This is a genomic window from Mucilaginibacter sp. L196 (assembly GCF_009765905.1).
In the GTDB taxonomy this organism is placed as follows: Bacteria; Bacteroidota; Bacteroidia; order Sphingobacteriales; family Sphingobacteriaceae; genus Mucilaginibacter.
Genome location: NZ_LMUO01000019.1, coordinates 1,080,977 through 1,138,647, shown reverse-complemented (window position 1 = coordinate 1,138,647; position 57,671 = coordinate 1,080,977). Strand labels below are relative to the sequence as shown.

The 57,671-nt window shown below is 39.2% G+C and carries 51 protein-coding genes and 1 riboswitch (2 of these 52 running past the window's edge); of the genes, 15 read left to right on the top strand and 36 right to left on the bottom strand.

The annotated features are described in order from the left end of the window. The 3 genes in view from GSQ74_RS21290 to GSQ74_RS21280 are tightly spaced (at most 11 nt apart) and all read left to right on the top strand, a layout consistent with a single transcriptional unit that may run on beyond the window. A protein-coding gene (locus GSQ74_RS21290; RefSeq protein ID WP_158996215.1) for a response regulator crosses the window boundary here: on the top strand, positions 1-1,089 show its 3' portion. It extends 57 nt beyond the left edge of the window; the window shows 1,089 of its 1,146 coding nt (coding positions 58-1,146); its start codon lies beyond the left edge, outside the window; its stop codon occupies positions 1,087-1,089. 1 nt (position 1,090) lies between these two features. Beyond that, complete coding sequence (locus GSQ74_RS21285) at positions 1,091-1,423, top strand: STAS domain-containing protein (RefSeq protein WP_158996214.1); 333 nt, start codon at positions 1,091-1,093, stop codon at positions 1,421-1,423. 11 nt (positions 1,424-1,434) lie between these two features. After that, positions 1,435-1,974: a hypothetical protein gene (locus GSQ74_RS21280; RefSeq protein WP_158996213.1), complete on the top strand. Its 540-nt coding sequence runs from the start codon at positions 1,435-1,437 to the stop codon at positions 1,972-1,974. Here the strand turns inward: GSQ74_RS21280 and GSQ74_RS21275 are convergent. After that, on the bottom strand, positions 1,958-3,301 hold the full coding sequence (locus GSQ74_RS21275; protein WP_158996212.1) for a lipopolysaccharide biosynthesis protein: 1,344 nt from the start codon (positions 3,299-3,301) through the stop codon (positions 1,958-1,960). The two genes, GSQ74_RS21280 and GSQ74_RS21275, sit on opposite strands and share 17 nt — an antisense overlap. Positions 3,302-3,383: 82 nt before the next feature. Between GSQ74_RS21275 and GSQ74_RS21270 the strand changes: the two genes are divergently transcribed. Both GSQ74_RS21270 and GSQ74_RS21265 read left to right on the top strand, forming a co-directional pair. Continuing rightward, entirely contained in the window at positions 3,384-4,175 is a 792-nt protein-coding gene (locus tag GSQ74_RS21270; RefSeq protein WP_158996211.1) for a glycosyltransferase, read from the top strand. Between the two features lie 45 nt (positions 4,176-4,220). Then, positions 4,221-4,997 (top strand): glycosyltransferase, encoded by a 777-nt coding sequence (locus GSQ74_RS21265; protein ID WP_158996210.1) that lies wholly within the window; start codon positions 4,221-4,223, stop codon positions 4,995-4,997. Here the strand turns inward: GSQ74_RS21265 and GSQ74_RS22810 are convergent. The 26 genes from GSQ74_RS22810 to GSQ74_RS21130 form a co-directional block, all read right to left on the bottom strand. Continuing rightward, positions 4,994-7,423, bottom strand: a complete 2,430-nt coding sequence (locus GSQ74_RS22810; protein ID WP_254060942.1) for a glycosyltransferase — start codon at positions 7,421-7,423, stop codon at positions 4,994-4,996. The genes GSQ74_RS21265 and GSQ74_RS22810 overlap by 4 nt on opposite strands. A 4-nt stretch (positions 7,424-7,427) precedes the next feature. Beyond that, positions 7,428-8,942, bottom strand: coding sequence for an O-antigen ligase family protein (locus GSQ74_RS21250; RefSeq protein WP_158996209.1), 1,515 nt, complete (start codon positions 8,940-8,942; stop codon positions 7,428-7,430). Positions 8,943-9,095: 153 nt separating this feature from the next. Next, positions 9,096-10,289, bottom strand: coding sequence for a glycosyltransferase (locus GSQ74_RS21245; RefSeq protein ID WP_158996208.1), 1,194 nt, complete (start codon positions 10,287-10,289; stop codon positions 9,096-9,098). A 29-nt stretch (positions 10,290-10,318) separates the two neighbouring features. Further along, a complete protein-coding gene (locus GSQ74_RS21240) occupies positions 10,319-12,496 on the bottom strand; it encodes a Wzz/FepE/Etk N-terminal domain-containing protein (RefSeq protein ID WP_158996207.1) in 2,178 nt (725 codons plus the stop codon). Beyond that, complete coding sequence (locus tag GSQ74_RS21235; RefSeq protein WP_158996206.1) at positions 12,497-13,195, bottom strand: TolC family protein; 699 nt, start codon at positions 13,193-13,195, stop codon at positions 12,497-12,499. 279 nt (positions 13,196-13,474) lie between these two features. Continuing rightward, positions 13,475-13,972 (bottom strand): c-type cytochrome, encoded by a 498-nt coding sequence (locus tag GSQ74_RS21230; RefSeq protein ID WP_158996205.1) that lies wholly within the window; start codon positions 13,970-13,972, stop codon positions 13,475-13,477. Between the two features lie 162 nt (positions 13,973-14,134). Then, the gene (gene ccsA, locus GSQ74_RS21225; RefSeq protein WP_158996204.1) at positions 14,135-16,588 is read right to left on the bottom strand and encodes a cytochrome c biogenesis protein CcsA; all 2,454 of its coding nucleotides are present in this window, start codon (positions 16,586-16,588) and stop codon (positions 14,135-14,137) included. Between the two features lie 10 nt (positions 16,589-16,598). Beyond that, on the bottom strand, positions 16,599-17,006 hold the full coding sequence (locus GSQ74_RS21220) for a cytochrome c maturation protein CcmE (RefSeq protein ID WP_158996203.1): 408 nt from the start codon (positions 17,004-17,006) through the stop codon (positions 16,599-16,601). A gap of 409 nt (positions 17,007-17,415) precedes the next feature. Beyond that, positions 17,416-18,336 carry an AraC family transcriptional regulator gene (locus GSQ74_RS21215; RefSeq protein ID WP_158996202.1) on the bottom strand — a complete coding sequence of 307 codons (921 nt, stop codon included), beginning with the start codon at positions 18,334-18,336 and terminating at the stop codon, positions 17,416-17,418. A gap of 21 nt (positions 18,337-18,357) precedes the next feature. Beyond that, a complete protein-coding gene (locus tag GSQ74_RS21210; RefSeq protein ID WP_158996201.1) occupies positions 18,358-19,284 on the bottom strand; it encodes an NAD(P)H-binding protein in 927 nt (308 codons plus the stop codon). A 492-nt stretch (positions 19,285-19,776) separates the two neighbouring features. Continuing rightward, positions 19,777-21,213, bottom strand: a complete 1,437-nt coding sequence (locus GSQ74_RS21205) for a Glu/Leu/Phe/Val dehydrogenase (protein ID WP_158996200.1) — start codon at positions 21,211-21,213, stop codon at positions 19,777-19,779. Between the two features lie 151 nt (positions 21,214-21,364). Beyond that, positions 21,365-21,574 carry a CcmD family protein gene (locus GSQ74_RS21200; protein ID WP_158996199.1) on the bottom strand — a complete coding sequence of 70 codons (210 nt, stop codon included), beginning with the start codon at positions 21,572-21,574 and terminating at the stop codon, positions 21,365-21,367. Position 21,575: 1 nt separating this feature from the next. Continuing rightward, complete coding sequence (ccsA, locus tag GSQ74_RS21195; RefSeq protein ID WP_256366323.1) at positions 21,576-22,274, bottom strand: cytochrome c biogenesis protein; 699 nt, start codon at positions 22,272-22,274, stop codon at positions 21,576-21,578. 57 nt (positions 22,275-22,331) lie between these two features. Further along, positions 22,332-23,513, bottom strand: coding sequence for a carboxypeptidase-like regulatory domain-containing protein (locus tag GSQ74_RS21190; protein ID WP_158996197.1), 1,182 nt, complete (start codon positions 23,511-23,513; stop codon positions 22,332-22,334). A 143-nt stretch (positions 23,514-23,656) separates the two neighbouring features. Further along, positions 23,657-24,934 (bottom strand): hypothetical protein, encoded by a 1,278-nt coding sequence (locus GSQ74_RS21185; RefSeq protein WP_216846791.1) that lies wholly within the window; start codon positions 24,932-24,934, stop codon positions 23,657-23,659. Beyond that, a complete protein-coding gene (locus GSQ74_RS21180) occupies positions 24,931-25,359 on the bottom strand; it encodes a Rieske 2Fe-2S domain-containing protein (RefSeq protein WP_158996196.1) in 429 nt (142 codons plus the stop codon). The genes GSQ74_RS21185 and GSQ74_RS21180 overlap by 4 nt, the downstream gene beginning before the upstream one ends. Next, complete coding sequence (locus tag GSQ74_RS21175) at positions 25,359-26,591, bottom strand: di-heme oxidoredictase family protein (RefSeq protein WP_158996195.1); 1,233 nt, start codon at positions 26,589-26,591, stop codon at positions 25,359-25,361. Before GSQ74_RS21175 ends, GSQ74_RS21180 begins: the two co-directional genes overlap by 1 nt. A 132-nt stretch (positions 26,592-26,723) precedes the next feature. Beyond that, positions 26,724-27,404: a heme exporter protein CcmB gene (locus GSQ74_RS21170; RefSeq protein ID WP_158996194.1), complete on the bottom strand. Its 681-nt coding sequence runs from the start codon at positions 27,402-27,404 to the stop codon at positions 26,724-26,726. 58 nt (positions 27,405-27,462) lie between these two features. Then, positions 27,463-29,400, bottom strand: a complete 1,938-nt coding sequence (locus GSQ74_RS21165) for a response regulator (RefSeq protein ID WP_158996193.1) — start codon at positions 29,398-29,400, stop codon at positions 27,463-27,465. A gap of 29 nt (positions 29,401-29,429) precedes the next feature. After that, a complete protein-coding gene (locus GSQ74_RS21160; RefSeq protein WP_256366316.1) occupies positions 29,430-30,017 on the bottom strand; it encodes a chemotaxis protein CheB in 588 nt (195 codons plus the stop codon). Next, positions 30,007-30,840: a protein-glutamate O-methyltransferase CheR gene (locus tag GSQ74_RS21155; RefSeq protein ID WP_371724744.1), complete on the bottom strand. Its 834-nt coding sequence runs from the start codon at positions 30,838-30,840 to the stop codon at positions 30,007-30,009. Before GSQ74_RS21155 ends, GSQ74_RS21160 begins: the two co-directional genes overlap by 11 nt. Before the next feature lies 1 nt (position 30,841). After that, positions 30,842-34,288 carry a response regulator gene (locus GSQ74_RS21150; protein WP_158996191.1) on the bottom strand — a complete coding sequence of 1,149 codons (3,447 nt, stop codon included), beginning with the start codon at positions 34,286-34,288 and terminating at the stop codon, positions 30,842-30,844. A gap of 100 nt (positions 34,289-34,388) precedes the next feature. Next, positions 34,389-34,805 (bottom strand): hypothetical protein, encoded by a 417-nt coding sequence (locus GSQ74_RS21145; protein ID WP_158996190.1) that lies wholly within the window; start codon positions 34,803-34,805, stop codon positions 34,389-34,391. Between the two features lie 4 nt (positions 34,806-34,809). Further along, on the bottom strand, positions 34,810-35,142 hold the full coding sequence (gene gldC / locus GSQ74_RS21140; RefSeq protein WP_158996189.1) for a gliding motility protein GldC: 333 nt from the start codon (positions 35,140-35,142) through the stop codon (positions 34,810-34,812). A gap of 88 nt (positions 35,143-35,230) precedes the next feature. Beyond that, positions 35,231-35,497, bottom strand: coding sequence for a hypothetical protein (locus GSQ74_RS21135; RefSeq protein WP_158996188.1), 267 nt, complete (start codon positions 35,495-35,497; stop codon positions 35,231-35,233). 8 nt (positions 35,498-35,505) lie between these two features. Continuing rightward, positions 35,506-36,852 carry a DEAD/DEAH box helicase gene (locus tag GSQ74_RS21130; protein ID WP_158996187.1) on the bottom strand — a complete coding sequence of 449 codons (1,347 nt, stop codon included), beginning with the start codon at positions 36,850-36,852 and terminating at the stop codon, positions 35,506-35,508. A 126-nt stretch (positions 36,853-36,978) separates the two neighbouring features. Here GSQ74_RS21130 and GSQ74_RS21125 point away from each other — a divergent pair, with 126 nt between their 5' ends. Further along, the gene (locus tag GSQ74_RS21125; protein WP_158996186.1) at positions 36,979-38,313 is read left to right on the top strand and encodes a dihydroorotase; all 1,335 of its coding nucleotides are present in this window, start codon (positions 36,979-36,981) and stop codon (positions 38,311-38,313) included. 5 nt (positions 38,314-38,318) lie between these two features. On the opposite strand, the gene GSQ74_RS21120 is transcribed toward GSQ74_RS21125, so the two are convergent. From GSQ74_RS21120 to GSQ74_RS21110, 3 genes are all read right to left on the bottom strand, one after another. After that, positions 38,319-38,774 (bottom strand): GyrI-like domain-containing protein, encoded by a 456-nt coding sequence (locus GSQ74_RS21120; RefSeq protein ID WP_158996185.1) that lies wholly within the window; start codon positions 38,772-38,774, stop codon positions 38,319-38,321. A gap of 8 nt (positions 38,775-38,782) precedes the next feature. Next, a complete protein-coding gene (locus GSQ74_RS21115; protein ID WP_158996184.1) occupies positions 38,783-39,202 on the bottom strand; it encodes an SRPBCC domain-containing protein in 420 nt (139 codons plus the stop codon). A 76-nt stretch (positions 39,203-39,278) separates the two neighbouring features. Beyond that, positions 39,279-40,223: a YafY family protein gene (locus GSQ74_RS21110; protein WP_158996183.1), complete on the bottom strand. Its 945-nt coding sequence runs from the start codon at positions 40,221-40,223 to the stop codon at positions 39,279-39,281. A gap of 67 nt (positions 40,224-40,290) precedes the next feature. Here GSQ74_RS21110 and GSQ74_RS21105 point away from each other — a divergent pair, with 67 nt between their 5' ends. Both GSQ74_RS21105 and GSQ74_RS21100 read left to right on the top strand, forming a co-directional pair. Then, on the top strand, positions 40,291-41,313 hold the full coding sequence (locus GSQ74_RS21105; RefSeq protein ID WP_158996182.1) for a N(4)-(beta-N-acetylglucosaminyl)-L-asparaginase: 1,023 nt from the start codon (positions 40,291-40,293) through the stop codon (positions 41,311-41,313). 68 nt (positions 41,314-41,381) lie between these two features. Beyond that, positions 41,382-42,125 carry a copper homeostasis protein CutC gene (locus GSQ74_RS21100; protein ID WP_158996181.1) on the top strand — a complete coding sequence of 248 codons (744 nt, stop codon included), beginning with the start codon at positions 41,382-41,384 and terminating at the stop codon, positions 42,123-42,125. 253 nt (positions 42,126-42,378) lie between these two features. On the opposite strand, the gene GSQ74_RS21095 is transcribed toward GSQ74_RS21100, so the two are convergent. Further along, entirely contained in the window at positions 42,379-45,201 is a 2,823-nt protein-coding gene (locus GSQ74_RS21095; RefSeq protein ID WP_158996180.1) for a PD40 domain-containing protein, read from the bottom strand. A 252-nt stretch (positions 45,202-45,453) separates the two neighbouring features. Here GSQ74_RS21095 and GSQ74_RS21090 point away from each other — a divergent pair, with 252 nt between their 5' ends. Both GSQ74_RS21090 and hscA read left to right on the top strand, forming a co-directional pair. Next, the gene (locus tag GSQ74_RS21090; RefSeq protein ID WP_158996179.1) at positions 45,454-45,750 is read left to right on the top strand and encodes a GIY-YIG nuclease family protein; all 297 of its coding nucleotides are present in this window, start codon (positions 45,454-45,456) and stop codon (positions 45,748-45,750) included. 259 nt (positions 45,751-46,009) lie between these two features. Next, positions 46,010-47,878 (top strand): Fe-S protein assembly chaperone HscA, encoded by a 1,869-nt coding sequence (gene hscA, locus GSQ74_RS21085; protein ID WP_158996178.1) that lies wholly within the window; start codon positions 46,010-46,012, stop codon positions 47,876-47,878. A 167-nt stretch (positions 47,879-48,045) separates the two neighbouring features. Here hscA and GSQ74_RS21080 read toward each other — a convergent pair whose 3' ends face one another. Together GSQ74_RS21080 and GSQ74_RS21075 are read right to left on the bottom strand one after the other, a co-directional pair. Beyond that, positions 48,046-48,336, bottom strand: coding sequence for a hypothetical protein (locus GSQ74_RS21080; protein ID WP_158996177.1), 291 nt, complete (start codon positions 48,334-48,336; stop codon positions 48,046-48,048). 118 nt (positions 48,337-48,454) lie between these two features. Then, positions 48,455-49,039 carry a riboflavin synthase gene (locus GSQ74_RS21075; RefSeq protein ID WP_158996176.1) on the bottom strand — a complete coding sequence of 195 codons (585 nt, stop codon included), beginning with the start codon at positions 49,037-49,039 and terminating at the stop codon, positions 48,455-48,457. Between the two features lie 57 nt (positions 49,040-49,096). Here GSQ74_RS21075 and GSQ74_RS21070 point away from each other — a divergent pair, with 57 nt between their 5' ends. Further along, a complete protein-coding gene (locus GSQ74_RS21070) occupies positions 49,097-49,558 on the top strand; it encodes an NUDIX domain-containing protein (RefSeq protein ID WP_158996175.1) in 462 nt (153 codons plus the stop codon). Positions 49,559-49,641: 83 nt separating this feature from the next. Here GSQ74_RS21070 and accC read toward each other — a convergent pair whose 3' ends face one another. The 3 genes from accC to GSQ74_RS21055 form a co-directional block, all read right to left on the bottom strand. Then, a complete protein-coding gene (gene accC, locus GSQ74_RS21065) occupies positions 49,642-51,120 on the bottom strand; it encodes an acetyl-CoA carboxylase biotin carboxylase subunit (protein WP_158996174.1) in 1,479 nt (492 codons plus the stop codon). A gap of 131 nt (positions 51,121-51,251) precedes the next feature. Then, on the bottom strand, positions 51,252-54,080 hold the full coding sequence (locus GSQ74_RS21060) for an FAD-binding and (Fe-S)-binding domain-containing protein (protein ID WP_158996173.1): 2,829 nt from the start codon (positions 54,078-54,080) through the stop codon (positions 51,252-51,254). Positions 54,081-54,172: 92 nt separating this feature from the next. Further along, complete coding sequence (locus GSQ74_RS21055; RefSeq protein WP_158996172.1) at positions 54,173-54,406, bottom strand: hypothetical protein; 234 nt, start codon at positions 54,404-54,406, stop codon at positions 54,173-54,175. An 82-nt stretch (positions 54,407-54,488) separates the two neighbouring features. Between GSQ74_RS21055 and GSQ74_RS21050 the strand changes: the two genes are divergently transcribed. The 4 genes from GSQ74_RS21050 to GSQ74_RS21035 all read left to right on the top strand — a co-directional run. Next, complete coding sequence (locus GSQ74_RS21050) at positions 54,489-55,604, top strand: PLP-dependent aspartate aminotransferase family protein (protein WP_158996171.1); 1,116 nt, start codon at positions 54,489-54,491, stop codon at positions 55,602-55,604. 47 nt (positions 55,605-55,651) lie between these two features. Further along, entirely contained in the window at positions 55,652-55,822 is a 171-nt protein-coding gene (locus GSQ74_RS21045; RefSeq protein WP_158996170.1) for a hypothetical protein, read from the top strand. A 2-nt stretch (positions 55,823-55,824) separates the two neighbouring features. Then, on the top strand, positions 55,825-56,304 hold the full coding sequence (locus GSQ74_RS21040; protein ID WP_158996169.1) for a nucleotidyltransferase: 480 nt from the start codon (positions 55,825-55,827) through the stop codon (positions 56,302-56,304). A gap of 134 nt (positions 56,305-56,438) precedes the next feature. Continuing rightward, positions 56,439-56,548, top strand: a riboswitch (SAM riboswitch). Between the two features lie 239 nt (positions 56,549-56,787). Next, on the top strand, positions 56,788-57,671 hold the 5' portion of the coding sequence (locus GSQ74_RS21035; RefSeq protein ID WP_158996168.1) for an O-acetylhomoserine aminocarboxypropyltransferase/cysteine synthase family protein. Its footprint extends 436 nt past the window's final position; the window shows 884 of its 1,320 coding nt (coding positions 1-884); it begins with the start codon at positions 56,788-56,790; the stop codon falls past the right edge of the window.

Below are 57,671 nucleotides of genomic sequence, written 5' to 3'. Positions count from 1 at the left end.
TTAAAAATGCTGTCGCAGGCATTTAAAAAAGCAGGGATAGCTTGTGTTACCGTGGAATCAGGTAAGGAAGCGCTTAAAAAATTGGGCTCACTTTTACCTGATGCCATATTATCGGACTATGAAATGCCAGGCATGAATGGCATGGAATTTCGGCAGCAGCTGATGGCCAATGATGCCTTTAAGGATATTCCATTTGTTTTTCTGACGTACATTACTGATAATGACTTGATGGTTAAAGGGCTTGATATGCAAGCAGTGGATTACGTAATTAAAGACACTCCGATAAACGTCATCGTATCAAAAATTAACAACCTGATCTACACAGTACAAAAACAGCAGGAATTATCAAAAAGCGAACTAAAAAAGGCTGCCGAGGCGCTCAATGTAAAATCTATCCCCACAAAAACACCTAAAATTAGTGGCTTTGAAGTAGATTTTTGGCATCGGCCTTACCAGGATACTCCCGGTGGTGATTTTATTGACTTTATACAAGCCAATGAACGCTATACTTTTATTGTGTTAGGTGACATTATGGGAAAAAAATGGATGGCATGGTTTTTTACGTTTAGCTTTTTAAGCTATATCAGGGCAGCTATCCGTTTTTGCGTGCTTAGTCGGGATTACTCAGTGGGAAGTATATTGCAAAAGGTGAATGATGTGATTTGTTTGGATGATGTGTTGAAAGATATTTTGTCAAGCCTTTCGTTATTAATGATAGATAATGAAACACAAATCATCACCTACTCGGGTGCAGGAGATTTGCCGTTATTGCATTTTGAAGCCGATACATCAACATTAAAACAAATAAGCGGAGGTGGCCTGTTATTAGGTCTTTTTGCGGGAAATGAATATACAGAGCAGCAAATTACATTAGCTAAAAATGATCAATTATTGATTTTCACAGATGGTATGATTGATTTTTCGAATGATGCAGGCAAAAAAAGCGATTACAATAACTTCGCGCATAATATTGATTTGATGCTGAACAAGAAATATTCTTTTAAGTGTATACAGGATGAATTATTTGAGCCATCGTTAGCTGTGCAGGTTGATGATTGCAGTATAATAAACATTCGCAAAACCGCATAATATGATCAAGATTATAAAAGATACAGAAAACCATATTTTGATAGAAATTGAGGTTTCCGAAGCAAACCTGAATAACTCAGATCTGTTTAAAGCACAAGTAATACAGCTTTTAGATCGCCATAAAAAAACTGTAATTATTGATCTTAATAAGGTGGAATATATCGACAGTTCGTTTTTAGGTGCTTTGGTGGCTATATTAAAACATGCAATCGGCATGAAACTTGATGTTATACTGGTAGGATTAAGAAATGATGTGCATGACCTGTTAAAGCTGATTCGCTTGGATAAGGTTTTTAAGATTTTTGGTAATTATAACGACGCGATTAATGTTTAGCTTTTTATACAATGCACAGTAAACAGTTTGAGTTTTTAAAAAATAGTTACCATTTAAGTTCGGATATACAACAAATTATTGGATTCATTAATGATGAACTCCCCTCTACAGCTCCGATAGATGAATTGTTGTTTAAAGCTAAAATCGTCGTAACGGAATTGCTTACTAACTCATTAAAACATGCGGGGGTAAACAGTACGACAATCGACGTGAAAATAAGCGGGCATGATTTAAGTATTTTGAAGGCTGATTTTGGTAACCCTTTGTCGCTTATTCAGAAGAATTATCCTATCAATACTAAAATCCCTATAAGCAACGATATATTGCATACTTTATATGCGATACTTGATTCCGGGAAAAACATTAACTTTTTTTGTGATGAAATTAATATGGATGATATTTTAGCTGTAGAAAATATTGTTGAACATTTCGGGTTACTCATTATAACTAAAACCGCCGACAAATTTACCTATCATTACAACGAGCAAACCAAGGAAAACCTTTTTGAGATTACCTTAAGATTTAATACAGCTGCTATTTTTCCGGCCTGAATTTTTTCAGGGTGTTTATTAATAACAATTTACTCTCGCTAAATCCCAGGGAATAGGAACCCCAGAATGAAAATTTGTGGTATTTGTTGAGTGCAAAATACCCCAAGGCCACTCCTGCCATTACCCAGATTGCTGTGGATAGCGCCGCACCGTAAATATTTCCGAAAAGATAAATCCCCAGGAAGTCCATGGATATGTTAATAGCTAACATGATTAATACTTTGTAGAAGTTGACTATCGGGCGATTGATAACATCCAGTGTTAAGCCGAAAAAACGGTCGGCCGGGTAAAGGAGTGAAAATGCCAGGAATAAACGGAAAACATTGGCGGCTTGTGTGCCAATGTATTTACCACCGCCTATTATGTAGATCGGCAGATCGGCTAAGGCCCAGCCGCAGATGATGATGGGTATTAGCACCACGGTTAGCATACCAATGTATTTCTTCATGATATGGATCACTCCTATCGGGCTTTCCTGCTTAAAGGCGGCGGATAGTGATGGCATAGCTGTAGCGGCAAAACTGCGGAGTAAAATTTCGACCAATTGCATCAGGCTTTGGCCGAGGTTGTAAACCGCAAGTGCGGCTTTACCCAGCATCAGATTGATGATAAAGGCATCGGATGCACCAAAAAGGTTGGCGCTGATGGTGGTCCCCACACTAAATTTACCAAAGTGGTACAGTTCTAATATGGTTTTGCGGCTTTTATGTCTTATAGTGTTTATACGTGCCCATCCCATTATAATAACATACACACTGGTTATAAAATAGGATAGTAAATAGGAAAAAAGCACGCCCATTAAGCTGATCTTCCCTATTATGATCAACACTAAAATAAATAACAGGAAACCACCCTGATTTACCCCACGCACATATAACATGCGATCAAACCGCTGTTCGCCTTGTAATACGCAGGTGGCAATAAATGTTGGCAGCATTAAAATAAAGCAAAGACCCGACCATTTGAAAAAGAGCATATAGCCGGGATCGCGAATATCTTTAAGGAAAAACATTACCGGTATATTTACAATTACTAATATACCGGTGATACATAAACCGACGATCCATGCCGAACCTGCTATTTCGGCGGTACGCTCGGGATGGGAACCGGCATAAAACTTTATAAACGCGGTAGTTAAAAAGCCCGAGCGAAATGTATCTACTAAAAGCAAGGTAGACTGAAACAGAACCCATACCCCAACCATCTGTATATCCAGCGAGCGATAAATAATAGCCATGGTAAGCATACCAAGCCCCGACATAATAACGTTACCTGATAGTGAAAGAAAATATTTGTTTTTAATAGCAGAAACTATTTTTGAGGGCATACGGGGGTAAAATATATCTTACGGTAATAATAAAGGAAATATTACGCATTATAAACGAAATTTTTGACATCTTAGCCTCACCATGGAAATAAAAGAAAGTTATTTCGAAGAGATTACTTTATTGATTACCCATTATGACCGTAGCGCATCGTTAGAAAGATTACTACAAACCTTTGCTAAACAACACATAAGCTTTGGTGATATTGTGGTATCTGACGATGGCAGCAAGCCCGAACATCTGGAAAGATTAAAGGTGCTGCAACCTGTTTATAATTTCAGATTGATAACCACGCCTGTAAATAAGGGTTTAGGTAACAATATAAATAAAGGCCAGGATGCAGTAACTACCCCTTATACTTTATATATCCAGGAGGATTTTGAGCCAAAGGGTGCATTTCTAACTCATTTTAGAGACGCTCTTGATATAATGCACGCAGATCATGGTTTAGATATAGTTCGTTTTTATGCTTACTTTAAGTATCCGTATTTAAAAGCCTATGCTAGAGGTTTTTCTGAAATGATATTTAAACCCGGTTTCTTCGCTAATAATCATCTTAAATTTTATGTTTATAGCGATCACCCGCATTTAAGGCGGAGCAATTTCCTTGAAAAGTTTGGCAGGTATCCCGAAGGAATAAAAGGCGATTTGACGGAATATAGAATGGCTTTATCCTTTATACAGAAAAAAGGCAGGGGTTTGTTTTTTGATCATTTTAACGATTTGTTCTATCAAAGAAACTCAGCAGATGAACCAAGCACTATGGGGCGTAGTAGCTGGCGCGAAAGTAAAAACCCGGTAGCACTGGCAGTCAGATCTGTATACTTGCAGTTTAAGTTATTAGGTTGGACCTATGATTACTTTTTTAAACACTAAACAATTACTTTACACTAAACGTAGATTAGCGAACATAACAGCATAATGCAGCCCGAATTTAATAAGATCACTTTATTAGTAACCCATTATAACCGCAGCGCATCGCTAGAACGGCTTTTAAGGGCGTTTGCCGATCAGGAAATTATTTTCGGGGACATTGTAGTATCAGACGACGGAAGCAAACCTGAGCACTTAGAACGATTAAAATCGATACAAAGCACCTACCCTTTCAGGCTGATAACTACCCCTGTTAATAAAGGGCTCGGCAACAATATTAACAAAGGGCAGGATGCTGTAAATACACCCTATACCTTGTATGTTCAGGAAGATTTTGATCCATTCCCTGGTTATAAGAAGCATTTGCAAGATGCTTTGAGTATTGCCGAAGAGCGGGCTGATATTGATATGATCCGTTTTTACGCTTATTTTAAATATCCGTACCTTAAACCCTATCGCGATGGGTTTTCAGAGATGGTATTTAAATTCTGGTATCCGGGCTATCGCAAGTTTCATTGCTATAGCGATCATCCTCACTTAAGGCGGAGTACTTTTTTTAATAAGTTTGGCAGGTATGCCGAAGGTATAAAAGGCGATCGCACGGAATTTTTAATGGCGATGTCCTTTTTGAAGAATAAAGGTAAGGCCATGTTTTATGAAGATTTTAAGGGGTTATTTGATCAGGTAAATTCAAACGATGAACCCAGCACTATGCAACGCAGTGATTTAAGACAAAGCCCTAATTTTGTTATTGCTTTTGTAAGAGGTATTTATCGTAACATCAAACATAGCTACGATTATATCAACGCGAAAAAAATAAATTAAGCTTTGTCGTGATATTTTAACCGGAGTTCCTTTTTAATTATTTCAACAAGCCGATTAGCGCTTGCATCCCAGGTATTTTCATTAGCTATAGCTTGTCGATCCGCTTTATTTTGTTCGTTATCAGTAGCTAAAGTAGTGTTTATAGCCATATTGAATGCTGTCGCATCGGCACAAAAAACTACAGCATCTTTGGTATAATCCTTTAAGTCGGGGTTAAAATCAGTTATTATAACTGGTTTTCCTGCTCCTAAATATTCAAAAAGCTTTAGCGGAAAAATGGTCGCGCTTACCTCATCCTTTTTAAATGGAATAATGGCTATATCAAAACCTTTAACCATTTGCGGCATTTCACTGTAAGGAATTTGCCCGGTTAAATATAAATTGGGTGTATTAAAAAACCAATCCGGAATGTGCTCTTTTATTGCGGGCCCAGCAAAAACAAAGCTTTTATCAAGGTTCGCCCTCACCACATCAAGTATCAAATCATAATTTATTCTTCGTTCAATACTGCCAAAATAGCCAATTATAGGCCTGGGAATATTATCTAATAAATGATGCACAGGCAATGCCGGATCTAAGGCCTTTGAGCTGTGCGACAGATCAGCAGCGTTTGGTAAAAGATAGGAATGACTATTTATTTTTGATTTTTCAAGATATAGCGCTTTACTGGTACAAATAATAGTGTCGCTCTCCTTTACCAACTGCAGCTCGGATACAAAACCATGTTTTAAATCATAAGGGGTTATCAAAGGATCAATACAATGATAAACCATTAATTCCGGCTGTAATAATTGCCCAACACCGGGGTAATAAAAATCAAAAGAATTTATAAAGATAAAATCCTCAACAGATTGCTTTTGGAGTACTGCTTTTATCCTTTTAAAAATGAATTGTTCATTAATCTTCAACAAGTACCGGTATATTTTACCTTCCGGAATGAAGTTTATAGAAGCAACAATTGGTAGAAATATTTTTTTAAGATTTGGCGTATCTGAATTAACCAAGGCATCGTCAACGTTAAAAAAACTATTTTTTACAGCTAAAAATCCCGGCGAGTTCTTTTCCCCAAAATAATCCTTTATTGTTGAAGGATATTCGATGTAAAAAACCTGATGATCCCTCGCTAATGATCTGGCTAAAAACAGAGACGTAGCTTCTATAGGGCTATTAAACCGCATGTTACCAAAAATAAGTATAACCTTATTTTTTAGTCTGGATTTTGAATTGAGGGTTTGGTTAATCGCCTCATATATATTCTTTACACTGTTTTCCCATGTATGTGTCGATGCGAATTTTATACGCTGCAGTTGTAGTGATGCTGAGTTGTTTTTTAATGCGTCATGAATGGCAGCAATATAATCATCCGCGGTATCGCATAAATAAACATAATCTTTAAAAACATCCATTGCTAATGTTTTTGTGGCTATCACTGGCTTGCCCATAGCCAGGTATTCATCAATTTTACGCGGATAATTACCTATAGTTATATCATTAATAACCTGAGGATTTATACATACATCAAACGACTGTATGTAAGCCGGCATCATGTTAGTGGGTTTAGCCCCTAATATATATATATTATCAATTGTATGCAGGTCGCTGTTCTTAAAAGTATCGTCCTCCGGCCCTACTAAAACAATGCTTACATCGGGTAACTTTAGCGCGATTGATTTTATAAGATCAATATCAAGGCGTATATTTTGTATAGCACCAACATAACCTATTATTGGTGATTTGATATTAGCGACATCTGGTGGCTTAGTACCTTCAAATTGAGTAAACTCTTCAATATCGCATCCCTGGCCTACATAAAATGAATTGGGATTATATTTTCTACAATAATCAGCCAAATAGGTAGAATTTGTTACACAAATGTCGCTTTTAGCAATTAGTTGAGGTTCTTTTTCTTGTCCATGCAATTTCCAATAATCTACAGCCAATAAAAAATCCCTTGAATAGTAGATACTCAATTTCGGCTTTAATAACTCTTTTAAATAGAAACTGCTTAAAATGTCATTATCATTAAATAATATATAATCCTTAAAACCAAGTCTTTCAATGGCCTTATCAATTGACCGGGCAAAACGTTTATTGTTGAGTTTATTTAAACACGAGTACAGGAATTTGTTGCTGATCCAATTAATGGATTCAATCATTTCATCAGGATAATATACCCAAAGGTTGGGTTGTATTTCGGTTAGGCCATCCTGTTTATGATTTATAACATTAAGCCTCTTGATTACCTGTGGGTCAGATCGGTGTTTAACAGCTGTTATCCTGCTTATAGCAGAGTTTACATATAATACCCTGTTGTTTTTGCTGAACTGAACAGCAATATTTTTATTGTTACTACCGATCTCTACGTCCCAGGGTTGCTGGCCTACCATTATAATATCGCAATTATTTAAGATGCTTTTATCAATCATTGCGTTATATAATATTTGGAGCCATCATTAGTCTGTCCCTTTCTGCTCTTTGTGCTATATCTAATCTAAGCGTTATATTTATTAAAGCAGCTTCCAGGTAAAATAAAATGCTGGATGGAAATTGCACAAGTGCCTCCTGTGGGAAATTCGCGAGGTTATAGGCAAAAATAATCAGAGTCATGGCGAGGCAATAGGTTTTGAGTTCCTTATCCTCAATTAAATAGTAATTATTTATGCCCGTTTTCATAATAACGAACATGAAAGCGCAGAAGATAAGCAACCCTGCCCAACCATCTTCTACCGCGACACGAATATAACCACTATCAGGTGGAAAGTGAGCAAGATACGACTCTGGTGTAAAACGTTCACCCCACTCGCCTGTTGACCCTAATCCCCCACCCATTATGTGAGACACAATGTAGGGTTGTATCCTTTTCTGGTTTCTTTTTCGAAGGTTATATGAATCATCATTACTGGGCTTAAAAGCCGTTTGAAAGCGATATAAGTTAGGGTTTGATGTTGGTACCATAATTAAAAAAGCAAGGAATATAGCCGCTAATATGGTAGCTATTAAAATTCTGCGGTTAAATTTAAGCACAACAAATAAACCCAGGGCTGCCGGTATTAATACGTTAGCACCACGCGTACCCGAGAATAGCATGGCATCTAAAAAAAAGCCGATAAGGCAACCAAGTACTATTTTTTTCCAGCGTTTAATTTCCAGCGTTAACATACAGATGCAAAAGATACTCGGCATCACCATGTTATAAGCAAAAGCAACGGGATCAGAAAAAATGGAAAATTTACGCCAATGCCCGTTAATAAGTAAAAGATCGGCTATGCCGGGCATGGCCAGATAGGACTGCTCATGAGCGTTAAAACCTATGTATTCCTGTTTAAATGCGTATGCGGCACCAATACATGTTAAAAACAGCCATATTTTTAATATAAGCCTGATGTATTTAACAGAGTTGATGTTGTACATGAACACAAAATAAGTTAACGTGGTAATTGCTACCGGCCTTACCGTATAAAGCCACGCCATATTTGAACCTGCATTCGGGTTAAGTAGTTCAATTAAATTATAGCCGAGCCATAATAAGGATACCCAAGTTATAGGGCTTTTGAATATGGCCCAGTTCTTATCCTTTTTCATTTGGATAAACATGCCGAGTACCAATAATACCTGTAAACCATCCATTAATGTACCTATAGGCCCATCCAAACCAAATTGTGTGAGCACGAACAGCGTATACGACATAATGAGCAATACGATAATTCCGAATTTGGGATAGGCTATTATGGCATATAACAAGGGTAATGCAACAATACCCATTATGAGCAGTACGCCAAATACAATACCAGCATAAGCGGTACCCACAGCAATTAGTATTGCCAGAGCTGATAACAGGATGAAACCGGTGGTATTGTATAGTTTTTCAACAAAAAAAACCCGCTTAAATGTTTGCGAAAATCTTTTGTTTGATTTGTAATGCGGTATTGGTTTAGTATTTTCCATTAAAAGTATAATATTTTAAAGAAAAATATAAACGTGCTTATGAAGGCAATTATAATGGCTATAACCCTGGTTACACGATTGATTTTGGCTTGTAGAATTGCTTTTTTTTCTTCGGGTGATAATTCTAAAGCTTCCCTTATTTTCTTGGCTGGCTCAACTCTCATCGCTCTTTAGTTTATCATTTTCAACAGAATCAGTATTGTAATAATGTGTGGTTGCTACTGAATGTTTGTTTGCCTTCCTAACCTTTAACAGCGACAGTACCTGGTAAAAAATAAATTTAGGGATATTTATTAATGATTGCCAGATGCGTTTGTCGGTATCGGATTTGGCTAAGGCGATATAAAAACCAAGTACAAACGCAATTAACCCAACCAACCATATAAATACCGCGGTTATGCTTATAAATATGTTAGCCAACATACATATTACCGATAATATCAGAAATATAAATAATGGCGGCCTTAACAGTATAAAACCAAATATAAACTGGTTGCGGCTAAAGTTGGTTATGCCCTTAAATACCAGTGTAAAACCGAATTTAAAATACTTAAACCAAGTATTTATCCAGCGTGAGCGTTGTTTAACCAACTGATCTGAATGGGTGGTTTTTTCGTCGTAAACTATGGCCTTGTCTGTAAATGCTATGCGCAGATTTTGACCAACTATGATGGATTGTAAAACTTTATCAAAACCAGCGCCGGTTATATCCCTGCTTTCGAGGCAATCGCGATAGAGCTGGGTAGTAAATGCCATTCCTGAACCTGCTAATGTTGCTGATGAACCAATCCCGAATAGAATTTTGCCATCATAAAAATGGTAGTAAATATCGCGGGCGGCATCAAGGCTGGCGTAAGTTGTGTTTAGGTTTTTAGCTTCGCGGATACCCTGGACTGCTGAAAAACCTGTGTTGAAGTACCTGTCTAGTTCGTGTAAATATTCAGGTTCGACCAAATTATCACTATCAATAATGGTTAAGCGGGTATGAGGGCGTTTGAAATTATGTATCGCGTAGAAATGCGAGCGGGTGTTGCTTGCCAGTATTTCGGGCGGGCGAAGGATTACTACACGTTCATCATCAAAACTTAAGCCGGATACATCGCATTTATCAGCAACAATGTATACTATAAAATTGGTGTAACTAAGCTTTAATATAGATGCGATTACATTAGGTATTGAATCTACCTGTTCATAGGCGGTAACAATGATGGCGTAATCATTTTCGGCTGCTAATGGCGGGAGAATTTGTTTTGATGGCCTATAAAAAGTGAAAAGAATTAGAGGCAGATATAGATTGTATCCGACTAAAACCTGTAACAGTATCCATATCGCCCAGATAATTGCCATGTGTAATTATTACGTATTATCAGCCAGTATTAAGCGGCATTAGTATGGTCTTCATCAGCTGCATCAAGCTTGTTTACCACATTTAAAACCCAGCCCATGAATTTACCATTTAAACTTTTAAGATAGTTTATGTGCTTCATTTCATTATCGCGAAGCCTTTTACCTGCCTCGAATATAGTTAGTATCTTATCAGTAAACTTATTCCACTCTTTTGATTTGTTTAAGGTGTTTAATGAAGATGCTTCAATAATGATGATATCAAAAACGCTTTTTAGTTTTTCAAATTTCTCGCGAATGGTTTTCTCATCGTTCACTTCGAGTAATGAACCATCGCCACCCTTGTTGCTGAATACGGTTATTTTTGATAGGTTATACTCGTTAAAATCAGGCAATGTACCTTTAAAATAATCCTCGATGTATAATTTCGACTTAACTGAATGGGTAATACCGGGATGATGAAAATTACCGTCAATAAGCAAAACCTTTTTATTTACCAGCGAATATGCATAGGCCAGGTTGGTAGCTAAAAATGTTTTCCCTTCGCCGTTGGCGAGGCTGTTTACTAACAATACTTTGTTTGGGCCCAATTCGGTATCAACCTCAAACCTTACAGACTGTAGCAAATTTCTGAATTGGTAAGTTTCCAGGTTGGGATGCGGATCGCTCCACACCTGCCTTAAATCAATTGTTGAGGTGCTCAATAGATTCAGGTATCCAAGTACCGGGGCTACTGTTCTATTGGCAAGTTCTTCGGGGGTTTTAACTGTATCATCAATAAAATACAGTATGAAGAATATAACTACACAAGCTATAAAACTGATTATACCGCTTAATATTACCAGCAACATTTTTTTTGAGGGTGATATAATACCCGGCATTGCGGTATCAAGCTGCTTTAACTGGTCGCCGCTATAGCTTGCATCCAAACTGGTTTGATTGTACTTGTTTAAAATATCAAGATATTCCTTTTGCGCTACGTCAATAGCACTTTCATCCTGCTGTACTATAGCTTCGTGCGGCACAACGGCATCAAGCTGGGCATTGAGGCGGTTTAAAGCCTGCTGAATAGAGCCAATACTGTTTTTTGCAAGCTCATATTGAACCTGAAGGGTTAACCGCTCCTGAACAAGGTTTTGCTGCGTAGCTAAAGGGCTTACAATATATTTATCTGAAGATTGGTTTATCCTTTCCGAAATAATACGCTGTAATGAATCGATCTGCACTTTATAAATAGTATCAAAATTGCTTTCGATATATCTTTCGTTTAATATTTTAAGCTGATCGGTAGTGCTTACCAGGCTTTGGTTTACCGGTTGCAGTAAACTTTCAAGGTATTTACGTTGCCCAGGCTTAAATTGGTTATCAATACTATTGATTGCCCCTTGGGTTGAGATCGCGTCTCTTTGAGCTTGTTCAAGGTGTGTTTCGTAATCCGCTAATTGCGAATAAAGCGCCCTTGATTGCTCGGGAATACTTAATATTCGGTTTTGGATCTTATAATTTTTAAGCTGGCCAATTTTTGAATCAAGCGTATCGCGTTTGGCGTCAACTAATTTACCCAGGAAAGTAACCGCTTTGTGCTGGTTATCTTTTACGATGAAACTGTAATAAGAGGTAAATTCATGCGCCAGTGTATTTACTACAAAGGCGGTTAATTGCGGATCGTCATCATTGTATTCAATATCAATAAAATCACTGCTTTGCGCCCTGTAAATATTCAGGTTTTTAAGCAACGACTCATCATCATATTTCATGGAGAGTAGTAAACTGTGCAAACCGTTCTGATCCGGATTGAATAGCGAGAGTTCTTTTCTCCTGTTATAATAATCGGTATAAACAGCCAAAGCATGTTCGCGTGCAGACTGGTTAAGTTGCAATAATAATTTACTTGGTGGCCTGAAAGGTGTCTGGCTTGTTAAATCGTGGATCATTAACTGGTATGATACCTGTTCAGTGATTCTTTTTGAACGTAAAATTTCAATCAGGTTATCGAAATCCTGTGCAACTTGTGATTCAGCAGCCGTAGTATTATCGCCCAGGGTTACTTGTGTTTTATCAACCAACCCGGTTGCTATTTGTGTTTGCGATGTATATACACTTGGCTGATTGCGTACAAGAAAGTAGGTAATAATAATAGCGATAATAGGAACTATTATCAGCGTAAGTTTATGCCGGGAAAGAACCTTGAAAAAATCACCTAACTCCATCTATCTAATGTTTTCTAATTTATCGCCCAGCAATTCTTCCAGATCAGCTTTGGCTATTAATAAAGCGGTTTCAGCTTGTATTTTGGCCTGATAACTTGCGGTTAAACTACTTTGTGCTTTAGTATAATTATCAAACGTTTCCTCGCCTTTTTGAAACTTGTGTTTTACATCGTTGGCAACATTTTCATTATCAATACAGGCCTGCGCGGTAAGTTTAAGTATCGATATATCCTGCAGGTAAGTATAATATCTTTTTTTAACCTCGCTGGTTATGGTTAAATAGTATTGATTTTGATCATTATTGGCAATTTCAAGCTCTTGCTTTGCTTGTTTTACGGCATATGGTTTTTCTAAAAACGAACCCAGGTTAAAAAATATCCCTGCTTGTATGCCGTTAAAATAGTTGTAGTTTGATGTTGTGCCAGATACGTTGCCAAGTGTGTTTATCCCCTGGGGTTGGTATATGTATGAAAATGTAAAAGCATCAAGGTAGGATACTTTGGCTTTACCAATATTACCCTGCGCTATGTTTATTTTGTTTTGGTTTGATTTTACCTGCGGATAGTTTGCTTCGGCATGCGCTACTAACCTGGCAATGTAATCCTCAGAAATATCATTCATGATAGTTTGCTGGGCACATACAAATTTATCTACTGATAAAAATACTACTAATAAGAAAAATAGTTTGGACTTATTCATACAGGTTTTCCGGCGCCGTTTTTACATATCCAGGTGATTTAATATGCCTAAAATATTATAAAATCAACTAAAACAAATATTACTGTAATTAAGCTAATTTCCGGTAGGCATTTATCAACAACTGCAATAAAATGTTAATAAAACACCATAGGTTAATATTAAACTTATGAGCACGCTGAAATTTCCTTTGCTTATTGAATTTTCTTAAAAACAATAAAGCGGGATAATTTTTAATTAAAAATTATCCCGCTTTATAATTAGTAAAATATATTTACCGGATTATTTGCCGGTAGAATCAGGCTTAACAGGCGGCGGACCGTCGTGATGCATCATTTGCGGGCCGTGATTTTTCATATCCGGTGCAAATGCCGCCTCATCCGGATGAGGGCTGCCGTGGTGGCAAGTAACGCATTTAATATCGCCTATTACCATATTCAATGAATCCTTTTTACCCTCAAAATATTTGGTATTTATTTTGGCTGTCATTTTATACATTTCACGGGCCATATTCTTTTCCGGCTTGGCATCGCTTGCAAAATCAAGTTTACCGCCCTCTCCGCCGGCATGGCAAAAATTACAATGCACGCCTAATGCTTCAGACCAGTCGTCCATCACTTTATGAAGCATTTCATGCGGGATATTTTTAGGAAGAACTTTTAAATTTTTAGGGCCATGATGTTCATCATGATCAGAGCTCATCGATGTAAGCGCTGCGAATGTAACTGCTGCTAATAAGCAGATGATTGTTGTTGTTTTTTTGTAGACAAGCATTTTCATAGAGGTTTGAGAAACTAAGATAACAAAAAAAATATAATGGAATATTTTGACGTGAAAAAATCACGTCAAAATACTATTACAATTGTAAGCCCCCTCTAAATCTCCCCCGGTTGGGGAGACTTTAATTTAAAGCCCTCCCTGCCAGGGGGGGTTGGGTAGGGCTTATACCGTTTTTAGCTCTTTATTTCTTCTGAAAATTGATAGTAAAAAGCCGATAATCATGATAAGTGTACCAGTCCACAAGAAGTTGATGAACGGGAAGTTAATAGCACGCATAACCACATACGGCCTTTTCCCCTCGGGCTGGTCATAAACCATTATCTCGAATTTGTTTTTCTCAGGTATTATTTTGGTTAACCGCAGCTTTAAGCCTGCATCATCAATCTTACGGGCAAAATCAAATACTGAACCATTTTTTACCATGTAAACCGGCTCGGCCTGGTAAGTAATACCATGCGATACTACCTTTAAGTCAGCGCCTACGGCAACATCGTTAGCTGTAACCGGTATATTTTGTACGTGAGCATCTTTATTTAATTTTTCCAATATAATATAGCCATCCCTATACTGAATAGTATCTCCTACTGCCATATCGTGCGCGATTGGGGCATTGTAGTTGTCGTCATCGTTAGTTTCCTGATCGTGACCTAAATCCATACCTGCCTGCATCACGTTAAGTGGCGCCATGCTGATGTGGGTATACAAATCATGAAACAAATAGTGCTTGGTATCTGGCGATGAAACCAAACCCATTTTATTGTTATACTGCGAGTTCGGTTTTAAGATGAATTCCTCTTTGATGTTGCCGTTTGCATCTAAAAGCTTATAATCAATCTTAAAATAGTGATTTGGTGCTGCAATGGAATCGCCCACATAAGTTACGGTATAATCGCCCATTTTTATGGGTACGTTTTTGTATAACATTACGTTTTCGCGGGAGTTATTGGCTTTATCAAAATCGGCACCGTAATCCGTACCACTTGTGTTTTGCGATACTACATTACTTGTACCTGCTGATATTAAAGCACCCACCATGATCAGCCCAAAGCCAATATGCGCTACTGCCGAACCAGCTAGTTTGATCTTTCCTTTGAATGCATCAGCCAAAACTTTTCCATTTACTAAAATAGAGTAAATAGCACCCAGCATCACCAATATAAAAACAAATTTAAGCTTGTAAACACCGGTTAGGTAAACAATTACCCCGGTAATTACAGCGGCGAAAACAAGATAAAGTATGGTGCTGATGAAAAAGCGGGTAATATCTGTCTTTTTGTATTTTAAGAACTGTGTAATACCTGTAAGTAAGGTTACCACAACCGCAAAACCAGCCTGGAAAACATTGTATAAAGTAACCGGGTTTGATGGCGGTGCGATGTTTGTTTTAAAGATGGCGTTCCATACCGGGATTGAGGTTACTACCACCAATTGCAGGCATGATAAAGCCAGGAATACTGAGCCAACAAACATCCAGAATTCGCGGGAATATGTATCTTCTTCTTTTTTGCTGATAGGCATTTCCTTAAACCGTATTATGAGCAAGGTTGCCGCTATAATGGCAAATACCACCACATCAACCACTAAGTGCCAAAACATACCCAAATCGGTGAAAGCATGTACCGAGGTTTCGCCCAGGATACCGCTACGGGTTAGGAACGATGCGTATAGTACCAATACAAAGCTTATCAGCGTTAAAAAAGTAGCTGTAAAATAGGCGTGACCGGTATTTTTGTAAACGATCATGACGTGAACAGCGCCTATTAACGTTAGCCATGGGATAAGGGCTGCATTTTCAACTGGATCCCATGCCCAGTAACCGCCAAAGTTTAATGATTCATAAGCCCAAAGTGAACCCATGATTACACCTGTACCCAATACCATTACCGCGAATAAGGCGTATGATATAGCAGGTTGAACCCATTCTTTATAGCGTTTTTGCCATAAACCTGCAACCGCGTAAGCAAAAGGCACGATCATGGATGCGAAACCTAAGAACAGCGTTGGCGGGTGGATCACCATCCAATAGTTTTGAAGCAGCGGGTTTAAGCCGTTACCATCTTTAACGTATGAAAGGTATTCCGGGCGACTAAATATTGGCGCTTCCATTGCCTGGCGAAGTAGGATAAATGGTGAGCTGCCTATACGTGAGCCCAATATTTCGACACCTAAAAGCATAGATGCTAATAGTGTTTGTGATAACGCGATAACGGTAAGCACGGGTTTTTCCCATGATTTAGCACGCCAGATAAGGATATTGCCTAAAACTGCCTGCCAAAAGCCCCAAAGCCAGAAACTGCCTTCCTGCCCTTCCCAAAAGCTGGAAATGATGTAGTAAACAGGTAGTGTGCGTGATGAGTGCTCCCATGCGTAATTGTACTCGAACAGGTTGCTATAGATGATATAGAATAAGCAAGCGCCAATACCAATAACGGATACACTGTTTAAAAAGTAACCGATACGGCCCAAGTATAACCACGATGTATCCAACTTATTGGTGTTGGTTGTAGCAAAGTAATAGCTGATTGTGGAAAAAAGAGCAGAACCGAATGCAAGAACGATGAAAAATTGGCCCAATTGACCCGGTAAAAGGTGTTCGCCCTGGTAAGCTATATTCATTAAGATGATTTTATATGGAGGCTTTTTTAGTATCGGCCTGAACGTCTAATTTATCCTGTTTGTATTTCGATGGGCACTTCATCAGGATATGTGAAGCATGAAATTCGCCTTTGTTCATTTGACCAACAAGCACAATTTTATCTGTCCTGTCGAAATCCTCTGGCTTAGTACCAGTGTAAACAACTTTACATTCGTGGCCTACGGTATCGCGCATATAAAAAGAAAAGTAGTTTGCATCCTTAGTTGCATCATATACCATTTCTTTTTGTTTATCGATGTGACCGATGATATGCAATTCGCCGCTGTTATTGTCGGCATCCTTAAAAGTACCATAAGTACTTGCAGAACCATAGGTGCAAATGATTATCGCGATAGCTACAGCAATGGTTACAATACCAAAAATTGATGATTTCTTCATTAAGGTTTCTCTCCTTGTAATTGAGTTTACAAAAATACGAAACGTAAAGGTAATAATGTTTATTACAAGACATTAATCTTATTTAGAATCATTATTGACAAAATTAGTGATTGGTCTATTAAAAACGTCATTGCTGTAAGCGATAGCGTGGCAATCCCAGACTTTACAGGTCGATATGCATAATTGCTTGTCTGCTACTTCTGGTGTGTTTGCCGAACCAGACGATGCCGGTTTTGGGCGGTTAACGATGGTTTGTGCTTTTTCCTATTAAGAGTTTCTCTCCTATTATCATTGCTGGAATAAAGCAAATTCGTTGCATGCAGATGAGCGCGACGAGTTTGCTTCGCCGTAATGACATAGTGGAGAGTTAGTGGTATAAAAATCAGACGGTGATTATTTTTGGTGGGAATTAATTAAAAGAATGGCGGAATTCCAACGGTGAAAGGCTCGTCTTAGTCTTAAAGAGTTTACTAAACGATTGTAAATGTTCAAATCCCAGCTCATAGGCGATCTCACTGACTGATAAGTTAGTGGTAGAGAGTTTTTCTTTGGCCAGATCGATCAGCTTGCAGTGCAGATGTTGCTGTGTGCTTTGGCCGGTCAGAGACTTAAGTAGGCTGCTGAGATAGCCCGGAGAAATATTAAGCGATTCGGCAATTTGGGTAACACTGGGCAGTCCTTGCTTGGCTAGTGCTCCGCTGTTGAAATAGTTAAATAAGAAATCTTCCATCTGCGTTAGCAGTTCGTGACCAGCGATCTTCCGGGTGATGAACTGCCGCTGGTAAAACCTTTCAGAATAGGTCAGTAATAGTTCAAGTTGCGCAATCATCACACTTTGGCTGAATCGGTCGATATTGGTGTGGTATTCTTGCTCGATCTGGTTCACAATAACCGTTAACATATTTTCCTCTTTATCCGACAGATAAAGTGCTTCATAAACTGAATAACCGAAGAATTCATATTGTTTGATTGTCTTAGCCAGCGGTGTACTCCATAAAAAATCTGGGTGAATGAGTATTATCCATCCTTCGGGCCGTTGTAATGTGTCTACAACGATGTCCACGCCAAATAGCTGTCCGGGTGCCATAAAGAACAACACGCCTTCGTCAAAATCACCGGCTTGCTGCCCGTATTTAAATTTGGCGTTTTGCACCTTTTTTAGCGAAATGGAATAAAAGTCAAAGATGAGTCTGAAAGGTACTTCTTTAATGGGCAACTTAAGCTCTTCCATACGGACCAAGCTAATCAGCGGGTGTGCAGGTTTAGGCAGCCCCGCAGCCCTGTGATATTCGGTAATCGTGCTAAAACGGAAAAGCTGATGGTTGCTCATAAACAAAGTTTAATATATTATTTATTTTTGAAAATATGCCATGGAAAATTCTTTGGCAAAATCGGCAAGCTTTACCTTTCCCATTTTAGGCTTATTCTGGTGAAAGTTCTCCAACGCTCTACCGCTATGCATAGCCGCTTGCATTTCCACCAAGGTCTCAGCCAGTTTTTCCGGAACTTTGGCCATCTTCAATCCTTGCAGCATTTCTTTATCTGAAAGCAGCACCCATTTTAACCAGGGTTTACCTACAGCGCTACCAATGGTTTTTGCCGCTTCGTTACAGCTCATTTCTTCGCTACCCACATAACGAATAGTGGTATGATCAGGATGCAGTAAAAGTTCCTCCGCTACCGCCTCAGCTATATCTTTCGGCGACACAAAAACAACCCGGTCATCCCCGCCATAATTCCCCATCAATAGGCCGGTCTTACCGGTCAGTAGCGCCCAAAGGCCGAAATAACGTAGTGTCAGGAACTTGCCAATCAGCCCTTTACCTTTAATTAGATCTATGGACTGATAGAAGTTGGTGTAAAATGAGGCGGGGCGCATGATAGTGAGAGAGGTGTTTAGGTCATCAAAAACATCTTCGATATTTTCGCCGCGCACCAGGTCTGCCGCCCATCCACTCATAATTATCACACGTTTGCTGCCGGCTTGCTGCAATGCCTGCACATAATTTTGCGCCATCCGACGTAAATAATCGCCAATGTCCGGTTCTGTAAAACTTAAAGGAATCATGGCGTAAACGGCATCCGCTCCCTGGAAAGTTTTGGTCAAAAAGGCGATATCTGAAATCGAGCCGATGGCTGGTACCGCTCCCAAAGTTTCGATAGCTGCTTGCTTTTTGGGATCGCTGCTTATCACGGTGACCAAATGCCCCTGGGCAACTAATATTTCTGTCAGTGGCTTGCTGATATTCCCTAATGAACCTGTAACGATTATTTTCATGATGCAAATAACGGCTGCGTATGTCTTAAAAATTTATCCAAATCTGCTTTTGATTTAGCCGAATCCCACATTTAAACTAAGCTGTCCCATTTGCTAACTTCGGACTGCTATACCTTAATGCAACTACAGGACCGATAATCCGCAGGGGCTGATCAAAAAGGCGGTCCCAACAGTGCTAGTGAAGCTGATTAGTGTATCATTCTAAAATCTAACATGCGTAAAAAGACGATTTTTACATGCCTTTTTAGTCAAATTTTGATAAAAAAAGGTAAAATAAAGATAGTTTTGGGGGCTAAATAGGTGCTTTTTATTCAGTTTTGATACTAATTATTGGGTTAAAAACCCTCTTTTTAGTACTTTTCAGGGCGTTTCTGGGGTAAAAAGTGTACCAAATGTACCACCTGTTTCACTTGTACCGTGGTACAGTGCAAACAAAAGAGCCATTGTATAAAATTATACAATGGCTAAAACTACTCTACTTATTAATATTCTTTATGGCCAAACACCAAGGTTTTGGTAGGATACTGCTATTTTGTTGATAGCGCCTACAAACGCGGCTGTACGTAAGGTATCAATGCCGGGTGTGGTAACAAAGGTTTCCCTGATCTCGTGATATGAGCGGATCATAGTATCCTCTAAACCAGAGTTTACCAACTCCAACTCAGATGCACCTTTGATAATACTTGAACGCTGCGCGCTGTTTAAGGCTACACCTGTAATGCCTTCAACCATGTTTACCAGGTTTAGGTTGGAGTTTTCTTCAAAACGCCTGTTCATACGGCCGAATGCTACATGTGAAAGGTTTTTCAACCATTCAAAGTAAGATACAGTTACACCACCTGCGTTAGCATACATATCAGGGATAATTAAACCACCATTTTTATAGAAAATAGCTTCAGCTTCGGGAGTTGTAGGTCCATTGGCACCTTCGGCTATGATCTTGGCTTTGATGTTTTTAATATTTCCAACGGTGATCTGGTTCTCTAAAGCTGCGGGAACTAATATATCACATGGTTGCTCCAGGCCTTCCATTGAGTTCTTGAACTCAGATTTAGCGCCTGCATAACCCAGAATTGATCCAGTTAATTTACGGTGCTGGAATACTGCTTCAATATCCAAACCATCAGCATTGTATATAGCGCCTTCAAATTCGCATAGGCCAACTACTATCGCACCAAATTCAATCAAGAATTTAGCGGAGTGGTAACCTACGTTACCCAAACCCTGCACAATTACCTTTTTACCTGATATACCTGCGGTAAGGCCAATTTTCTGCATGTCCTCACCAACACTAACGCATTCGCGAATAGCGATGGCTACTCCCCTGCCTGTAGCCTCACGACGGCCCGCAATACCTTGCAAGGCGATTGGCTTACCAGTAACAGCACCCATAGCATCTAATTGACCTGGGTTCATGGTAGCATAAGTATCAGCAATCCAGCTCATCTCGCGTTCGCCTGAACCGTAATCCGGCGCGGGAACGTCGATACTTGGGCCTATGAAGTTTTTCTTGATTAGCTCAACAGTATAGCGGCGGGTGATATTTTCAAGCTCGCCAACTGTGTAATTTTTAGGGTTGATCTTGATGCCGCCTTTAGCGCCGCCAAAAGGAACATTAACAATAGCGCACTTGTAAGTCATCAACGCGGCAAGTGCCATTACTTCATCCTCATTAACCATTTCGCTGTAGCGGATACCACCTTTGGTTGGTGATTGGTGATGAGAGTGCTCTACACGCCAGGCATCAATAACCTCGAAGCCATTAGCTTTGCGAATAGGGAAACGGAAGCGGTATACGCTATTGCAGGATTTTATCTGGTCGAGTAAACCAGCATCATGATGTGTGAACTTTGCTGCATGATCGAAGAACTTACATACATCACCAAAAAAGTGATCATCCGGAACGGCAGCATTAATATTGGTAGCCATAATTTGTTAGATAATTATTATATTGTTAAAAAACAGCGCAAATGTGATACTTTTTTTATCAATATTGCAAATATAAATACAGGTGTATTATCAATAATTACTAACAGACGACACAATACTATGTTTAAACTATTTAAACATAGTATTTGAACTATTTTTCGTTTTCGATTTTTTTCAATCTTCTGTCAATTGAAAATAAATATAAGGCTAATCCTACAAATATGATAGCGATTATGGCAACAACAACATATATTTTACCAGAGCTTTGTAGGGTGTCATCCATCGTTACACCAAGGTTCGACTGTGCAAATACGCCTGTGCAGGATAAAAGCAAAAGCAACAAAAAAGTTAATTTCTTCATATTAGTTTATAGCATTCTTTTTGTTTTCAATTAAACGGATCCGATAACGAATGGTGGCAATCCACAAAGCAATAAAACTCCAACCCAGCATAGCAGGATAAAAGGCGATCTTCATACCATTATCTAAATCATATTTACCAAATGCAGGGTTACCACCACTACCCGGGTGTAAAGAGTCTGTCATTCGTGGTAAAATGAAAATCAGTACGATCATTATCGGAAAAGCGAAAATGTTGTAAATGGCTGAAATTTTGGCGCGCTTTTGCTCTTCGTCAATTGAGTTACGCAGTACTAAATAAGCACAGTATAGCAAAAATGCTATAGCAGCACTATTTTGCTTAGGGTCACCGCTCCAAAATTGGCCCCAGGTATATTTTGCCCATAGCATTCCGGTAACTAAACCCATGGCATAAAATAATAAGCCAGTGTTTACACATTCTACTGCAGCCAGATCATCCTCTTCCCTACCATTACGCAGATACTTTATGCTGAAGTAAACCGATAATACGAATACAGTAAGCATTCCCATCCACATAGGTACGTGGAAATACAGGTTACGTATAGTTTCGTGAAGTACGGGTAAAGCAGGTACATGAAGCAGTAAACCTGTAAAAAGTGTAGAAAATACCAGCAATACGGCTATTACTTTCCACCATGTTTGATAAATGAACTTCATATTATTTGTGCTGGCAAAGGTAATGATTTAAAAATCACGAATTAAATCATTTGGCTGTAATTGGTATCGAAATTAGTGATATTAATCGCCCGGCGTATAATCAACAGGTAACAGATCAGATAATTTTGATTTTGACCAGGTGCCTTCATATAATGGAGCTGAATCGCCAAATACCACACCGTTAGTATCAAAAAAATATGGTTTTGCGGTAGTTACAATACTTGTTTCATATGTTTCCATATCCAGTGGCCGGTATAGGTCCTTAAAATCTGATGTTTCGTGTTTTTTAGTGTAAATAACATACAAACAATCGGAGAAACTAACCGCATAAATACCGTCTTGTTTAGTACTGAACAAGAAAGTATTCAATGGTTGAGGATTTCGATCTAAATGTTCATGAAAATATTTAGACATATTTTGCATACCTATCCAGTAGTTTATTGAATCGCGGTGCATGCCATCGTTGAACTTTTTAATTTTTTGTTGTATAACTATTTCCTGCGGACGATTAACGTTGTTTTGCCTGGTTAATTTCATTACAACAAAACCGTCAGAGTCAAGCTTGCCAGTATATAAAGATCTGTAGAAATGCATTGGCGAGCCATAATAAGCTTCTTCACGCTTTTTTTTCCACTCTTCCAATTGTTTTTTAGTCCCGGGTAATGCCTGAAATAACCTTTGTCCGCTATATCCTGTAATATTGGTGAGTTTGCTGCTGGTGAACTCCTTTACCAAAAATTTAACTCGATAACCAAGTGCCTGGTTATCTACCACTAAAAATTCATCTGTATAAGCTTCCAGTTCCTGTTGAGGCTTGTGGTAAATTAGATTAACTGAACGGGGATTAAGCACATAACATTGCTTTGCGTTATCATCAGTACCAATAAACTCTTTAACAAACTCATCGTAATTTTTTTTCCAGTTTGCGGGTGTTGTTACAATTACTTCGTGGAGCTCAGTTACTTTGGCAGATAGTTCAATGTTTATATTTATCGGCTCCTGTGCTACTGAAACTGTGGTGGAATAGTCTTCGTAACCTAAGATACTTACTACCAAGGTATATTGACCAGGCTTTAAGTGGCTCAATGTAAAGGTCCCATCGGATGCACTTGAAGTGCCCGATGTTGTATTACTCAAAAAAACGTTAGCTAATGGTAACGGGGCTTTATTATCAGCACGCGTTACTTTACCCGTTATTATGCCGTTTTGCGCCAGCGTAATAATCGGGAAAAACAATAGAAGGATTAACCAGGAAAAGCGCATCAAACCAAAAGTTTAAATATTTTTTGAAGATGCTAATTAAAGGTTTAGAAATGAAGTTGAAATGAAATTTTAATCCAATTCTAATCTTAAATAAATTTCATGGATTAGAATTGGATATTGAATTGATTTACAATAAGCTAAGCTTAAAAATAAGTTGATAGACCAAAGCTTAAACCGGCAGTTGGCCCAATTGCAGCTCCTATTTTATTACCGGTTATATCGTTTTGTGTTTGGCGGCGATAATTAAGGCGTAAAACTGTTTGAGGTGTTGGTCTAAAACTGATCGCAGGCATTATACTCCATAAATCGTTATACATTTTTTGGCCCGTTGCTACAAAATTCCCGTCATTCCAATCTACATATTCGCCACGTACAGCAATATTAACAGTAGCATTATCCCAATCAAGTATACGGCCGTGTATTATCGGCTGTACCACATCAATAAATCCACCAAATTGCTTATGTGCATACTCGGGTGTATAATCAGGTGGTATATCTACAAATATCCATGCCCACTCAGAAATTATATTGGTATGCAAACCCGGTATTGTTCCATTAAAATTCACATCAAACACATTAACACTTCTTTTATTATCAACCTGCGCACCTTCTACACGCCAGGTATTATAAACACCTCCCATATATGATAAACCAATCTCACCTATTTGATCATTACCGAATGATAGTTTACCGGTATAAAGCGGTTCGCCGCTGGCACTTGTGTTAAAACGTGTAATGCTGCTTTTTGCTGCCGGTAAGAATGTTTTTCCTTGCGAATTATTAATAATAGAATCATTAAAGCCACCGGTAACATAAGCTTCATAGCCATACATCCAATGTCCGCTGTATTTTTTTCCATATAGCCCAAAACCAGGGTTGTTCCAGGTATCAGGCAACATTTGTGTCATGGCAATGGGCCTGTCGGTAAATTCATATTTGGGGCCATCATGATTTTCGTTAAAACCACCTATCGGGTTCAAGATCATACCGCCGCGTAAATTAAGCAAGGGATTAAATTCAATATCTAAAGCAGCATATTCAACACCAAACTCAGGACCGGCAGCTTCCCCCGCATCTCCAGAAGGGTCATCTTCATATTCTATTTCAGAAAGGAATTTAATATGCGGAGCTATGGTTGACGATACAAACAAGCTGAAGCGCCTGAATTGGAACTGATCGCCATTGGTTATACCGGAGGTGTTGGTATATTGAACATCAGATTCAACATACCCACCGATAGAGAGTGATGAACTGCCTAACTTTTTAAATGGACGATTATAAATTGCATCCATACTTAGTGTATGTTTTGCAGTATCTTTTTTAGCAGGACTATTAAGTAAACTACTGTCTATCTGAGCTGATGCAGGCTGAAAGTAAAAGAGTAAAATTGTAATAAATAAGACTGATAAAGTTATTTTCATTTGAGTGAAATAAGAAGTTGATCATTTTGAACAATTACCGGGAAAGTGCGCAGATTGGTATCTGCAGGGCCATTTTTTACCTGGCCTATATTGCTAAAAGTGCTGCCATGTGCAGGGCATTCTAATTTGTCGCCAAACACTTGTAGCTCTGCGCCTTGGTGAGTACAACGCATCAATACGGCTGAATATTCAGTTTGGCTAAAGCGATACACACAGATCGGATATTTTAATTGTTCCTGTTGTACCACAATATACTTATTGTAAGCCCCGTTGCTTTGAAACGCGGTTATAGGTACAACCAGGTTTGAATTGTTGATAGTGCCTGTTACCATTTTACTGGTACCGCAACTTTCAAGTGCACCTATTAGCACTGAGCCACCTAAACAGGCGAAGCCACAAGTTTTTAAAAATGCCTTTCTTTCCATTATAACGATTGTAAAAACTTAATTACCGCTGTTTGGTCTGCTGACGAAAGTTTGCTAAAGTTTGCTGCGCTAACAGCTGATTCGCCACCATGCATTTGTATTGCCTGTTGGATGCTGTGCGCCCTGCCATCGTGCATTAAATAAACATCGCCGCCTTGTACGCACGGTGCCAAACCTAACCCCCATAGTGGAGTTGTACGCCACTCAGAAGTTAAAGCATCACCTTCAGTATAATGGTCATCATCACCCGGCCCCATATCATGAACCAACAGATCTGTAAATGGCTGGAATGTTTGATAAGCAAGACCCTGTATTGCCGAATATCCTGTAGTAAGATTCTGTTTATGACAATCTGCGCAACCTATTTTAACAAATGCATTCTGCCCTTGTATAACGGTAGCATCGGTGGCATTACGCTGTATAGGGGTTTGTAAAGCTGTTACATAAAACACAACAGAATAAAATGTATTATTATCTATTTCTGGGGTTGCAGGTGTTGTAGGCATCGCCTCATCCTGATAATTAAATGGATTATATGGCATATAACTTGAAGTAATACCCATATCATGATTGTAAGCCAATGCTACCTGTTGAAACAAATTATAAACAGCTGCCTTGCGGCCAAAGCGACAAATATATTTACCATCCGCCCTTTGTATAGCACCACTTAATGGTGTTACATATGATGGAATAGCATTATAATTAGGATGGCCTCTTACACCATTAGGGTTATTTACATTAGCATTAGCCATTGCTATAATTTCAGAATCAGGAACTGCTTCCAGAAAGCCCACACCTGCTGTAATTGGGGCTATTAATTTTGTACTGGTTGCACCTGCCGGGATAGTTTCAGGTGTATATCCCGGTAAACAAAACGTACCTAATTGTGGGCCGCCTTCTGCTAAGAATTTATTTCCGGTACTATCTGTTTGACCAAAACGGGTTAGTATAGTAAAAGGATGCCCTCTATTATCACTGGAGTGGCAGCTACCGCATCCAGTTGCTACAAAATACGGCCCAAGACCTGTTGCTGATGTACGGTTAGCAAAGAACTGATCATTTCCTGCTGAAAAAAGTAGTGTTTGCGAGCTTGTAAGTGTTATAGGCCCACACAAACCATTTTCGGGATTAATCATTTCCGGAAAAATCTTATTACATGATGTAATTGAGACTATAGTTGCAGAAAATGTAAGTATGAAAAGTATAAGGATAAGTAAATTTCTTTTCTTCATAAAGTTGAATTAGTCTATGCCGTTTTTTGTTTCAATTGCAAAAGAGCATTTTATTTAGACTTAATCCAAATAAAATGACAAAAAGATTAGATAGATTCTAAACTAGGGCAGACTTGACTTATTATCAGCTTATTAATCCCGCCACAAATACGGAAAAAGCAGTAAAGATGTAGCTATTACAATAACATTTATGGCAAAAAGTATACCTATGTTGCCATACAATAAACTACGCTCTACCCCATCCATTGCGCTTTTGCTGATGCGTATCAGGAGTAAGATAACTGGTATAATAACCGGAAAGCTTAAAATGGCCATTAAAGTACCATTGTTGCCTGCTTTGGAAGCGATGGCCGAAATCATAGTAAAAACTGTGGAGAAACTAATACTGCCTAAAAGTACAGCTAAGAAATAAAAAAGCGGGTCGCCGATAGTATTAGGGAAAAACAATAGGTAAACAATTAGTGCCAATACACTGAGCAATGACATTAATAAAATATTATAAATTGTTTTTGAAAGGATTATAGCCTGTGGGCTGGCTATGGTATAGTAATACAATAAACGCCCTTTGTTTTCCTGAATAAAACTTTTGGCTATTGCATTTACAGATGCGAACAGGATGATGATCCAAAAAAGGATATTCCAAACTATTGGATACCCTTCACTGCCACTAAAACCAGGACTTAGGTGAAAAGATATATAACAAACAAACACGGTGGATACCACATATAATAGCACCCCATTGAAAGCATATTTTGAACGCCATTCCAACAGAATTTCCTTTTTCAGTAAGTTCCAGGTTTGATTAAATATCATGGCGCGAAGATAAGAATTAGGATAGTTAAATTGGCTATCAACTTACAGTGGTATAAAATTATAGCACCAAATCTATCTTCAACATTTTTTGTATTTTATCATGTAATTCATGAGGTTGAAATGGTTTTGATAACACATCATTCATACCCGCGGATATAGCCTCCTCTTTTTCATGATCTAAGGCTGCGGCCGATAGAGAAATTATAGGAATACTTCTTTTAGGTTCCTCAAAATCCATCCGGATAGCTTTAGCCGTCTGATAACCGTTCATATCCGGCATATGGGTATCCATCAGTATAATATCAAAATTTTGTTGATGCAGTTTTTCAATAAGCTTACGGCCGTTATCAACCATTTCAACATTCACGTTCCAATCCTTTAACATTTTTGCCAGGATAAACTGATTTACCATATTATCCTCTGCAACCAATACACTCAATTGGTTAAATGGTGGAAGCTTTTTATGATCTGCCTTATTATCCTTCTTAGGTTCAGGTTTTTCAGCTATAGTAATCCAATTTATTATATTAAATACGCTCCCCTTGCCGATCTGGCTGCTAACAGTTAGTTCGCCCCCTTTTAATTCTACAAGTTTTTTCACTATGGTGAGGCCCAAACCAGTACCACCATATATATTAGCCGTATCAATGTCAGCCTGCTCAAACGAATCAAATATTTTTAATAACTTTTCCTCAACTATACCTATACCAGTATCCTCAACACTGAACTTAATTTTTAAATTATCTTTATCCCTATCAAGTACAGCTACTTTTAGCTTAACATGTCCCCTATCGGTGAATTTGATAGCATTACTTAACAAGTTCATTAATACCTGATTTAATCTCAAGGCGTCAATCATCATATACTGAGGCAAATTCGGGTCAATATCCAATAACATATCAACCATCTTCTCATCGGCTTTAAACTTCAATAATTGAAATACAGAAGCAATAACCTCACGAATGTTATTTGGGGCACGAATAATATTGAATTTACCAGATTCGATTTTTGATATGTCCAGTACATCATTAATCACACCAAGTAACGATTGCGACGATGTCTCTAACAATTCCAGCATACTCAATTGCTGATCGTTCATAGGGGTTTTACGCAGTAATTGAGTTAAACCAATCACCCCGTTTATTGGCGTACGTAACTCATGGCTCATGTTAGCCAAAAAGTTCTCTTTTACCTTTTTTCCATATTCAGCCGCTTCTTTCGACTTAACCAACTGCTCCAGATAGCTTTTTTGCGGAGATATATTACTAATGTTGATGAATATAGTTTTGTTATGATATGATGCCCTGCATTCAGCCCATATTACATTTTTATCAAATGTTTCAAACTTAAATTCAAACACAGCGAAATTCAGGTTATCATTAATAATCTCGCCTAGTTTTTTACGAAATGCCGGTCGATCAGCCTCTACGGCTCTGTCAATTATACTTTTACCTATAATCTCAGAAGCCTTATAGCCCAATATTTTCTCAACCGTTGGATTGATTGTTTTTACCCTCAACGTTTTTGCATCAACCGCGCAAATAATATCAGCTGAATTGTTTACTACGATAGAGAAATTTTCCAACTCCTCATTTTTACGAATAATTTCAGTCTGATAACGTGCCAATTGAATAAAAGAATCAACCTTAGCAGATGTAATATACGGATCAAGGGGCTTATATAAATAATCTACCGCACCGCTACCATAACCTTTAACAGCATATTTTGATTCTTTTGAGATAGCGGTTACAAAAATTACCAGTATATCTTTGGTGCGAGGATTTGATTTGAGCATCTCAACCAATTCAAAACCATCAATTTCAGGCATTTGAACATCAATTAACGCTATTGCAATATGATTTTCCCAGGCAATTTTTAAGGCATCATTGGGCGACGTAGTGGAAAATATTTTAATATCATTACGCTTTAATAATGCTTCAAGCGCAACAATATTTTCTTCTCTGTCATCAACAATGAGAATATTAACAGGGGTCATCTAAAATTGTATAAGTTTATCGATAATTATTATTGTTGTAAAAGTCCAAAAATTTCCTCAGAATTTAATATATATTCTGCTGCTTTAATTTCAATTGCTGCAAACGGCATTTGGGGCATTTCGGCCTCTTCCGGATTTTGCGCTATTGTTAAACAACCGTTGTCGCGTAGTTTTAATAATCCCTGTGCCCCATCCTGGTTTGCGCCAGAAAGAAGTATTGCTGTACAACGCCCCTTAAAAGCTTCAGCGGCACTTTCAAAAGTTACATCTATAGAAGGCCTTGAATACCAAATTGCCTCCGAAACATCAAGCCCAAAGCTACCATTCTTTTCGATAAGAGTATGATAATTTGCAGGGGCAATGTATATAGTGTTTTTACGAATTACTTCCTTGTCTCTAATTTCCTTAAGGGATATACGGGAATTTTCGGCAAATAGTTTTTCTATCTCGCTAAAAAAATTCTTTTTTCTATGAATTATTATGATAACCGCTTTATCCAAATCAGCATTAAAATTCTTTACGATGTTAAATATCAATTTAAAAGACCCGGCAGATCCCCCTATCAGTAAAAATTCTGATCTTTTCCAGTGTGCTATTATATTATTATCAACTGACAATTTTTTGATATATATTTTCTTTACTATTTATAACCTTAAACTTCTTTTTAAACTTATCCGAGCGTATAGTTTCTTTACTGCCCATACATAAGAACCCAAGAGGAGCTAAACTGTTATAAAATAATTCAAGTATTTTTTCCTGTAGCTCACTTTCAAAGTATATAAATACGTTTCGGCAACTAATTAGTTGAAATTCGTTAAATATCGCGTCAGATACCAGGTTATGTACGGAAAATAATGTATTATGTTTCAATTCGCTATGCACTGTTGCAGCATCATACATTATTGTAAAATGATCTGTTAATGATCCTTTCAACCCTGAGTATTGATAGTTTTCGGCATAGCTCTTTATTTTCTTCAGACTATAAATACCTTTACGCGCTTCCTTAAGCATTTCCGTATTAATATCAGTACCATAAATAAAGGATTTTTTACTAAGGCCTGTTTCATTCATTAAAATGGCAAGCGAATAAACCTCCTCGCCTGAGGAACAGCCAGCACTCCATATTTTTATGTGCTGATAGGTAGAAAGATAAGGGATAACCTGGTTGTTAATCGCTTTATAGAAAGATGGATCACGAAACATTTCAGTAACGTTTACTGTGATCTCATCTAAAAATTCCTGAAAAAAATGCTGGTTATTTACCAGGGTGTGTTTAAGATCATAAAAAGTTTGCTTTTTGTTCTGCATTATTCTTATGACCCTGCGTTTTAGCGAAGCTTTGGAATAGCAAGAAAAATCAAACCCATGAAACTTTTTTATCAGATCAATTAACTCATCTAATTGCTGTGCCGATAAAACTTCTTGTTCCGTACTCATCATATTAGCTTCCTAACCACAACTGCATCAATGCTATCAATCTATCCATATCAACCGGTTTGGTAATGTAATCATTAGCGCCGGCCGCTATGCATTTTTCACGATCATCCTTCATTGCTTTCGCGGTTAAAGCTATTACAGGCAACTTAGCCCATTTGTTTTGCTTGCGTATATATCTGGTGGCTTCATAGCCATCCATTTTAGGCATCATAATGTCCATCAACACTATATCAATGTCGTTTATCTCTTCAAGTTTGACAATAGCTTCCTCGCCATCGTTGGCAATCTCCACCACCAGGTCATAGGATTGCAGCGCACTGCTTAGGGCGAAGATATTACGCATATCGTCATCCACAATAAGTACCTTTTTACCTTTAATTGCATCCTTACCTTTATTGATAACCCTTGCAGCAGAACCTATTATTGGCGATTGTTTTTTGTTAACCTCGCTTATCTTATTCAGAAAGAGGTTGACTTCATCAATTAACCTGTCGGATGATTTACTGGTTTTAACAACCATTGCATTGGCGTATTTCATCAACCTATTTACCGATGTCCTATCAAGTTCCATCGCCGTATTTACAATAACCGGTAGTTCGGCAAATTCATCAACTTCCTTAATCTTGTCTAACAGGTCAAGCCCTGAAATGTCAGGAAGGTTAAGATCGAGTATCACACACTGGTATTCATTTTCATGCAGCATCCTGAAAGCAGATTCACCGTCAAAGGCTTGATCGACAGTAATACCCTGTCCTTCCATCATATCCTTTAATGCCTGGCTTTGTGCTTTGTGATCTTCTACCAGTAGAATTTGCTTAAATTTAGCCCCACTTTGAAGCATAATGTCGGTAAAGAGCTTATCTAATGCGCCGGTATCTATTGGTTTTTTAAGGAAACTGATAGCCCCTTCACGGCGAACCCTATTAGCGGCGGCATCCCCTGCCGACATCAAGTGAACAGGGATGTGCATTGTTTCAGTCAGGGCTTTTAATTCCTTCAGTATCTGCCAGCCGTCTTTTCCTGGCAGCATAATATCCAGTATCACTGCGTCAGGAAGGTGTTCTTTAATAATTTCAACAGCATTAGTGCCCTCACTTACCATGATAGATTTATAGCCATGGTCGCGGGAGTAATCCTGCAGGATGTTAGCGAAATTTTTATCATCCTCAACAATAACTACCGTTGGTTCCCTGTTAGGATCGCGTACAATTTGTGCCGATGGTTTTAGAAAGTTTTCCTTTACAGGATTAAATGTTTCAACTGTTGGCACTTGTTCATCCTCGATTGAAATCGGCACAACTTTAGCTTCAAAAGGTACGGTCAGGATAAATTCACTGCCTATTCCCGGCTCACTAGTAAGTGTGATTGCACCGCCCAATAAGGTGGTTAACTCCCGACTAATAGATAAGCCTAAGCCTGTACCGCCGTATTTACGGCTTGTTGAGCCATCTGCTTGTTGAAATGCCTCGAATATAATACGTTGTTTTTCTTTCGGGATCCCCACACCGGTATCTTTAATACAAAAGCTTATTGTTTTTTCTATAGGCCCGGGGACAACATTCAAAGCTATAGCCCCCCCTTCTGGAGTGAATTTAAACGCGTTAGATAATAAATTCTTGATTACCTGCTCAACTCTTACTTTATCAGTGAATAAGGCTTTAGGTACATCTTTAACACTATTAGTAAATTTAATGTTTTTATGGGACGCCACTTCGGCAAACAGCATGTCCATATCTTTCAATATATCAGATATTTTGATTTGCTCATTTTGCATTTCCAATTTACCGGATTCAATTTTCGATAAATCGAGAATATCGTTAATAAGCGTTAATAAGTCGTTACCTGCATTAAATATTACACTGGCATATTTTATCTGATCTTCTGATAAGTTATGAGGTTTGTTATCTTTTAAGATACGCGCTAGAACCAAGATACTATTTAATGGAGTACGCAATTCATGACTCATATTAGCCAGGAATTCAGACTTGTATTTACCTGTAGTTTCCAGCTCCTGAACTTTTACATTGATGGATGCACGGGCTTCTTCTATGGCCTGGTTTTTTTCTTCGAGCAGGCTTGCTTTTTCTTCCAACTCTGAATTAATGCTGCGCAGTTCCTCTTGCTGTACCCTAAGTTCTTCTTCTGATGCTTCTAACATTTCTGTTTTATTCATCAGTTCTTCATTGGTAACACGCATTTCTTCTTGTTGAGCTTCCAGTTCTTCGGCCTGTTGCTGGGTTTCTTCAAACAGATCATGCATGATGGTACGGGCTTGTGAGGTATTTATAGCCACCCCTACATCATTTGTAATCCTGCCTATGTAATCCAGTATTCCTGATCCAACCTTACCCTGAAAAGCTAACTCCATTACTCCCTTTAACTGTTTATCAAATGAGAATGGTAGAATTATGCTTTCTATAAGATCATCATGAATAATTGAGCTTTCAAAAGCCAGCTTATCATTTAATTTACCTTTTATGGTTACCGTCTTTTTATCTACAGCTACCTGTCCTAATAATCCTTCTGAAAGTTTAACAGTTTTTTTAAGAGCGTTAAGATCATGGAATGCATAAGACGAGTATAATTCCAGTCGTTCTTCACCCTCATTATATAAATAAAATGTTCCAGTGAAAGCTTTAGTATAGTTACAAACTTCGGTAAGTATATTTTCGGCCAGTTCTTTTTCACTTTGCTGGCCTTGCATTTTTTCATTAAGTAACCCAGTACCTGTAAGCAGCCAGTTTTTAGCTTCGTTTTCTGCCAATACTTCCTCAAGTTCGATGTTTGCCACCCTTATTTCTTCTTCTATCTTCTTTTGTTGATCAAAAGTCTTCTGTATGTAGATGAATAAGATGATTATTATAGCCAGAAATACAGCCGAACCAATAAAAATTGTTAATATGGTATAATTGGCTGCACTTTGAGTTCTTGCCCTGCCAGTAGCTAAAGCTTTATCTTCTCTTGTATTGATCCTATTAATGGTTTCACGAATGTCATCCATAACATGTTTGCCATTTAACAACATATTATGGTCAACCATGTACTGTAGGCCTACTACATCCCGTACATCAATATTATTTTTAACCAACTCTAATTGTCTATCGGTTAACCGGTAAAGCGAATCTAGATCTTTTTGTTGGTATGGGCTATTTGGGGCCAGTTCTTTCAGTTTAGCAACATTATTTCTTATTAGCGGCAATGCTGCTTTGTAAGGATCAAGGAAAGCCGGTTTATCCATGGCCACAAAACCACGCATACCTGTTTCGGCATCAATAAGGTTTTGTAAAATATCGCGGGAAGTGTGAATGAGGGTTTCACTTTGTTCAACCTTAGCCTGATCTTGCTCTAATTGTGTTATACTCCTAAAAGAAAATACAGCAACTAAAAAAACAAGAATTATAGAAACTGCAAAACCGGTAAGCACCTGGTTTCTAAAAGATAGTTTTAACATTTAGGATAGATTAATTATAATACAAATATGTTAAAAAAAATTAATTCATAATATAATCCTATACAACCTCTGGTTTTGGTTTCATATAAGATAACAAGAATTAATCGACTTTAAAGTTACTTGCTTTTTTACTAACCAATGTCCCCCCAACAGAAAGTAATCCACCGAAAAATAACAGGTACCATCCCCACTTAAATTTCAGTTGGCTGCTTAAAAAGCCAGCTATTGAATGGAATGGTATAAAGCTGAATGAAGTTTTTACTTTTAAAATGGCCGCTATGTAAAATACAAATATTAAAGCAAAAGATAACCAGGCCGCGAGTCTGCTTATTTTAACCTGGTTAAATACGGTTCCTATTATGCCAACTATGGCTATTAGCAACATAACCATGGCGTATGGTTTATTTAAATCGTATGCATCCCAGTTAGCTAAATGAAATGGGCGTAATAGCGGGCAAAATGTTGCCGCTATTACTAATACAAACCCAACAAAAGATAAAAGCGCGGGCAGTCTCATTTTATTACTGTTGTTTTAAATCCATTTTATCAGCAAAATGCGCGCAATAATCGCGAAGGTCTTCTACGATATTAGTTTCGCCTGTAGCGCGTAAAAAGCTATCGCCCATAGTTTGTAATGTTTCGTAAAAGAAACGTTTCATGTCGTCAACAGGCATATCTTTAGTCCAGAGATCTATACGTAAGGTGTTTTTATAATTATGATCCCATAATGCCAACATCATTGATTTTACGGGTAATGCCTCTTTAGTTTGTGAGTCTGTTGATTCCCACATAATGCTATCAGGCACGTTATTCTCGTCCATATCAATGGTTAGTTTGATCTCGGCTTTTTTCATCGTTATTATTGTGTTTTAAAGGGGATGAAGCTATCATGAGCTAGTCATTTTGCTTTTGAGCTGCCGCCCATGATGGTTTCATTTTTTATTATCTTACAAGTAAAAATATTATTGCGGTCAAAGTTATAAAGCTTAGCTCTACAATCCATATTTTTTTGGTTTCGGGGAAGAAATTTCGAAGCATAACATCTAAAAATGACACAGCGAAAGCAAAGAATAAAAATATCCAACCGATAGCAGTGCCCAATTCCCGCACCTTCATGCCTACTGTGGCGGCTCCATAAATCCAAACGTAAACTGCCAGTACTAGAAACAACGCACTGACAACGTTCAAGGGGGTAATTCTAATCTTCATGTATTGTATTAGTGTTTTTTCCTATAGCTTTTTGGCGATTTTGTGCGGGGAGATTTCGAATTTGGGTTCTTTTTATCTCTTTCAGCTTTGAACTTGATTTTTTGGTTCAGGGTTTTCTTTTCGTGGAAAGCGCCCTTAAAATCAGGGTCATCGCGGCGTTTCTGCATATCAATCTCACGTGCCTGATCCTGTTTTTCATCATATCCCGTAACCTCAATAAACACCTCGGTAGGTATAGCCGTTACCGGGATAGTTTGCCTGATGAGTTTTTCAATTTTGTTTACGTAATATTCCTCGGATGGCGTACAGAAAGTAATTGCTTCACCAGATTGAAATGCACGGCCTGTACGGCCAATACGATGCACATAATCCTCAATAACTACCGGCACATCAAAGTTGATAACGTGACTAACATCGCTCACATCAATACCACGCGAAGCAACATCCGTAGCAACCAATATCTTCACCTCATCGTTTTTAAAGGAGTTAATGCTATTGATTCGTGTATTTTGACCTTTATTAGCATGCAAAACCTTTACTTCTTTTTCACCGAATTTGCGGAGCAGGAATTTATACACATCCTCAGCTGCAGCACGGGTTTTACAAAAAACAATTAGCTTTTTAATATCATCAGGTGCATCCAGTAAATTTTTAAGTAGGTTGATCTTGGTTTTCACATTGGGTACATGGTATAACACCTGGTTTACCGTTTGTGCCGGAGTTGCCTGTGGAGTAACCTCTATAATGGTTGGAAACTCCAAAAAGTTATTGGAAAGCTGATGAATTTTATCAGACATCGTAGCCGAAAACAACAAATTCTGACGTTTAACAGGCACAACCTCTAAAATACGATTGATCTGTGGCATAAAACCCATATCCATCATTTTATCGGCCTCGTCCAAAACCAATACTTGCAGCGTTTTGGTTACGATATGCCCTGCAAGGTAAATATCCATAAACCGGCCGGGGGTGCCTACAATAATGTCAACACCTTTATTGATGATCTCTATTTGCGTTTTTGGGCCTAAACCGCCATAAACAGAAACTATACGCAAATCGGTATAAACAGCAAATTGCTTTGCATTCTCCTCTATTTGCATAGCCAGTTCGCGGGTTGGCGCTATAATAATAGCTCTGGCGTTATCGCCTTGTGCATACTTAAGTCGCATGATAATAGGCAACATGTAAGCGGCAGTTTTACCTGTGCCCGTTTGCGCTATGCCCATTACATCCTGCCCATTCATTATGGGCGGTATAGCTTTTTGCTGTATAGGCGTAGCCTCGGTATAACCGGCATCGGCAATGGCATTTAGTATTTGCCGGTTAAAATTAAAATCCTCAAAAGTTACAGCCATTCGGCAAAGATAGTGTTTTCTTTTAGTCGGGAAGTCCGGAAGTCTGATAAGTCGGGAAACCAAGAACATATTTAAACAATTCTTTCCGTCTTTCGGACTTTCCGACTTTCATTCTATATTTGCATTATGTCATCTATCCTCATAAAATCCGCCACTATAGTTAACGAAAACAAGCAATTTGTTGCCGACGTATTTATTAAAGATGGTTTTATCGAACAGATAAATAACCAGATTAACAAAAACGCCGATCAGGTAATTAATGCTGAGGGATTATATTTATTCCCTGGATGTATTGATGACCAGGTGCATTTTCGCGAACCGGGTTTAACTTATAAGGCTGATATTCATTCAGAATCTCGTGCAGCAGTGGCTGGTGGTATTACCTCTTTTATGGAGATGCCAAATACTGTACCCAATACGTTAACGCAGGAATTACTTGAACAAAAATATGAGATAGGAAAGCGTAACTCTCTGGCTAACTATTCTTTTTTCATGGGTGCGAGTAATGATAATATTGATGAGGTATTAAAAACAGATACCGCCAACGTTTGCGGTATAAAAGTTTTTATGGGTTCATCAACAGGTAATATGCTGGTAGATAATCCAACAACATTGGAAAATATTTTCTCTCAATCACCTATGTTGGTTGCAACCCATTGTGAGGATGAGGCTACTATCCGCAGCAATTTAAACCATTACAAACAATTACTTGGTGAAAATATCCCGGTAAAATTACATCCAAAGATCCGCAGTGAAGAAGCTTGTTATTTATCATCATCAATGGCGGTTGAATTGGCTAAAAAGTATAATACCAGGTTGCATATTTTACATATCTCTACCGAAAAAGAAACACACTTGTTTAGCAATGATATTCCCCTAAAGGACAAACGCATAACAGCCGAAGCCTGTATACATCATTTATGGTTTAGCGATAAAGATTACGAGACCAAAGGCAACCTGATAAAATGGAACCCGGCAGTTAAAACTGAAAGCGATAGAGACGGTATTTTAAAAGCGGTTTTAGATGGACGGATTGACGTAATAGCCACCGACCATGCCCCGCATACTATTGAGGAGAAAACACAACCATATTTACAGGCACCATCCGGCGGCCCGTTGGTACAACATGCTTTGCCTGCATTGTTGGAAATGCATCATCAAGGCAAAATAAGTCTTGAACACATTGCGGAAAAAACGGCACATAATGTGGCGGTTTGTTTCCAAGTAGATAAACGTGGCTTTATCCGCGAGGGCTATTGGGCTGATTTGGTTTTGGTTGATCTCAACTCAAACTGGCAGGTAAATAAGGATAATATCCTTTATAAATGTGGCTGGAGCCCTTTTGAAGGCACTAATTTCCAATCCAAAATAACACACACTATAGTTTCTGGAAATGTAGCCTACAGCAATAACAAACTGAATGAAGGTATACCCGGTAAAAGGTTAAGTTTTACCAGGTAAACCAGTTAGTTTATTGCAAGTGAAATCTTCATGCCATGTTCATTAGCACCCGAGCTATATAAATCAAAGTCGGCAGTATACTTTCTATTTATATCGCTTTCCCATATCTTTTGCCATGCTGCGCTTATTACTTCGGATAATTTATTTTTTAATGAATAAACCTGGTATTTGCCTGCCGATATAGCTACAGCTGTAAAGCTATTGTTGATTTTTGTTAAAGAATTTACCTTACAACCCAATACCGCGGTATATTTCCCGGTATGGTCTGTTTCATAATCTGTATAAACACAATACACATCATCTGATGCCCTATCGGGGATGTATTTTATCAAATTATCATCCATAAATTTGAACCAAAGCTCTTCTATATCTTTTTTTGCTTGCCCATTGTGGTTACTTGTACGTACAGATATACCAACAATGTGAAAGCCTTCTTGCTCTATTATTTCTGTTTTCATCATTATAAATTTTAAAGAACATCCCTCAATCCATTAAATACTGATTTCCAGTTTTGCTCTGAGTGTTCTGCCGCTTGTTGGTTTTTAACACCATCTTGCGTAATTATTAGTGTAGTTATCCCATTATCTTCACTAAGCTCATAAGTGATGTTGTTATAATTTTCCGGCTTGTCTTCAGTACCCGACATGCTACTCCAGTAAGTGTATTTCAATAATTTGGGCTCGTCGATAGCTAATATGATACCGCCATCCTGGTATTTATGCCCTTCCCATTCTCCGCTAAAAGTAATTGGATGTCCTACTTGCCAGTCTGATTTTAGATCGGTACCCCAAAAGTATTGTTTTACAATTTTGGGATCGGTTACCCCCTGCCACACTTTTGCTATTGGCGCGTTAAATGTGATGGTTGTTTTTGATGTTAATGTTTCCATAGTTTTGTAGTGGTTGATTGATAAATCAAAAATACAACCAGCTAATGACAACCCTATGTCAGCAGCAAAAAAAGAATTATAAGTTTTTTTTAAGTATAGTTTGACCGATGGCTTTAATTCGCTCCTTTAAACTAGCAGGCTGTAAAATTTCGGCACGATCACCAAACATCATATACCAGTGAGCAAAACCCTCTATTGACGCGGTTAGGAAAGTCATCTCGATCATATTGCCAACTGTTTTTTCGGATACAAAGCCACTCCAATATTTTTGATAGCTTAGGTTGCCGTGGATTTCTTTATCTACCTTAATAATAACCGTTTCTAAATGCTTCTCTTTAGCGGTTTGAGCTATATAGGCTTTTAAGGTTGGATGTTGGTTGCCGTACAACTTATCAGTCACACTTAAAGTTTTTATACGGTCTATCCTGAAATCACGATAATCCTTGCGTAACAGGCAATAGGCTATCAAATGCCAGTAACCATCCATGAAAAATATGCCTACAGGCTCAATTTCTCTTTTGGTATTTTCCTGGCTATGATGTGCAAAGTAATCAATACACAATATTTGTTTTTGCGAGATGCTGTTTAATATAGTTTGAATATAGTCATTATGTGCTGCCTGTGGCTGCGACCGGTTTTTAAATACCTGAATATTGCTGTCAATATCCTCCAGCAAATCCTTTTCAGCATTACGTAAAATAGCCCTTATTTTATACATGGCCGATTTATGATTGGCTACCGTTGATGCATCTGTTAGTTTTTCAATAAACTTTTCAGCAGTTAAAAAAGCGGTAGCTTCTTCTTTAGTAAAAGTCACCGGGGGCAGACGGTATCCATCCATAATCGAATACCCCACACCAGCTTCGCCGATTATCGGGATTCCTGCTTCTTCCAGGGTTCTTACATCGCGATAAACTGTACGCAAGCTGATATTAAAACGCTCAGCAATATCAGCTGCTTTTACAACCCTGCGCGACTGTAATTGAATGAGAATTGCTGATATGCGATCGATACGGTTCATAAGCATCAATATTAAAGAAAATGCACATAATTCATACATACATTTAGCTAATTTTTATATTAGCAAAATGTATAGCCGTCGTAAATTCTTAAAAGTATCTGCTGCAAGTGCATCATTAGCAGCCATATCTAATTCAATATTAGCTAAGCCCATTATTAAAAGCGAGCCGGTTGGTTTCCCAATAGTAATTTCAACGTGGAATTTCGGCATACAAGCTAATCAGGAGGCATGGAAAACGCTTTCCACTGGTGGTCGTGCGCTAGATGCTGTTGAAGCCGGTGTACGTATACCCGAGGCCGATATGAAAAACCATACCGTAGGTCGTGCCGGTTATCCTGATAGAGATGGACATGTTACCCTCGATGCCTGTATAATGGACGAGTTAGGTAATTGCGGATCGGTTGCTGCAATGGAATACATTGCGCACCCAATATCTGTTGCTCGTTTGGTGATGGAAAAAACGCCCCATATTATGTTGGTAGGCGAAGGCGCTACACAATTCGCCGTTGAACAAGGCTTCAAAAAAGAAAAACTACTTACACCGGAATCCGAAAAAGCATGGAAGGAATGGTTAGTGACCGCCAAGTATGCTCCAGTTATGAATATTGAAGACCAGCAACATACGCCCGGAAGTAAATATAACCATGATACCATAGGTATGTTGGCAATTGATGCTAAAGGCAATATTTCCGGCGCTTGCACAACCAGCGGCATGGCTTTTAAAATGCATGGCCGTGTTGGTGACAGCCCAATTATTGGAGCCGGTTTGTTTGTTGATAACGAGGTTGGTGGTGCTACATCAACCGGTGTTGGCGAAGAGGTAATACGTAACGTAGGCAGCTTTTTAGTTGTTGAACTGATGCGCCAGGGTTATCATCCGGAAGATGCTTGCAGGATGGCAGTGGAGCGCATCATCAAGAAAAAGCCTGAAACATCTAAGAACATACAAGTTGGCTTTTTAGCTATAAACAAAAAAGGCGAGCATGGCGCTTATGCCATACAACGAGGTTTTGAATACGCTGTTTGCAACAGCAAAACGCAGGATTTACTAATCCCCGGTAAAAGTGCCTATCAAACAGTAGGTTATTAATAATAATCACATAAAATAAACAAAACTCTTTTAAATGAGCCTTGTTCGTATATCACCAAATCACAAAGATGATCGCTCTTGAAGTTTGCGCGAATTCTATCAATTCTGCCTTAGCAGCGCAAAATGGCGGTGCTATCCGTGTAGAGTTGTGCGATAACCTGAAAGAAGGCGGCACCACCCCATCTGCCGGACAAATCACCCTGGCACGCAAGTTTCTACATATCAAACTATATGTATTAATACGCCCCCGTAGTGGAGATTTCCTATATAACGATATTGAGTACCAAACCATGCAGGCCGACATAAGATATTGTATTGAAGCTGGTTGCGATGGAATTGTGATAGGTATACTTAAGGCAGATGGCACCATTGACAAAGAACGCAATCTGGAGTTAGTGCGCATGGCTAAACAATTCGGTTTAGGTGTTACTTTCCACCGGGCATTTGATGTTTGTGCCGATTTATACCAGGCGCTTGAAGATATTATTGAACTTGGTTGCGAGCGCATCTTAACCTCAGGTGGCAAAAGTAGCGCGATGGAAGGATCGGCGATGCTTGCGCATTTGGTTGAAAAAGCTGCCGGGCGTATCAGCATAATGGCCGGCGCGGGTGTAAATGAGCACAATGCCGCCGATCTGGTACGTTATACAGGTGTGCAAGAGATACATTCATCAGCAAGGGTTATGATTCCAAGTCAGATGCAATTTCAAAACGACCATATAGCTATGGGTGATGCCATGCATGATGAGTACAGTTTCGACCAAACGGATGTAGAGCGGGTAAAAAAGCTCATACAGCTGGTTAATGCCTGAGTGTACCACGGTACATATGAAACACCTGGTACAGTTGGTACACTTTTCGCCCCAAAAACACCCTTTTTACTCCTAAAAAAGCGGTTTTTAGATTGAAAATTATTGCTTTTAAGCCTGTTTTAAGCCCCAAAATGCCCCAAAAACATCGTTTTTTTACTCTTTTTGGCCGTAAAACAGCGAAAAAATGATGCTTTTTCATCAAAAAAATCAACAATTTATACTTGTTAGATTTTTTTGGGGAAACAGTTTTTATCTAAAAAATACTCACCGGAACAATCAACTCAAACCTGTTCCTGCCGCTGCCGCCGTACAGGTCGGGATCAAGCAAGCGGTCATATCTGAAACCAAACGAAATAGCTTCCTGGTTAAACCACTTGGTATCAAAATAAACCTCTAAACCGGTGGAATTGAAATTGGCTTTGAACTTAGAGCCATCTACATAAAAATCATTCGCAAGCGTATAATCATAAAAAGCGTTACCACGGATACGCATAATGTATATCGTATTAGCTACTCCCGCATCAGGATAAGCTATCGGGAAACTATAATTCGCCCCTAACTTATCCATTTTATAAAAGTTTTCGGCGGTATACCCTCTCGAGAACGGGAAATTATTTGAGTAATCAATCACATTATCAGCGCTACCCTTTTGTTGATAGGCCGCATTGAAAAATAAGCTGTGATTAACAGACAGGCCCGGGAAATAAAAAGTACCCGTTGCTAAAAACTGTGTAGAGCTTTGTCCGGTCACCGCGTTTTGATAGCCTAGCTGTATACTTTGCGCGAAATGCGGGAATATATTTTTTTGCGCTTGTAAGGTGCTATTATAAAAATAAAGATAGTTGTTCAGGTATGCGTATGATTGATCGGCAAACAAAGCACGATATGCCTGCTGAAAACTACTGCTGCTATACACCAAATCGCTGCCGATAGCCAGTGAAGTACTGCTTTTGCCACGGGTAAAATTCAACGGCAACTCTAAGCCACCCTGTACGCTGGTTTCGTTCCAATAAATATTAGTGCCGCGGTATAGCTCCCGCCTGTCAATGGTATAATCTACACCGCCGGAAATGTAGGGGAATAAAGCCCCGTAAATGGCATTAAAGCCAAATTCCTTGTAACCCTCATCACGGTTATAGTTAAATAAGATGTTTGACTGAAAAGTATTCAGCACATTCTCGCCCTGTATCTCTAAGGTATAATTCGGGTCGTCGATATTGGGGACAAGACTATGAAAATTAAACAGGTGATAAGCTTTATTGTATTTGGTAATCCCCATCGGTTTGTTTTGTACCGATGCCAGTAAATTGGTGGATGAATCGCGGGTTAATGCAGTGATATTAAAGTTAGGCAACGTACCCGGGATAGCGCCATCCGGTAATTCTTGCCATTGGATTGCGGTATTATCAATTTGATGAATTTGAAAACCATACGAAGTAAGACTTACCCAAGCTAATTTCTTGTCTGAAACCGAAGTTTCATAATTACCAATAAACGTTTGCAGCGAATCGCATTTTAGCTCGTATAGTTTATCATTCTTTAAATTGACGGCGAACAATCGGTCATTAATATTACTGGTCGCTGAAAAGTAAGCGGTATCACCATGCAAGTGCGGGAAAACAATAGGCTGAAAAGTGAACGGTAGCAAATATTTAGCTTCGCCGGTTTTGATATTAATAATAGCCAGCGACATTTTGCCTTTGCTGTTCCTTACCGTTGCAACTAAATTATCCTGCCCATAAAACTTAGGGTAGGTATAAAATAAACGCTGTTTATTAGGCACCACCGCTAATAATTTACCGGTTGTCGCATCAAGCAAATGCACATCACATTTTCCGGATGGTGCTTCTTGTACCACGGCAATCGTTTTGCCATCCGGACTAAAAGATGGTGCGAAGTATTTTGTGCCTTTAGTGATGCGATGCTCTTTACCGGTTTTTACATCCAATAATATCAGTTCACTGTAATCCCGATAGGTCCAACGCAGGTCAGGGCGGTAACTGGCATAAATTATTTTGCCATCATGATAATCAAAATAATTATCCAACGAATAGCTGCGGGTACTGATGGTCTTCTCGGTATTACCCTCTCTGATTACAAAAACAGGCGTTTTATCGTAGCTGGTTTTTGAATAAATAAGTGTATGATCATCAATATAAGCAGGGTATTCCCTATCTGCATCAAAATGCTTTTTAGCTTGAGGTTGATTATGTTGGTCAATCGCCACAAATTGCTGCCTGAAATAATTCAACGCGTCATTCCTAAAATCAACAAAATCCTTACCCGAATATTTCTTTATCGCCCTTTCGAATGGATAAAATCCACCTTTATAAGCCGCAGCATCATGCGTTACTTTTTTCCAAAAATCATCTCCATATTTTTCCCGGCCATAGCTTACCATCATATAACCCAGCGGATACCAATCCGGCGTATAATCAATATATGATCCATTGCGGATCTTCATATAGCTATAATCCGTACCATCAGCCCACAAAGCCCTAAAGCCATCTAAAAAGAAAGGTAACCTGCCTCTGCCCTGTTCGCTCACATGGGTTTCGTTAAAAACGGCATCGCCCTCAAAAAACCAGTTCGGTACAGCTAGGTCGTTCGCTAAAGCTTGTCCCCCCTCGCCAAACAAAAACCGCATGGTTTTGGATAAGCCGACATCAAAATTATTATACTGCTGCACATGCCTAAACTCGTGTATAGCCAATTGCTCGGGCCATGGCAAACTGCCTATATCAAAACTGTTCTGCTCTGGTGTCAAAAAAAACTCACTTCTAAAAGGCGCTAACTGTACGTAAGCGTTGGTAATGGTTGTCTGGTTTTGCATTAATATGCTTACCTGCCGCTGTTTAAAACCAATAGTAGGTTGTATAGCGCCATTCATTTGCGTAACAATGTTAGCCACCCTCAGCCCTTCCGTATCCAACCCCACCGGGAAGATCACCTTAGCAGCAGGGGTATTTACCTGGTTCCATTTAATGGATGGTGGGTTGCCCCCAAACTCCTGCGCACGGGCAACACCCACAAGCAATAACAAACTTAAAATGAGTGGAAATAGGGGCTTATTCATCGAGATGTGAAAGTAATTACAAAATATCATATTCGGAATTATCAGCATTAAAGATTTAGGAGCATAATTGTTTTGTTACAAGAAGATTCCCTAACCCTCTCCATCATGTCATTGCGAGTGGGATCGAGTAAAGGCATGTGCGGCGAAGCAAACTCGTAGCCATGCAATAACCAATTTTTTAAATTAAAACGGTTAACCTTATTTATTGAAAATAACCTTTTATCAAACAATAATTTTTATAATATTTGATTAATGGACGACGCTCAATACTGTATTTACATTGTTACCAATAAATCTAACACTACGTTATATATTGGTGTTACAAGCAATCTACAAGAGCGTATCTGGCAACACAAACAAAAAGTCTATGTCGGTTTTACGTCAAGATACGATTGTGATAGATTGGTGTATTTTGAAGAATACCGTTTTATACAAGATGCTATTGCAAGAGAAAAACAATTGAAAGGCGGATCACGCCAAAAGAAGATAAACTTAATAGTTTCTAAAAATCCAGCCTGGAAAGATTTAAGCGAGGATTGGTATGATTAATGCCCGCGTGGTGGTCAACGCCTCTCCACCATGTCATTGCGAGCGGGCCTGAGAAAAGGCATGCGTGGCGAAGCAAACTCGTAGCTATGCAATAACCAACTGCATATATATCATGCTACGAGTTTGCTTCGCACCACAGCCCACGCCAAACCCCGCTCGCAATGACATGATGTTTTAAATTCCAATCAACAAATCCGAAATTCACATGACACATCATCCCCTAAAACTAAGTACATTTGCGGCTTGTTAATACCCTACTATGGCTAAAGTATCTATCAACCTGGCAACAGGTTCATTGCAAAAAGAAGAAATTATTGTCGGCATCGATCTGGGCACTACCAACTCATTGGTGGCTTTCATCAACCCTGATAAACAACCACAGGTAATTAACGATTTGGGTAAGGGTGTATTAGTACCATCTATTGTCCACTTTTCTGAAGCTGGTGACATCACCGTAGGTAACGAGGCAAAAGAGTATTTAACCACCGATCCGCATAATACCATCTTCTCTGTAAAAAGACTGCTTGGCCGCTCATACAAAGACATTGAAAACTATCAAGACTTTTTTAGCTATAAAGTTATTGATGATAATACCGAAAGCCTGGTAAAAATAAAGGTTGGCGATAAGTTTTATACACCGATCGAACTTTCAGGATTGATCCTAAAAGAACTTAAAGCCCGTGCCGAACATGCGCTAAAAACGCCTGTAAACCGTGCGGTAATAACCGTTCCTGCTTATTTTAATGATTCACAGCGTCAGGCAACCCGCGATGCCGGTAAATTAGCCGGACTTGACGTATTACGCATTGTGAACGAACCTACCGCCGCAAGTTTAGCTTATGGCATCGGTTTGAATCCCGAAGAAACAAAAACCATTGCTGTATATGATTTAGGTGGTGGCACATTTGATGTATCCATCTTGCAAATTCAAAATGGCATCTTCGAGGTTTTAGCCACTAATGGCGATACTTTTTTAGGTGGAGATGATTTTGACAGCGCGATTGTTGATTACTGGATTGAAAAGAACCAGTTGAACAAAGCGGAGATCATTCAAAACCATGAACTTGCCCAGCAGCTACGCTTAAAAGCAGAAGAAACTAAAAAAGCATTTTCACACCAGAATTTAGTGAACGATAAGATTGGCGACATATGGTGTACATTGGATAAGCAAACTTTTGAGTCGCTGATCCTGCCTAAAGTGCAGCAAACCATACAAGCTTGTAAAAACGCGTTGAAGGATGCCGGTTTAGGTGTTGATAAAATTGATGAAGTGGTAATGGTTGGCGGATCGACACGCACATCCTTAGTTAAAAAAATGGTTGCCGAGTTTTTTGGCCGACCAGTACATGATGAAGTAAACCCGGATGAAGTAGTTGCCCTTGGCGCTGCCATTCAGGCTGATATATTAGCCGGTAACCGAAGCGATATTTTATTGCTGGATGTTACCCCACTTTCTTTAGGTATTGAAACGATGGGTGGATTGATGGATGTGATTATTCCCCGCAATTCAAAAGTACCAACCAAAGCAGGCAGGCAGTATACCACATCTATCGACGGACAGGTAAACATGAAAATCGCTGTTTATCAAGGTGAACGTGATTTGATCAGCGAAAACCGTAAACTGGCAGAATTTGATTTGAAAGGCATCCCATCTATGCCTGCAGGTTTCCCTAAGGTTGATATTAATTTTTTACTGAATGCTGATGGTATCTTAACAATTCAGGCGATTGAACTGCGCTCAGGTGTAAAACAAGAGGTTGAAGTAAAACCTGCCTACGGTATAACCGATGACATGGTAGAGCAAATGCTTTTAGACAGCATCACCCACGCCAAAGAAGACGTTGCCCAGCGCATGCTGATCGAAGCCCGCACCGAAGGCGAACAAATGGTTTACACAGTGGAACGCTTCCTCCAAAAAAATGCCGACCATGTAAGCATTGCTGAAATGGCTGAAACAAACAAATACCTTACCTTGCTAAAAGCAACACTAACCAGCGGCGATAAAGACGCCATACACAAAGCGATTGATGAGCTTAACGAATTCACCCGGCCATTCGCCGAGCGCCTGATGGATCATGCGATCAGCACAGCGATGAAAGGAAAAAGCATAGAAAACGGCCCGGAATAGCGGGTTGTGATGCTGAGGGCACTCGAAGCATAAGCGCAAAGGCCTAGCAAAAATTGTCATTCTGAGCGAAGCGAAGAATCTGTAAAGTAGTTTACAAACGTGCAGATTCTTCGCTTCGCTCAGAATGACAGGGCACAAAAAAACCCCCGTTTTCGGGGATTCTGATTTTATAAATTCTTAATTTCTTCCTGTTCCTTTAAAGCCGCGATATTATTGCTGTTGCTATATTTATCGGTCTGGGTTGCGAAATCTTCCAATATCGCCGCGATAGTATCCAAATTATCCGCGACACGCTGGTGCATATCCGGCAAATCTTTTTCAAGGCGTTTATCACCCAGATCTATATTGTCAACTTCAATTTTAGCGAGTTTCTGTATGATTGCCTGCTGACTATTTTTTAAATCTTCCAATTCATGGACTATCTTTTCCATCAGCGCAAATTTCTTTAACTTATCCATAGTAGTATATTTTTAGATTATACTAGTACAACTATGAAAAGGCGATTTTGTTTATTTTTTTGCGAACGCTAGTATTTTTATAGCTAAAGTTCCCATTCTGAAAATTCAGGTTCAGACATTATCTGTTCATCAACCTCGCCACATACTTACCAATAATATCAAACTCCAAATTCACCACCGAACCCTCACGTACATGTTGCAAATTAGTATGCTCAAAAGTATATGGGATAATAGCTACTGAAAAACTATTAGCCTGAGAATTAACCACAGTTAAACTGATACCATTAACACAAATAGAGCCTTTCTCCACGGTCACATTGCCAATAGCGGCATCATACTCAAAAGTATATTCCCAGCTACCATCAAGCTCCTTAAAACCGATACATTTCGCGGTTTGATCAACGTGGCCTTGTACAATATGACCATCAAGCCGTGCATTCATCTGCATACAACGTTCCAGATTCACTAAATCGCCAACCTGTAAATATCCTATACTGGTTTTGTTCAGCGTTTCTTCAATCGCGGTAACAGTGTGTATGCCATCAGCAACGGCCACCACGGTTAAGCAAACCCCGTTATGCGCAACCGATTGATCAATCTTCAGCTCAGCCGAGATAGCAGACTCAACCGTAATATGTAAGTTTCCCTGATCTTTTTGCAGATCAACAACTTTGCCTAAAGTTTCTATTATTCCTGTAAACATGTTTCAAAACTAACTAATTGCGGTTATTTATGTTAATTACATAACTAATATTACAATATGTCCATCAAACAAAGCGCGGGTATCCTTTTGTACAGAAATACAAATAACATTTTAGAGATATTCCTCGTTCATCCCGGCGGCCCGTTCTTTAAAAATAAAGACGAAGGTAGCTGGTCGATCCCTAAAGGTGAGTTTTTGGATGATGAAGAAGCCCTCGCAGCAGCCAAACGCGAGTTTCAGGAAGAAACCGGACAAGCCATTGATGGTAATTTCATCTCATTAGGTTCAATCAAGCAAAAAAATGGCAAAACCGTTTATGCCTGGGCCGTTGAGGGTGACATCAACAACGAAACAATCCTGAGCAACACCTGCGAAGTGGAATGGCCTCCCCGCTCCGGCAAAAAAATAACGATCTCCGAAATTGACCGGGCCGGATGGTTTGAAGTTGATGAAGCCAAAGGAAAGATCAACCCGGCACAGGCTGAATTAATAGATAGGCTTATAAATTCACAAGCCTGATATGTGGGCTGTCATGCTGAGCGTAGTCGAAGCATGTGGGCATAGGCCTCTACGCTTATACTTCGACTATGCTCAGCATGACCCTAATGCTTCCTGTTTTTTACCCAATTACTGCTTTCAACAGCAACAGTGCTATTGGCGCTGAGTTTTTTGCTACTTAATAACTTCTCTACTAACAAAGCCGCTATCATTGCCTCTTCTTCATTACCAGTTTGTAAAACTTCTGGGGTAAAATATTTCTTTACAAAGTGTGTATCAAAATTACCTGAAGTAAAGGCCTTGTGTTGCATTACAAATTTTCCGAAAGCTAACGTAGTGGTAATACCCGTTATATGATACTCATCAATTGCCCTTATCATCCGCTCAATAGCTTCCTCACGATCTTTGCCGTAGGTTATTAATTTGGCAATCATTGGGTCATAATAGATCGGAATTTCCATGCCTTGCTCAAAACCATCATCTACCCTAACACCGGGGCCTTTGGGTGTAACATAGGTTTGCAAAGTGCCAATATCCGGTAAAAAGTTATTGGCCGGATCTTCCGCATAAACACGCAGTTCAACAGCATGGCCATTAATCTCCAGGTCTTCTTGCTTAAAGCTGATGGCTTCGCCCCTTGCAATACGGATCTGCTCTTTCACCAAGTCAATCCCTGTGATAAACTCCGTTACCGGGTGCTCAACCTGTAAACGGGTATTCATTTCTAAGAAATAGAAATTCAGCTGGTCGTCCATAATAAATTCAACCGTTCCCGCGCCGGTATAGTTAACCGAACGAGCCACATCAATAGCGCATTTCCCCATAGCCTTGCGGATCTCAGGCGTTAATACTGATGATGGTGCTTCTTCTATCACCTTTTGATGCCTGCGCTGTACCGAGCAGTCCCGCTCAAATAAATGCAGGATATTGCCGTGCGTATCACCCAAAACCTGTATCTCAATATGCCGTGGCGATGATACATACCGTTCAATAAATACCGAACCATCCCCAAATGCTGATGTTGCCTCGGATACCGCCAGTTGCATTTGCTCTTCAAAATCACCAACCGAATCCACAATGCGCATACCTTTACCACCGCCGCCTGCTGCCGCTTTGATCAGGATAGGGAAACCGACTTCAACCGCGCGTTGCTTGGCTTCGTTAACATCGGTAATCGCTTCCTCTGTTCCCGGTACCATGGGGATATTATACTTCATGGCGGCGGCCTTAGCCGAAAGCTTGTTACCCATCACTTCCATTGCTTCGGGTGACGGGCCGATCAATATTAATCCAGCTTCTCTTACCTTACGGGCAAAAGCAGCATTTTCCGACAAAAAACCATAACCCGGATGTATGCCCTCTGCGCCTGTTTGCTTACAAGCATCAATAATCTTTTCGCCAACCAAATAGGATTGGTTGGATGGCGCTTCGCCAATATGCACCGCCTCATCGGCATAACGCACATGCAAAGCATCACGATCAGCATCCGAATAAACAGCTACTGTTTTAATTCCCATTTCCCGCGCCGAGCGCATTATCCGTAAAGCAATTTCGCCACGATTGGCAACCAGTATTTTTTGCATTGATAATAAATGTAATTTTTTAAATAACGATTCTTAAACTATGTCATTGCGAGGAACGAAGCAATCGCACGTAGAAAAGACACCTTGTATAGTTCGCGATTGCTTCGTTCCTCGCAATGACATGATGTAAATTAACTCGTAGCCTCATCCACCAAATACAATATCGATTCGTAATTCTCATTTACCGCCTGGCTCATCGCTATTTCACAGGTTTTGGTTGATGAATAATACCCCTCGTATTTGTGTTGATTCACCTCTAAAGCTTCCGGCATAGTGGCGGATGCGGTCAACTCTGGAAACAGGAATCCTCTGTCGCCTGCCATGCCGCAACAGCCTGCGTGCAGTGGCACAGTTACGTTATCAGCGAATTTGTGAGCAATGTTTACAAACTTATCCTGCGTGTTCATCTTTTGTAACGAACAAACCGGGTGCAGCACAATATTGTTTTTTTTATGGTCGATGTTCAACAATGGCATCAACATATCATGAAGATAATCAACACTATCATAAATAGATAACTGGTCATACTTCAACTGATTATCAACCTTAAGTATTGGTCTTAAATGTTTAAGTGAATATGCGCATGAACTAACGTCGATCACAATTTTTGTCGAACCTTGCTTGCTATCAACCCATAGCTTTTCAATTATTTCATTAGCCTTAAAGGTATAAGCATCTTTATAACCCTTAGACGAAAATACCTGACTACAGCAACTACCCGAATTATTTTTTAATACCTCAACGTTGATACCCGCCTTTTTAGATACACTCATAAAAGTTTCCATTACATTCTTTTTGCCTTCTTCTCCGCTGCCCATCGTCCTTGAAATACAGCTCGGGAAGTAAAGCACTTTTTCGGTCGATATATCAGCCTCGATATTTGTTTTCAATATAAAAAGATCGGGCGGTAAAGCGATCTGCTCCGACCATAATGGCACGGCAGGAATAATTTTCTTTAAACCTGCGGTGAGCCTGGTCATACTTGCCCTACCAAATAGCTTGTTTACCGCATGGCCCGTCTTTAATCCCAAACGAGCTATTCGCACAACTAAACCAAAATTTTCAGCAACCAACAAAGCCACACGATTTGCAAAGACTGAATGGTTTTCACGCCTCAATCTTTTTACCAGGTCGCCGGTATTAATATCAACCGGGCAGGCAGTGGCACACAGCCCGTCAACCGCGCAGGTATCCAAACCATCATATTGATATTGATCGAGCAGTATCTTATAATTGGCTTTATCGCCTTTCTGCTCCATTTTCTTCAACTCCCGCCTGATCACTATCCGGCGGCGTGGTGTGGTGGTTAAATTACGGCTTGGGCATTTATGCTCACAATAGCCGCATTCGGTACATTTATCTACCTCGTGCTCCACCGTTGGCAGCAGTTTTATATTTTTTATGTGGATGTCTTTATCAGCATTAATAATAACACCGGGATTTAATAACGATTTTGGATCGACAGCCTGTTTAATCTGCTTCATCAAATCATACAATTCACCGCCCCATTCCGTTTCCACAAATGGCGCCATGTTGCGGCCCGTACCGTGTTCAGCTTTTAAAGTACCATGGTTTTTATGCACCACCACATCCACCATTTCCCGCATAAAGCGGTCATATCGATCAATTTCACTTGAATCATTAAACGATGGCGTTATCAAAAAATGAATATTACCATCCTTAGCATGCCCAAATACAATAGCATTATCATATTCATATTTTTTGAAAAGGCTATGCAAATCCAGTATCGCGTCACCCAACTTTTCAACCGGAAAAGCCACATCCTCCAAAATAACCGTCGATCCGCTTTTACGTACCGCGCCAACTGATGGAAACAATCCCTTGCGCACTTTCCAATAATATTCCTGCTCAACAGGGTTGCTGGTAAATATGGGCGCTTGTAATAACGAAAGTTTTGAAACGCTACTTAGGAAACCGTTTACCTTAGCCTCCAATTCTGCATAAGTACTTTCCTGAAACTCTATCAGTAAAGCAGCCGCATTTTCAGGCAGTTGTTTAATGATAGGCGGAAGATTAGGCATATCCTCAATAGCGCGTAGCGATGCCCTGTCCATCAGCTCCACGGCCCTTGCCCCCGCATTAATCAACGGCACTAAAGCCTGGCACGAAGTATATATATCAGGGAAATATAATAATGCAGTCGATTTATATTTATAATCAGGAATAGTTTCCAGTACTGCTTCTGATATGAAAGCCAAAGTCCCTTCAGCACCGATAAGCAAATGCGCCAGAATATCCAAAGGATGCTCAAAATCTATTAGCGCGTTTAGCGAATAACCAACCGTATTTTTTTGGCGATACTTTCTGCGGATCTTGTCGTGTAATTTACTATCAGCAATAATCGTATTTTTCGCCTGCTTAAGTACCTCGCTTAATTGCGGGCATTCAGCCATAAAGCGATCATAATTATCAGGATTCTCTGTAGTATACCGCTTACCATCAGGCAAAATAAAGCGAATGTGTTTTACGGTGTGATAAGAGTTCAATTTCACACCACAGCACATCCCGCTTGAATTATTGGATAATATCCCGCCCATCATAGCCGAGTTGATACTCGCCGGGTCGGGGCCAATTTTTGTTTTATAAATACTTAAGTATGAATTAACCATTGCACCGGTAACCCCGGGCTGCACCCTAACCGCATTACCTTCGTTTTCAATAATAACTTTGTCCCAAAACTGGCTCAGATCAACCAAAATACCATCGGTAATAGATTGGCCGGATAAACTGGTGCCGCCTGTACGGAAGACTAAAGGAATGTTTTGTGCTGATGAAAAGCGGAAAAGTGCAATGATCTCATCTTCGTTGGCAGGCTGTACAACAGCTTTAGGTATCAATCGATAAAAACCCGCGTCCGATGCATAGGACACCAGGTCTATTAATCGGGTTTTAATTCTGGTGGGCGGTAATATGGTTTGTAATTGCGTTCCTAAATCCATACAAGTACTATTCTAAAACAGGTTCATTCAATTCACTTTTGTGAATATCGATAACCTGATCATTGAATTCAAATGTACTATTTAAGCAATTACTATAGTGAAGAATTATTTGCCTCGGCTTTATTTTCGGATTTACTATTCACCCAGGCAGTATAATAGATGTTTACATAATATAATAGATAAATAAGCGCTGCGCCGAAAAACATCCCTGTAACAAAAGGTGATTCCGAAGTATATTGCCCAGGATAAAAACGATTCATTGTAATGCGGACTAAAGCAATTACAATAAGCACGATAGAGGCTACAGGTATTTTTCCAACTTTCATTATGATGCTATTTATTCAAATATAACTAATGATTTATTAAATGCAAACCGGCAATAATCGCCAAAAACTTTATGTTTGCTTTATGAAAATTGAGACTATCGCTATACATGCCGGTAACAAGAGAGACCAATCAACAGGCGCCGTAATTCAGCCAGTTGTATTATCAACTACTTTTGAACGTCACGAAGATGGCAGTTATACCAACGGTTATATATATGGTCGTTCGTCAAACCCTAATCGCACCTCGTTGGAGCATGTATTAGCTCAATTAGAAGGTGGTGCTGATGCCGCGGCATTTTCATCCGGCAACGCAGCGGGTATGGCGGTTTTCCAATCGTTAAAACCGGGCACCCATGTTATTTTACCAAGTGACATGTACCACGGGTTACGCAACCAGGTAAAAACTTTATTTGAAGGAATTTTAGAGTTCGATTTTATCGAGATCAATAATATCGAGGTTCTGCAACAACATATTAAACCCAACACCGGATTAATATGGATTGAAACACCATCGAACCCATTATTAAAAATTACCGATATAAAGAAAGTTATCAGCGTAGCAAAAGCGCATAGTATTAAAGTTGCTTGCGATAATACTTTTGCAACCCCTGTTTTTCAAAAACCGCTTTCATTAGGTGCTGATCTGGTGATGCATTCATCTACCAAATATTTCGGCGGGCACAGCGATTTAATGGGCGGCGTATTGATCACCGCCGAAAAAAGCGACTGGTGGACAAAAATACGCCAGGTGCAGGAAATGGGTGGCGCAATCCCCTCACCTATGGATTGCTATTATTTAGTGCGAAGTATTAAAACATTACCATACCGCATGGCCGGGCATGCTAAAAATGCCCAGTTGCTGGCCGAATATTTAGAAAAACATTCCAAAATTGAAAAGGTATTGTACCCGGGATTGCCATCGCATCCCCAATATGATGTCATCAAACAACAAATGACAGGCTTTGGCGGAATGCTATCTATATTAATTAAAGGCGGCGAAGAAGAAGCGAAACGAGTAATAAACAGCTTAACCCTATTTGCCCAGGCAACCAGCTTAGGCGGCGTTGAAAGCCTAATTGAACACCGTGCAGCTGTTGAAGGCCCTGACACCAAAACCCCACGAAACCTGCTTAGAGTATCGGTTGGTTTGGAGCATATTGATGATTTGATCGCGGATATGGAGAAAGCGTTAGGATAGTATTGATGATTTGAATTTAAACTCAAATTTGCTTAAATTTGATAGTAATGGAGTCAAACATAAAAAAAACAAAATTGAGTGAGGCTGATATTGCCTATCTTAAAGAAGGTTTAAAACGTACCTATACTGAAAGGTTTGAAATGACGACCCGTCTTTATAAAATCCATCAAACCATGAATAAAGCTACGATTACGCATAAACCATTTATCCAAAAATAGCTGTGGATATTTTTGACGAAGACATTTTAAATGTTTGGAAAGCCCTTCAGGAATATAATGTAGCATTTATTTTGATAGGCGGCTATGCTACAAACCTACATGGCTATCACCGATTTACCGGTGATATGGATATCTGGATAAAAGATACTATCGAAAATAGACAAGCTCTTCGTAAGGCCTTTAAAGCTTGTGGTATGGGAGATTATCCGATGATCGAGACCATGCAATTTGTACCTGGTTGGACTGAATTTCATCTGAGCAATGATTTCACCGTCGATATACTTACTGAGATGAAAGGTTTGGAAAACTATACTTTTGATGAGTGTTTACAAATGGCTTCTATTGCAGATATTAACGATGTTCAAATACCTTTTCTTCACATTAATCAGTTGATTGAGAATAAAAAAACTGTTAATCGGCTTAAAGATCAATTAGACGTTGAAATGCTGGAAGAGATACGAAAACTACGGGGTGATTCATAGTATTTCTAAACCCAATTACCCCTAAAATCTATCTTTTTAAAATAAAATTTGGTTCTTAAACATTTATCACCCTATATTTGTAACAATATTTGGTAGCGATACTAAATCAGATCAAATCCCTTCAAAAAGGTTTTGATTTATAAAGAAGCGGCGAGAGATCAGGCTCAACTACCCGCTGGCAACCCTTAAAATTTTAAGAAGGTGCCAATTCCTGGCCCGGTAAATACCCCGGGGGATATAAATTAACGACCATGAAAAGTTTAAAAAACATCCCGTCATTCAATGATGCCCAAAGAGGCAATTTAGTTTATACATATAGCTATTCTACAGGCTGTATTTGTATGTGTTGCTGTTGAAGCAGTACACGTCCTTTCTTTCTTAATTTCTGAAAAAAACGCGTGTTACCTCCGGGGGATAATATTATCCTTTCGTGACCCAGCCCAACAAATCCAAATTTTCAATCACCTGTAAAATACAAATATCATGTCAAACTTAAAATTCGAAACACTACAATTACACGCCGGTCAGGAAGCAGATTCAGCAACAGGTTCACGCGCGGTGCCTTTATATCAAACAACATCTTACGTTTTCCAAAATGCGCAACACGGTGCAAACCTGTTCGCGCTTAAAGAATTCGGCAATATCTACACCCGCATCATGAACCCCACTACCGATGTGTTTGAAAAACGCATCGCGGCATTAGAGGGTGGTGTAGCAGCTTTAGCAACCGCATCGGGTCAGGCATCGCAGTTTATCGCCCTAAATAACATATTACAAGCAGGAGATAACTTCGTAACCTCACCATATTTATATGGCGGTACTTACAACCAGTTCAAGGTAGCGTTTAAGCGCCTGGGTATCGAAGCTCGCTTCGCGAAAGATGATCAGGTTGAAAATATCGAAATCCTGATCGACAAAAACACCAAAGCCATCTTCCTGGAAACTATCGGCAACCCCGGTTTTAACATTCCCGATTTTGAAAAAATAGCAGCCGTAGCTAAAAAGCACGATCTACCTTTAATAGTAGATAATACTTTTGGCGCAGGCGGATACCTGTTTCAACCATTAAAACATGGTGCCAACGTCGTAGTTGAATCAGCCACCAAATGGATCGGCGGGCATGGTACTACCATAGGCGGTGTAATTGTTGATGGTGGTAATTATAACTGGGGTAATGGCAAATTCCCTCAATTTACCGAGCCATCTGAAGGTTATCACGGTTTGGTTTTCGCTGACGTATTCGGCGTTGACGGCCCTTTTGGTAATATCCAATTCATCATCCGTGCACGTGTTGAAGGTTTAAGAGATTTTGGCCCTTCGCAAGCACCATTTAATAGCTGGTTGTTGTTACAAGGACTGGAAACATT

Coding starts and splice junctions, on each gene's coding strand:
- GSQ74_RS21285 (WP_158996214.1), top strand. CDS start 1,091: ATGATCAAGATTATAAAAGATACAGAAAACCATATTTTGATAGAAATT.
- GSQ74_RS21280 (WP_158996213.1), top strand. CDS start 1,435: ATGCACAGTAAACAGTTTGAGTTTTTAAAAAATAGTTACCATTTAAGT.
- GSQ74_RS21275 (WP_158996212.1), bottom strand. CDS start 3,301: ATGCCCTCAAAAATAGTTTCTGCTATTAAAAACAAATATTTTCTTTCA.
- GSQ74_RS21270 (WP_158996211.1), top strand. CDS start 3,384: ATGGAAATAAAAGAAAGTTATTTCGAAGAGATTACTTTATTGATTACC.
- GSQ74_RS21265 (WP_158996210.1), top strand. CDS start 4,221: ATGCAGCCCGAATTTAATAAGATCACTTTATTAGTAACCCATTATAAC.
- GSQ74_RS22810 (WP_254060942.1), bottom strand. CDS start 7,423: ATGATTGATAAAAGCATCTTAAATAATTGCGATATTATAATGGTAGGC.
- GSQ74_RS21250 (WP_158996209.1), bottom strand. CDS start 8,942: ATGGAAAATACTAAACCAATACCGCATTACAAATCAAACAAAAGATTT.
- GSQ74_RS21245 (WP_158996208.1), bottom strand. CDS start 10,289: ATGGCAATTATCTGGGCGATATGGATACTGTTACAGGTTTTAGTCGGA.
- GSQ74_RS21240 (WP_158996207.1), bottom strand. CDS start 12,496: ATGGAGTTAGGTGATTTTTTCAAGGTTCTTTCCCGGCATAAACTTACG.
- GSQ74_RS21235 (WP_158996206.1), bottom strand. CDS start 13,195: ATGAATAAGTCCAAACTATTTTTCTTATTAGTAGTATTTTTATCAGTA.
- GSQ74_RS21230 (WP_158996205.1), bottom strand. CDS start 13,972: ATGAAAATGCTTGTCTACAAAAAAACAACAACAATCATCTGCTTATTA.
- ccsA (WP_158996204.1), bottom strand. CDS start 16,588: ATGAATATAGCTTACCAGGGCGAACACCTTTTACCGGGTCAATTGGGC.
- GSQ74_RS21220 (WP_158996203.1), bottom strand. CDS start 17,006: ATGAAGAAATCATCAATTTTTGGTATTGTAACCATTGCTGTAGCTATC.
- GSQ74_RS21215 (WP_158996202.1), bottom strand. CDS start 18,336: ATGAGCAACCATCAGCTTTTCCGTTTTAGCACGATTACCGAATATCAC.
- GSQ74_RS21210 (WP_158996201.1), bottom strand. CDS start 19,284: ATGAAAATAATCGTTACAGGTTCATTAGGGAATATCAGCAAGCCACTG.
- GSQ74_RS21205 (WP_158996200.1), bottom strand. CDS start 21,213: ATGGCTACCAATATTAATGCTGCCGTTCCGGATGATCACTTTTTTGGT.
- GSQ74_RS21200 (WP_158996199.1), bottom strand. CDS start 21,574: ATGAAGAAATTAACTTTTTTGTTGCTTTTGCTTTTATCCTGCACAGGC.
- GSQ74_RS21190 (WP_158996197.1), bottom strand. CDS start 23,513: ATGCGCTTTTCCTGGTTAATCCTTCTATTGTTTTTCCCGATTATTACG.
- GSQ74_RS21185 (WP_216846791.1), bottom strand. CDS start 24,934: ATGAAAATAACTTTATCAGTCTTATTTATTACAATTTTACTCTTTTAC.
- GSQ74_RS21180 (WP_158996196.1), bottom strand. CDS start 25,359: ATGGAAAGAAAGGCATTTTTAAAAACTTGTGGCTTCGCCTGTTTAGGT.
- GSQ74_RS21175 (WP_158996195.1), bottom strand. CDS start 26,591: ATGAAGAAAAGAAATTTACTTATCCTTATACTTTTCATACTTACATTT.
- GSQ74_RS21170 (WP_158996194.1), bottom strand. CDS start 27,404: ATGATATTTAATCAAACCTGGAACTTACTGAAAAAGGAAATTCTGTTG.
- GSQ74_RS21165 (WP_158996193.1), bottom strand. CDS start 29,400: ATGACCCCTGTTAATATTCTCATTGTTGATGACAGAGAAGAAAATATT.
- GSQ74_RS21155 (WP_371724744.1), bottom strand. CDS start 30,840: ATGATGAGTACGGAACAAGAAGTTTTATCGGCACAGCAATTAGATGAG.
- GSQ74_RS21150 (WP_158996191.1), bottom strand. CDS start 34,288: ATGTTAAAACTATCTTTTAGAAACCAGGTGCTTACCGGTTTTGCAGTT.
- GSQ74_RS21145 (WP_158996190.1), bottom strand. CDS start 34,805: ATGAGACTGCCCGCGCTTTTATCTTTTGTTGGGTTTGTATTAGTAATA.
- gldC (WP_158996189.1), bottom strand. CDS start 35,142: ATGAAAAAAGCCGAGATCAAACTAACCATTGATATGGACGAGAATAAC.
- GSQ74_RS21135 (WP_158996188.1), bottom strand. CDS start 35,497: ATGAAGATTAGAATTACCCCCTTGAACGTTGTCAGTGCGTTGTTTCTA.
- GSQ74_RS21130 (WP_158996187.1), bottom strand. CDS start 36,852: ATGGCTGTAACTTTTGAGGATTTTAATTTTAACCGGCAAATACTAAAT.
- GSQ74_RS21125 (WP_158996186.1), top strand. CDS start 36,979: ATGTCATCTATCCTCATAAAATCCGCCACTATAGTTAACGAAAACAAG.
- GSQ74_RS21120 (WP_158996185.1), bottom strand. CDS start 38,774: ATGATGAAAACAGAAATAATAGAGCAAGAAGGCTTTCACATTGTTGGT.
- GSQ74_RS21115 (WP_158996184.1), bottom strand. CDS start 39,202: ATGGAAACATTAACATCAAAAACAACCATCACATTTAACGCGCCAATA.
- GSQ74_RS21110 (WP_158996183.1), bottom strand. CDS start 40,223: ATGAACCGTATCGATCGCATATCAGCAATTCTCATTCAATTACAGTCG.
- GSQ74_RS21105 (WP_158996182.1), top strand. CDS start 40,291: ATGTATAGCCGTCGTAAATTCTTAAAAGTATCTGCTGCAAGTGCATCA.
- GSQ74_RS21100 (WP_158996181.1), top strand. CDS start 41,382: ATGATCGCTCTTGAAGTTTGCGCGAATTCTATCAATTCTGCCTTAGCA.
- GSQ74_RS21095 (WP_158996180.1), bottom strand. CDS start 45,201: ATGAATAAGCCCCTATTTCCACTCATTTTAAGTTTGTTATTGCTTGTG.
- GSQ74_RS21090 (WP_158996179.1), top strand. CDS start 45,454: ATGGACGACGCTCAATACTGTATTTACATTGTTACCAATAAATCTAAC.
- hscA (WP_158996178.1), top strand. CDS start 46,010: ATGGCTAAAGTATCTATCAACCTGGCAACAGGTTCATTGCAAAAAGAA.
- GSQ74_RS21080 (WP_158996177.1), bottom strand. CDS start 48,336: ATGGATAAGTTAAAGAAATTTGCGCTGATGGAAAAGATAGTCCATGAA.
- GSQ74_RS21075 (WP_158996176.1), bottom strand. CDS start 49,039: ATGTTTACAGGAATAATAGAAACTTTAGGCAAAGTTGTTGATCTGCAA.
- GSQ74_RS21070 (WP_158996175.1), top strand. CDS start 49,097: ATGTCCATCAAACAAAGCGCGGGTATCCTTTTGTACAGAAATACAAAT.
- accC (WP_158996174.1), bottom strand. CDS start 51,120: ATGCAAAAAATACTGGTTGCCAATCGTGGCGAAATTGCTTTACGGATA.
- GSQ74_RS21060 (WP_158996173.1), bottom strand. CDS start 54,080: ATGGATTTAGGAACGCAATTACAAACCATATTACCGCCCACCAGAATT.
- GSQ74_RS21055 (WP_158996172.1), bottom strand. CDS start 54,406: ATGAAAGTTGGAAAAATACCTGTAGCCTCTATCGTGCTTATTGTAATT.
- GSQ74_RS21050 (WP_158996171.1), top strand. CDS start 54,489: ATGAAAATTGAGACTATCGCTATACATGCCGGTAACAAGAGAGACCAA.
- GSQ74_RS21045 (WP_158996170.1), top strand. CDS start 55,652: ATGGAGTCAAACATAAAAAAAACAAAATTGAGTGAGGCTGATATTGCC.